Annotated in this window: 37 protein-coding genes and 3 pseudogenes (1 of these 40 cut by a window edge); 21 read left to right on the top strand and 19 right to left on the bottom strand. The window is 60.7% G+C overall.

The features are described from left to right. On the bottom strand, positions 1-624 hold the 5' portion of the coding sequence (locus BLT65_RS27995; protein WP_042311942.1) for a LysR family transcriptional regulator. It extends 300 nt beyond the left edge of the window; 624 of the gene's 924 nt are visible here — the first part of the coding sequence; it begins with the start codon at positions 622-624; its stop codon lies beyond the left edge, outside the window. A gap of 144 nt (positions 625-768) precedes the next feature. Between BLT65_RS27995 and BLT65_RS28000 the strand changes: the two genes are divergently transcribed. The 3 genes from BLT65_RS28000 (at position 769) to BLT65_RS28010 (ending at position 4,292) form a co-directional block, all read left to right on the top strand. Next, entirely contained in the window at positions 769-1,632 is an 864-nt protein-coding gene (locus BLT65_RS28000) for an amidohydrolase family protein (protein WP_091783555.1), read from the top strand. 150 nt (positions 1,633-1,782) lie between these two features. Continuing rightward, on the top strand, positions 1,783-3,084 hold the full coding sequence (locus BLT65_RS28005; RefSeq protein WP_091783557.1) for a dicarboxylate/amino acid:cation symporter: 1,302 nt from the start codon (positions 1,783-1,785) through the stop codon (positions 3,082-3,084). A 146-nt stretch (positions 3,085-3,230) separates the two neighbouring features. Beyond that, positions 3,231-4,292, top strand: coding sequence for a porin (locus tag BLT65_RS28010; protein ID WP_091783560.1), 1,062 nt, complete (start codon positions 3,231-3,233; stop codon positions 4,290-4,292). A gap of 83 nt (positions 4,293-4,375) precedes the next feature. Here BLT65_RS28010 and BLT65_RS28015 read toward each other — a convergent pair whose 3' ends face one another. Next, the gene (locus tag BLT65_RS28015) at positions 4,376-4,963 is read right to left on the bottom strand and encodes a hypothetical protein (RefSeq protein ID WP_091783563.1); all 588 of its coding nucleotides are present in this window, start codon (positions 4,961-4,963) and stop codon (positions 4,376-4,378) included. 452 nt (positions 4,964-5,415) lie between these two features. Next, on the bottom strand, positions 5,416-6,165 hold the full coding sequence (locus BLT65_RS28020; RefSeq protein WP_091783566.1) for a GntR family transcriptional regulator: 750 nt from the start codon (positions 6,163-6,165) through the stop codon (positions 5,416-5,418). A gap of 152 nt (positions 6,166-6,317) precedes the next feature. On the opposite strand from BLT65_RS28020, the gene BLT65_RS28025 reads away from it, so the two are divergent. Together BLT65_RS28025 and BLT65_RS28030 are read left to right on the top strand one after the other, a co-directional pair. Then, positions 6,318-7,688, top strand: coding sequence for a class-II fumarase/aspartase family protein (locus BLT65_RS28025; RefSeq protein ID WP_091783684.1), 1,371 nt, complete (start codon positions 6,318-6,320; stop codon positions 7,686-7,688). Between the two features lie 27 nt (positions 7,689-7,715). Next, positions 7,716-9,128: a cation:dicarboxylate symporter family transporter gene (locus BLT65_RS28030; protein WP_091783569.1), complete on the top strand. Its 1,413-nt coding sequence runs from the start codon at positions 7,716-7,718 to the stop codon at positions 9,126-9,128. A 63-nt stretch (positions 9,129-9,191) separates the two neighbouring features. Here the strand turns inward: BLT65_RS28030 and BLT65_RS28035 are convergent, their stop codons facing one another. Both BLT65_RS28035 and BLT65_RS28040 read right to left on the bottom strand, forming a co-directional pair. After that, complete coding sequence (locus BLT65_RS28035; RefSeq protein ID WP_091783572.1) at positions 9,192-10,589, bottom strand: mercuric reductase; 1,398 nt, start codon at positions 10,587-10,589, stop codon at positions 9,192-9,194. Between the two features lie 124 nt (positions 10,590-10,713). Beyond that, the gene (locus BLT65_RS28040) at positions 10,714-11,253 is read right to left on the bottom strand and encodes a carboxymuconolactone decarboxylase family protein (RefSeq protein WP_091783575.1); all 540 of its coding nucleotides are present in this window, start codon (positions 11,251-11,253) and stop codon (positions 10,714-10,716) included. A 111-nt stretch (positions 11,254-11,364) separates the two neighbouring features. On the opposite strand from BLT65_RS28040, the gene BLT65_RS28045 reads away from it, so the two are divergent. The 4 genes and pseudogenes from BLT65_RS28045 (at position 11,365) to BLT65_RS28065 (ending at position 16,538) form a co-directional block, all read left to right on the top strand. After that, positions 11,365-12,330: a cupin domain-containing protein gene (locus BLT65_RS28045; RefSeq protein ID WP_091783577.1), complete on the top strand. Its 966-nt coding sequence runs from the start codon at positions 11,365-11,367 to the stop codon at positions 12,328-12,330. 123 nt (positions 12,331-12,453) lie between these two features. Then, positions 12,454-13,512: a DMT family transporter gene (locus tag BLT65_RS28055; RefSeq protein WP_091783580.1), complete on the top strand. Its 1,059-nt coding sequence runs from the start codon at positions 12,454-12,456 to the stop codon at positions 13,510-13,512. A gap of 124 nt (positions 13,513-13,636) precedes the next feature. Further along, positions 13,637-15,214 carry an ATP-binding response regulator gene (locus BLT65_RS28060; protein WP_244186653.1) on the top strand — a complete coding sequence of 526 codons (1,578 nt, stop codon included), beginning with the start codon at positions 13,637-13,639 and terminating at the stop codon, positions 15,212-15,214. 176 nt (positions 15,215-15,390) lie between these two features. Next, a pseudogene (locus tag BLT65_RS28065) lies at positions 15,391-16,538 on the top strand (cytochrome d ubiquinol oxidase subunit II). 143 nt (positions 16,539-16,681) lie between these two features. On the opposite strand, the gene BLT65_RS28070 reads toward BLT65_RS28065, so the two are convergent. The 6 genes from BLT65_RS28070 to BLT65_RS28095 form a co-directional block, all read right to left on the bottom strand. Continuing rightward, entirely contained in the window at positions 16,682-17,128 is a 447-nt protein-coding gene (locus tag BLT65_RS28070) for a D-Ala-D-Ala carboxypeptidase family metallohydrolase (RefSeq protein ID WP_091783586.1), read from the bottom strand. A gap of 76 nt (positions 17,129-17,204) precedes the next feature. Beyond that, complete coding sequence (locus BLT65_RS28075) at positions 17,205-18,077, bottom strand: hypothetical protein (protein WP_091783687.1); 873 nt, start codon at positions 18,075-18,077, stop codon at positions 17,205-17,207. A 53-nt stretch (positions 18,078-18,130) separates the two neighbouring features. After that, positions 18,131-18,469: a hypothetical protein gene (locus BLT65_RS28080; RefSeq protein WP_091783589.1), complete on the bottom strand. Its 339-nt coding sequence runs from the start codon at positions 18,467-18,469 to the stop codon at positions 18,131-18,133. 211 nt (positions 18,470-18,680) lie between these two features. Continuing rightward, positions 18,681-20,720: a CHAT domain-containing protein gene (locus tag BLT65_RS28085; protein WP_091783592.1), complete on the bottom strand. Its 2,040-nt coding sequence runs from the start codon at positions 20,718-20,720 to the stop codon at positions 18,681-18,683. Next, complete coding sequence (locus BLT65_RS28090; RefSeq protein ID WP_091783595.1) at positions 20,717-22,225, bottom strand: metallophosphoesterase; 1,509 nt, start codon at positions 22,223-22,225, stop codon at positions 20,717-20,719. Before BLT65_RS28090 ends, BLT65_RS28085 begins: the two co-directional genes overlap by 4 nt. Before the next feature lie 673 nt (positions 22,226-22,898). Further along, positions 22,899-23,780, bottom strand: coding sequence for an aldo/keto reductase family oxidoreductase (locus tag BLT65_RS28095; RefSeq protein ID WP_091783598.1), 882 nt, complete (start codon positions 23,778-23,780; stop codon positions 22,899-22,901). Between the two features lie 105 nt (positions 23,781-23,885). Here BLT65_RS28095 and BLT65_RS28100 point away from each other — a divergent pair, with 105 nt between their 5' ends. Continuing rightward, a complete protein-coding gene (locus tag BLT65_RS28100; protein ID WP_091783601.1) occupies positions 23,886-24,803 on the top strand; it encodes a LysR family transcriptional regulator in 918 nt (305 codons plus the stop codon). A gap of 81 nt (positions 24,804-24,884) precedes the next feature. After that, entirely contained in the window at positions 24,885-26,585 is a 1,701-nt protein-coding gene (locus BLT65_RS28105) for a dihydroxyacetone kinase family protein (RefSeq protein WP_091783604.1), read from the top strand. A gap of 11 nt (positions 26,586-26,596) precedes the next feature. Here the strand turns inward: BLT65_RS28105 and BLT65_RS28110 are convergent, their stop codons facing one another. After that, positions 26,597-27,601, bottom strand: coding sequence for an aliphatic sulfonate ABC transporter substrate-binding protein (locus tag BLT65_RS28110; RefSeq protein WP_091783607.1), 1,005 nt, complete (start codon positions 27,599-27,601; stop codon positions 26,597-26,599). A 267-nt stretch (positions 27,602-27,868) separates the two neighbouring features. Here BLT65_RS28110 and BLT65_RS28115 point away from each other — a divergent pair, with 267 nt between their 5' ends. The 5 genes from BLT65_RS28115 (at position 27,869) to BLT65_RS28135 (ending at position 33,446) form a co-directional block, all read left to right on the top strand. Continuing rightward, on the top strand, positions 27,869-28,864 hold the full coding sequence (locus BLT65_RS28115; protein ID WP_091783610.1) for an ABC transporter substrate-binding protein: 996 nt from the start codon (positions 27,869-27,871) through the stop codon (positions 28,862-28,864). A 25-nt stretch (positions 28,865-28,889) separates the two neighbouring features. Then, the gene (locus BLT65_RS28120; RefSeq protein WP_091783613.1) at positions 28,890-29,936 is read left to right on the top strand and encodes an ABC transporter permease; all 1,047 of its coding nucleotides are present in this window, start codon (positions 28,890-28,892) and stop codon (positions 29,934-29,936) included. Beyond that, positions 29,930-30,742 (top strand): ABC transporter ATP-binding protein, encoded by an 813-nt coding sequence (locus BLT65_RS28125; protein WP_091783616.1) that lies wholly within the window; start codon positions 29,930-29,932, stop codon positions 30,740-30,742. Before BLT65_RS28120 ends, BLT65_RS28125 begins: the two co-directional genes overlap by 7 nt. Positions 30,743-30,782: 40 nt before the next feature. Continuing rightward, complete coding sequence (locus BLT65_RS28130; RefSeq protein ID WP_091783619.1) at positions 30,783-31,823, top strand: ABC transporter substrate-binding protein; 1,041 nt, start codon at positions 30,783-30,785, stop codon at positions 31,821-31,823. A 510-nt stretch (positions 31,824-32,333) separates the two neighbouring features. Continuing rightward, positions 32,334-33,446, top strand: a complete 1,113-nt coding sequence (locus tag BLT65_RS28135) for a sensor histidine kinase (RefSeq protein ID WP_229515920.1) — start codon at positions 32,334-32,336, stop codon at positions 33,444-33,446. A gap of 11 nt (positions 33,447-33,457) precedes the next feature. Here BLT65_RS28135 and BLT65_RS28140 read toward each other — a convergent pair whose 3' ends face one another. Further along, a complete protein-coding gene (locus BLT65_RS28140; protein ID WP_091783625.1) occupies positions 33,458-34,090 on the bottom strand; it encodes a DUF1003 domain-containing protein in 633 nt (210 codons plus the stop codon). Positions 34,091-34,398: 308 nt separating this feature from the next. On the opposite strand from BLT65_RS28140, the gene BLT65_RS28145 reads away from it, so the two are divergent. After that, positions 34,399-35,220 carry an alpha/beta fold hydrolase gene (locus tag BLT65_RS28145; RefSeq protein WP_091783628.1) on the top strand — a complete coding sequence of 274 codons (822 nt, stop codon included), beginning with the start codon at positions 34,399-34,401 and terminating at the stop codon, positions 35,218-35,220. Between the two features lie 732 nt (positions 35,221-35,952). Here BLT65_RS28145 and BLT65_RS28155 read toward each other — a convergent pair. The 5 genes from BLT65_RS28155 to BLT65_RS28180 form a co-directional block, all read right to left on the bottom strand. Then, entirely contained in the window at positions 35,953-36,579 is a 627-nt protein-coding gene (locus BLT65_RS28155; RefSeq protein WP_091783630.1) for a hypothetical protein, read from the bottom strand. Positions 36,580-38,215: 1,636 nt separating this feature from the next. Next, positions 38,216-39,646 (bottom strand): alpha/beta fold hydrolase, encoded by a 1,431-nt coding sequence (locus tag BLT65_RS28165; protein WP_091783633.1) that lies wholly within the window; start codon positions 39,644-39,646, stop codon positions 38,216-38,218. 207 nt (positions 39,647-39,853) lie between these two features. Beyond that, positions 39,854-40,393, bottom strand: a complete 540-nt coding sequence (locus tag BLT65_RS28170; protein ID WP_091783636.1) for a carboxymuconolactone decarboxylase family protein — start codon at positions 40,391-40,393, stop codon at positions 39,854-39,856. Positions 40,394-40,481: 88 nt separating this feature from the next. Further along, positions 40,482-40,988 carry a YkgB family protein gene (locus BLT65_RS28175; RefSeq protein ID WP_091783693.1) on the bottom strand — a complete coding sequence of 169 codons (507 nt, stop codon included), beginning with the start codon at positions 40,986-40,988 and terminating at the stop codon, positions 40,482-40,484. 88 nt (positions 40,989-41,076) lie between these two features. Next, on the bottom strand, positions 41,077-41,937 hold the full coding sequence (locus tag BLT65_RS28180; protein WP_091783639.1) for an alpha/beta fold hydrolase: 861 nt from the start codon (positions 41,935-41,937) through the stop codon (positions 41,077-41,079). Positions 41,938-42,066: 129 nt separating this feature from the next. Here BLT65_RS28180 and BLT65_RS28185 point away from each other — a divergent pair, with 129 nt between their 5' ends. The 4 genes and pseudogenes from BLT65_RS28185 to BLT65_RS28200 all read left to right on the top strand — a co-directional run. Then, entirely contained in the window at positions 42,067-42,972 is a 906-nt protein-coding gene (locus BLT65_RS28185) for a LysR family transcriptional regulator (RefSeq protein ID WP_091783642.1), read from the top strand. Between the two features lie 13 nt (positions 42,973-42,985). Then, positions 42,986-43,279, top strand: a complete 294-nt coding sequence (locus BLT65_RS28190; protein ID WP_091783645.1) for a fumarylacetoacetate hydrolase family protein — start codon at positions 42,986-42,988, stop codon at positions 43,277-43,279. Between the two features lie 157 nt (positions 43,280-43,436). After that, positions 43,437-43,997, top strand: a pseudogene (locus BLT65_RS28195) (tyrosine-type recombinase/integrase); the annotation flags it as partial. Next, positions 43,975-44,439, top strand: a pseudogene (locus tag BLT65_RS28200) (hypothetical protein); the annotation flags it as partial. The pseudogenes BLT65_RS28195 and BLT65_RS28200, both read left to right, overlap by 23 nt. Positions 44,440-44,678: 239 nt before the next feature. On the opposite strand, the gene BLT65_RS28205 reads toward BLT65_RS28200, so the two are convergent. After that, positions 44,679-45,122, bottom strand: coding sequence for an HU family DNA-binding protein (locus BLT65_RS28205; RefSeq protein WP_091783648.1), 444 nt, complete (start codon positions 45,120-45,122; stop codon positions 44,679-44,681). Positions 45,123-45,192: the final 70 nt, after the last annotated feature.

The raw sequence follows: 45,192 nt of genomic DNA on the forward strand, positions 1-45,192 counted from the left end.
CCGCCTGATCGCATGCATACGGCCAGGGATGACGAGCGGATAGCGCGCGATTTCCCGCAACGGAACGGCCGTCAATGGAGCAAGCGGCACATCGCCGCGCGCTTCGCCCGTATCAGGACCGATCAGGAACAACTCTTCGGTAAAGATGGTTCGCTTGTCGATCAACGGCGTATCGAACGTGTCGTACATGACGGCGACATCGATTCTGCCCATCATCAGCCATTCGATCAGATACGTGGATAAACCCTGCGCCACGGAAATGGTTGCGCCCGGGAACGTCGTCCGAAAGCTCTTGACGAGTTCGTGCGTCGCGACCTTCGCGAAGCTGGGCGTGATGCCGATGCCGAAATGGCCTCCGGGCGCGCCATGCAACCCGTCGAGGTCCTGCGACGCGCGCTGCACTTGCTGAAGGATGCCTTTCGCGTGCGCGAGCATCCGCTGGCCGGCGGGCGTCGGCGTCACGCCGCGTCCGTTGCGTTCGAGCAGCGTGTGGCGCAATTCCACCTCCAACTGCCGCACGAGCCGGCTCAGAGCGGGCTGGTTGGTGTCCAGCGTGATTGCGGCGCGCGTAAAGCTTCCAAGTTCAGCGACCTGAACGAATGCCTCGAGCTGCTTCAGTTCCATTGAAAGGTATGTGAATTTCACATATCAGCTAGTTGGGTATGGCAATTGTAGACAGAACCATGCGCCGTCACAATCCGCTCATCCAATCGCTCATTCAATCGAGTCCGCGCCGCACGCGGAACCTGCACAAAGAGACGACGTTCGATGAAATCCTGTTTGCCGCCCGATCCCCATCCCGTTCAACCGGCCCATGCGCTGCCCGCTGGCGCCTGCGACGCGCATTGCCACGTATTCGGCCCCGCCGACGTGTTTCCCTATGCGCCGGACCGTAGCTACACGCCTCCCGACGCGCCGTTCGAGCGTCTCGCCGCGCTGCATGATTTTCTTGGCGCGAGCCGCGGCGTGATCGTACAGGCCAGTTGCCATGGCACCGACAACACGGCGATGCTCGACGCGATTGCGCGCGGCAATGGGCGCTATCGCGGTGTCGCCATCGTCGACGGCAAGGTGACCGACGAACAGCTTGCTCACCTGGACGCACACGGCGTGCGCGGCGTGCGCTTCAACTTCGTCGCGCATCTGGGCGGCGCGCCGGATCTCGACGTATTCGACTCGGTGCTGGAACGTATCGAGCGGCTCGGTTGGCACGTGGTGCTGCATCTGGACGCACAGGACATCCTGCAATACGCGGAGCGGATTGCACGGATCAATGTGCCGTTCGTGATCGACCACATGGGGCGCGTGCGCGCCGAAGCCGGGCTGGATCAGCAGCCGTTCAGGCAACTGCTCGAGCTCCTGCGCAATCCGCTCGCCTGGGTTAAGGTCTGCGGCGCGGAACGCGTGTCCGCGGGACGGCGGCCTTTCGACGACGCGATTCCCTTTGCACGCACGCTGATCGAGGCCGCGCCCGACCGCGTGCTGTGGGGCACCGACTGGCCGCATCCGAATATCAGCAAGGACATGCCGAACGACGGCGAACTGGTCGATCTATTGTTCCGTTTCTGTCCAGACGCTGCGCTGCGCGAGAAGCTGCTGGTGACGAACCCTGCGCGCCTTTACGGGTTCTGAGAGTCCAATTTAAACACTACGCGTTGAACTGCCACGTCCGATGGCAGACAGACGGGGAAGCAGCATGCCCCGTCCTTTCGCTAACAATCCATGGTCAGGAGACACGATGATTCAGATGTTCCGGCAAGCCCTCCGTCGAGGAGCGACGTCATGAGTAACGGTGCAGTCATGACGTCGCGCACAACGGCGACGAAGAAACCTTTCTATCGCGCGCTGTATTTCCATGTGCTCGTCGCGATTCTGCTCGGCGTGCTGCTCGGCCATTTCATGCCGTCGCTGGCAGTGCAGATGAAGCCGCTCGGTGATGCGTTCATCAAGCTGATCAAGATGGTGATCGGCCCGATCATCTTTTGCACCGTCGTCACGGGCATCGCGGGCATGGGTGACATGAAGAAGGTCGGTCGCGTGGGCGGCAAGGCACTGCTGTATTTCGAAGTGGTGTCGACGTTGTCGCTGGTGGTCGGTCTCGTTGCCGGGCATCTGTTTCATCCTGGCAGCGGTTTCAACCTGGACCCGGCGAAGATCGATACGAAAGCACTGACGGGTTACACCACGGCCGCGCATCAGCAGAACACGGTCGAGTTTCTGATGCACATCATTCCCGATACGGTTTCGGGCGCGTTCACGTCCGGCAATGTGCTGCAAATCCTTCTGGTCTCAGTGCTGTTCGGCGCTGCGCTCGCGGCCGCAGGCGAGCGCGGACGACCACTCGTCACGATGATCGAAGGCTTCGCGCATACGTTCTTCGGCATCGTACACATCATCATGAAGGTCGCGGCAATTGGCGCGTTCGGCTCGATTGCCTTCACGATCGGGACGTACGGCATCGGTGCAGTGCTGCCGTTGCTGAAGCTGATCGGTGCGTTCTATCTGACGCTCTTCGTCTTCGTGCTGGTGGTGCTCGGCGCGATTTCGCGGCTGCTTGGTTTCAGCATCCTGCGTTTCATGGGCTATATCCGCGAAGAAATTCTGATTGTGCTTGGCACGAGTTCGTCCGAGGCCGCGTTGCCGCAGATGCTCGAAAAGCTCGAACGTCTCGGCTGTTCGAAGTCGGTGGTGGGTCTCGTGATTCCAGCGGGCTATTCATTCAACCTCGACGGCACAAATATCTACCTGACGATGGCGGTGCTCTTCATCGCGCAGGCATTCAACGTCGAACTCAGTCTGACCCAGCAACTGACGCTGGTTGGCGTGGCGATGCTGACGTCGAAAGGTGCTAGTGGTGTGGCGGGCGCGGCGTTCGTCATGCTGACGTCGACGTTGCTGGTGTTCCCGCTGATTCCTGTATCGGGAATGGTGCTGATTCTCGGCATTCACCGCTTCATGGGCACCGGGCTCGCGATCGTCAACACGATCGGCAACGGTGTCGCGACGCTGGTCGTGTCCGCATGGGAACACGAACTCGACCGTTCCAAACTGAACGCCGAAATGCTGCGCCGGCGCGCGGGATGACCGGCTAGCCAAACAACAAAACGCCTGAGTGTTTCGTGGTCTGCGTGTGCGTCGAGCACACGCAGCGGGACCACTCGCGCCTGAAAAATACAAACCGTCTGGAGACGCAGTTGAAGTTAACTAGAAAAAGCAATCAGCAAAACGCGTTGGGTTTCAATGTTCGTTGTATTCGTTGTGCCGCAGCAGCGTGGTTCGCGGCAACGGCGGGTGTCGCCCATGCCGACGCCTCGCAAGCCGCTGCGGGCGCGGCAACGATGACATCGCCGGGGGTTCAGATGTACGGCCTTATCGGGATGTATATCGACAGTTCGAAACTCAGCACGACTCGCGCGAGCACCGTTCAGATGGGCGGCGGCGGGATGACGACGTCGTTCTGGGGCATGCGCGGGCGCGAAGATATCGGCGGCGGCAATGCTGTTGTCTTTTCGCTCGAAGGCTTCTTTAGACCGAACACGGGACAAAATGGACGGAATGCGACGGACGGTCTGTTCTCGCGCAATGCCTATGTCGGCCTGACTGGCGCATTCGGCACGGTGAAGCTCGGCGAACAGACCAACCCGACCTATATCAACCAGCAGTTCGTCAATCCGTTTGGTTCGTCAGTGGTGTTTTCGCCGTTGATCGTACAGTCGTACACGGCGAGTTACAACAATACGCAAATCGGCGACACGGTCTGGCAGAACGCTGCCGAATATGTGTCGCCCAGTTTTGACGGCCTCACGGGCACCGTGATCTATGGCGTGAGCAGCACGACGGGGCATCAGGGACGGGACAATCTCGGCCTGCACCTGACCTACGTGAACGGACCGGTGACGGCCGTTTTCTCCGCACAACGGGTGCGTTCAGTTGCAGTTGCGCCGTCGACGGGACAGTACCTCTATCTGGTGGGCGCCGCCTACGACGCCCGCTTCGTCAAGGTCTACGGCGCCGCGCAGATGACCAGCAATAACGACGTGGAAACGGGCTCGCATACGTATGAGCTGGGCGTGTCGGTTCCGCTGTCGCCGTCGAACGTTATCCTCGCCGAGTGGGCTCGTACGAAACACAGCGCGCCACTCGATCGCAGCGATGTACGCAATACAGGCAGCCTCGCGTACGACTATATTCTTTCGAAGCGCACCTATGTGTATGCGGTCTACTCCTATGACAAGCTGACGGGCAATCCTTCCGGCAGTACTTATGGAGTCGGCATGCAGCACAGTTTCTAGGCTGCAGTTATTTCGCAGAAGGCGCAGGCTCTAAAGGCGGAAAGCCTGCGCCCATGACCAGGCATGAACCATCCGCGACTCGACTAGCGGAAGCCGTAGACCAGAATCTTTCTGCCCTCGAAGTACTCTTGTACACCTTGCTCGCAATCCGTTGGACACTTTACTTCGCCGTCTCCGCTCTTACCTGACACGGTGACCGCCCTGTAGACAACGGATTCGACGAGCGTCCCATCGGAAGCGACGACGATGTTCAGATCAGTCTCGACGCCGGCGGGCACGGCTCCGCCGGCGGTATAGACGATTTTCATGGTGCCGGTGCAATCGGGGTTCACCGTGTAAGTACCGTCCTGTTTTGGATTGAATGTCGTCTTTCCCCCCTTTGGCAATCCGCCGATCATGCCGAAGTCGGTGCGGTCAAATTTGCCCGTACCGTCAAACGTCACCAGGGCGACGTCATCGAGGATCGAAGGGGTGGCATACGGATGCAACGTACCATCGGCAGCTTTCAATCCAAGAATCACTCCGTGACCGATAAACTCAAACGCTCCCTTTAGCGTTGCGTTCGAGCAAAGGCCGCCATGGCCGTCGTGGTCGCCAGCCTGCGCGGCACCGCTGAGCAAGAGAAGCGCAACGGCCGCTGCCGATAAAATGCTTGCATGCTTGATCTTCATGGTCATCTCCTTGTCACCGAATCAGGCGCGTGAGATCACGGCGCGCAGTGGCCCATTGCCTGGTTGCAGTAGGCGCCCAATTCAAACAACTGAAATTAATAATGGCCGCAGTGATACCGCGCTGCCGCCATCTGCGGAGCAAGCTGTGAGAGAGAACGATGGGCCGTCAGTGCAGCCAGGTGTTCTGGAATGGGAAGCAGGAAAGACTTAAGCGTGGGCCAAAGTAATGAATGGCGAAACGCTTCACCAAGCGGTCATTTTTTCACTCGGTGTCGGCAGACACGTGCAGAAGGGATGCACAAAATTCCGCTCGATAATGACTTCGTGGGTCGGCTACGCCTTTAAGGTCGCATAGCTGAATTGAGTGTAATCCACGATATTCGCAGGTGCCAGATGGATTTGGCATAAGCGGCCAGAACCGTCGACGGCTCAATCGACAGGCATCGGACCCGTCAGATATTTTCCTTCGCCGAAACCGCTGACCGCTTCAATCGCATCGAAACGGAGAAGCGTTCGGCGGGATGCAAACTGACCGACACCTCGAACGCGACGCCCGACGAGTCCAGATAACGACGCACGATCTCCAGCGCCGCAGTGCCTGCATCGACCCGCAACAGCTCAGCCATTTCCGGCGAGACGTTTACGGCGTGAACGTCCTGCTGGATCTCCGTCACGCATCGGCCGTAGCGCGCTTCAATCAGCGCGCTGATCAGCGTATCTGGTTCCTCGCGAGCGGCCTCGGCGATGTCGGCATAACCGGGATCGATATACACATCCGTCCATCCGATCGGCGGCCGTCTGCCATCGCCGTCGACACGCAGACTCGATATGCGTAGCCAGCGATCGCCCTCATCGCATCGCAAGACCTTGGCCAACGGACCCGCCGCCGCGATCTCCGCCGTCGACTGCACGACGCGCTGGTGTTTCGAGCCGAACTGAACCAGATCCTCAACGGACGCCAGCGAAGGGCGGAAGTCGTTCTTCGGTTGTGTCGACTCGACGCGCGTGCCCGCGTTTTTCCGGCGCGACACGAAGCCGAGCTGCTGAAGCTCATGCAAGGCGGCGCGGATCGTGTGACGGCTCGTCTTGTACTGGTCGCGCAGTTCCAGCTCGGTCGGCAGATACGAGCCGACCGGGAAGCGGCCGCTGGCGATGCCCTGCGTCAGGTCGCGGGCGATGTCGGCGTAATGGGGTTTGTTCATATCGGGTGACGGGCAGCGCTGATCCAGGGGTAAATCATAACTTGAATCATATGTTCGAACATATTATCTTGAATATGTCCGGACATATTGAGGCGTCAGTCACTCTGTCCCGCAATTTCTTCAAACCCGTTTTGATCGAGGCCCCGCCCGCCATGAACAGCCGCTCCATCCCTTCTTCCAGCACCGTCTTCGATTCGATCCTGTTTCGCGACGCGTTCGGCACCGCCAAAATGCGCGCCGTGTTTGCGGATCACGCGCTCGTGCAGCGCTATATCGATGTCGAAGTCGCGCTCGCCAAAGCCGAGGCGCGCGTCGGCGTGATCCCCGCCGACGCGGCCGAAGTGATCGCACGCGAATCGCAGATCGAGCGCATCGACTTCGACCATATGCGCGAGGAAACGGACATCGTCGGCTATCCGATCCTGCCGCTCGTGCATCAGCTCGTCGGCATGTGCGGCGAGGCGGGGCATTACGTGCATTGGGGCGCGACGACGCAGGACATCATGGACACGGCCGTGTCGCTGCAGGTACGCGACGCGCTCGATTCGATCGATGGCGACATCCGCGAACTGCGCGGCATCCTCGCCGACCTTGCGAAGAAGCATCGCGACACGCCGATGGCGGGCCGTACGCACTTGCAACAGGCGCTGCCCGTCACGTTCGGCTACAAGGTCGCGATCTGGCTGGCGATGTTCGACCGGCACCAGCAACGCATCGCGGAGATGCGCAAGCGCGTCGCCGTCGTCGAATTCGCCGGCGCGGCGGGCACGCTCGCGTCGCTGGGCGACAAGGGTCTCGACGTGCAGAAGGCACTCGCGCAGGAATTGAAGCTCGGCGTGCCGGCCACGACATGGCACGTCGCGCGCGATGGTTTCGCGGAGGCTGTCAATCTGCTCGCGCTTGTCACGGGCTCGCTCGGCAAGATCGCCACCGACATCATGATCATGGCGTCGAACGAATTCGGCGAAGTGTATGAGCCGTTCGTGAAGGGACGCGGCGCGAGCAGCACGATGCCGCAAAAGCGCAATCCGATTTCAAGCGAACTAATGCTGGCTGCGGCGAAAGCAGTGCGGCAACAGGCGGGCTTGATGGTAGACGCGATGATCCAGGACTTCGAGCGCGCGACGGGCCCGTGGCACGCGGAGTGGATTGCGATTCCCGAGAGCTTCATTCTGACCTCGGGCGCGCTGCACCAGGCGAAGTTCGCGCTCGGCGGACTGATCGTCGATACCGAACGCATGAAGCACAACCTTGGCATCAGCAAGGGGCTGATCGTCGCCGAGGCGGTGATGATGCAGATGGCGCCGATCACGGGCCGCCAGCAGGCGCATGACATCGTCTACGACGCATGCCGCACGGTGAACGAGCAGGGCGGCACGCTGGCCGAGGCGCTGGCTGCGCTGCCTGAAGTGACACGCCATTTCGATCGTGACGCGATCGACCGCATGACGGACCCCGCGAACTATCTTGGTCTTGCACCGCAGATGGTCGACCGCGCACTCGCGTTGTCCAGCGAGATCTGACCAACGATCTGTGGAGGAGCACACACCATGACGAACGACAACGTATCGCGCGACGATTCAATTGCGCCGCCCGCCAGGCGGCCCTGGTATCGGAAACTGGGCATGCAGGTTCTGCTTTCGCTGGTGCTCGGCATTGCTGTCGGATTGATCTTTCCGAAGTTCGGCGCGCAGCTGAAGATTCTCGGCGACGTCTTTCTCGCGCTCATCAAGGCTGGCGTCGCGCCGCTCGTGTTCCTCACGATCGTGCATGGCATTGCATCGGCAGGCGATGTGAAAAGCGCAGGGCGGGTGGGCTGGCGCTCCATCGTGTACTTCGAAGTCGTGTCGACGATTGCGCTTGCCATTGGTTTGCTGGCGGGCAACTTGTTGCAGACGGGCAAGGGCATGACGGCCATCACGCCGGGCGCGATGCCTGTCATTGCCGCGAAGGCCGCGCCGCAAGGCTTCACGGAGTTTGTGATGCATCTCGTGCCGGACAACTTCATCGGCGCGTTTGCGAAGGGTGAACTGTTGCAGGTCGTCGTGTTGGCCGTGATGGTGGGCATCGGTATTCTCGCCATTCCCGAGAGCCGGCGCGTACGCATCAACGAAGGGCTCGACCTGATTTCGCAAGTGCTCTTCTCGTTCATCAATCTCGTGATGAAGCTCGCACCGCTGGGCACGTTCGGCGCGGTGGCGTTCGCGGTCGGCAGCAACGGCACGGCGGTGCTGGTCGCGCTCGCGCAACTCGTGCTGAGCTTCTATGCGGTGATCGCGTTGTTCATCGTCGTGGTGATGGGCCTCATTGCGAGGCTCGCGGGCTTCAGCATGTGGCGGTTCCTGCGCTACATCAAGGACGAGATATTGATCGTGCTCGGCACGGCGTCATCGGAAAGCGCATTGCCGCGGCTGCTGATCAAGCTCGAACGCCTTGGCTGCGCGAAGCAGACGGTCGGACTCGTTCTGCCGACAGGGTACGCGTTCAATCTGGATGGCACGTCGATCTTCATGTCGATGGGTGTGATGTTCATCGCGCATGCGTACAACGTGCCCATCACGTTCGAACATCAGGTCGGCATCCTGCTGCTGATGCTGCTGACGTCGAAAGGCGCGGCGACGGTGTCGGGCGGATCGTTCGTGGTGTTCGCGGCGACGGTGACATCGACGGGTATCTTGCCCGTCGAGGGACTTGCCGTGATCTTCGGCGTGTACCGTTTCATGTCGATGGCGATTGCCACCTGCAATACGATCGGCAACAGCCTTGCGACAGTGGTTGTTGCGCGGTGGTCCGGCACGTTCGACACCCAGCGCGCGCATCGTCATCTTTATCCCGAGCGTTACCCGGATACGGCACGCGAAGACGCAGGACTGGATGATGGCGATCTGCTTCCGGATGGTGCGGGCAACGGCGATCCGCGTCCTTCAGCCGTGTCGTTCAAGCGGGCTGGTGCTTCACACTAAACGGTGTCTTGAGAATGTGGCGCGCGCCGGCTCGCGCGCCACACCTGCGCCTCAGAAGATCTACTACGCTGCTCTTGCCGGCACGTTCGACAGAAGCGGCCCCAAACCTTCAGCGAACGTCAGATGCGAGATGACGGCGTCGCGGAGCTTCTGATACGGAAGCTCAGCCAGCATCGCTGTCTGCATCGATGCCATCACTTCTCCCGCTTCCGGGCCGATCATCGTGAATCCCAGGATGCGGTCATCGTTGGCGCCGACGAGAACCTTCATAAAGCCTTGTGTTTCATCGGTCGCTTCGGTTCGAAGTACATGGCTCATCGGCAGTGTTGCAACCCGAACCGCGACACCGTGACGGAGCGCATCGCTTTCATTCAGCCCCACGCGTGCAAGCGGGGGATCGGTGAACAGCGTGTACGGAACCAACCGGTCGCTTGTCTTGCGATCGCCGCCAGCCATGTTGTCGCGCACGATCCTGAAGTCGTCCACCGAAACGTGCGTGAACTGCGGGCTGCCCGCGACTTCGCCGATAGCCCACACGCCCGGCATCGAAGCCTGCAACCGCTCATTGACGCGAATGTATCCGCGATCGTCAAGCTCGATGCCTGCCTGCTCCAGACCGATGTCGGCCGTGTTCGGGACCCGTCCTGCCGCAATGAGAATGTCGCTGCCGTTAATCGCCTGTTCACCGGCAGCGGTGCGCAATACGACGCGAACATGCGTGCCAGAGCGGCCTTCCACACTCGTGGTTTCGGCATTCAGCACGACATCGATTCCTTCCGCACGCAGAATGCGAAGCATCTCTTCGCTGACGTCCACGTCTTCACGTGCCATCAACCGGGCGCCGCGCTCGACGATCGTCACGCGGCTACCGAAGCGGTGATAAGCCTGCGCCATCTCGATACCGATGTAACCGCCGCCGAGCACGATCAGATGCGCTGGCGCGTAGTCAAGGTCCAGCGCGCCAATATGAGTCAGCGGCTCGGCGGCTCGCAAGCCCGGCAGATTGGGAATGGCTGCGTGCGTGCCGACATTGACGACCACCTGCTCGCCGCTGAGCGTGCGCGTGCCGCCGTCGTTGAGTTGCACCTCGATCGTCTTCGGCCCGACGAACCGGCCAACACCCATGATGAGTTCCGCGCCGCTCGACGCATACGCCTGCACATGAAACGCTGCTTCGCGTTCGATCATGGCGCGCTTGCGTTCGCGCACCTTCGCCATGTCGACAATGACGGGGCCAGTCGTCGTGCCAAAGTCGGCGGCATGCCGCGCCAGGTGCGCAACGCGCGCGCTCCAGATTTCATTCTTGCTGGGCAGGCAAGCGACGGCGGGGCATGAACCGCCGACCCACTGCCGCTCAACCACGGCGACGCGTTGTCCCGCTCGTCCCAGATGCCACGCCAGGAGCTTGCCGCCCTGGCCGCTGCCGAGAATCAACGTATCGAAATGTTCAACTTGAGACATGACATCCTCCAATTCATTTGCGAGTTAATGTGGCCGATGTGGCAGTGATCCGGCTTTTTGCCGGACAGCAATGAAGAACAGAGCGTCACGTCTCGCGTGACGCATCCGCCCGGTTACGCACCTGTCACTTGACCGGCGGAAAATCGACGTCCGTGTCGTTGATGCGATTGAACGTATTGGTGAAAATGGTCATCGCGATTGCCAGCGATATCTCGGCTAGCTGCGTGTCGGTGTAACCGGCGGCGCGAATGGCTGCCAGTTCGCTTTCGCTGATCGTGCCACGCGTGGTCTGCAGGTTCAGCACGAAATGGATGAGCGCATCGCGCCTTGCATCGCCCGTCGCCTGGCCCGCGCGAATCTGACGAAGCGCTTCGGGCGAGAGGCCCGTCATCTTCCCCAACATCGCGTGCGCGGCCACACAGTAGTCACAACCTGTCTGCTCGCTGACAAGCAGCTTGATGGTTTCCAGGTCCTGCTTGCTGAGACTGCTGGATGCCAGCGCGTCTTTGGCGTCCAACGCGCCGTTCAATGTCGCGGGCGCGAGATGACCCAGCGCCGCGAACAGGTTCGGTACGCTGCCGCCAGCGATTTTCCGGACCCGTGCGTAGACTTCGGCGGTGGCGCCCGTGGCGTTCGTAACAGCGGGGATAGCGATGCGACTCATGATTGACCTCATTCAGTGGTGGTTAGGAGCCTCCACTTTATGGTCGCTGGATGATCTTGTTGAGCCTCTGAATTCGCAATATCATGCTCAAAAGTATCAACCGAGGTAGCTATGTCACCCCCACTTGATTGGCTCAGCCGTCTGCTCGGCATGATGACGGTGCGCGGCCAGCTTGAACTTCGATGCGCCTATGGCGCACCGTGGCAGGTCGTCTACGGCGATTCGGATGCGGGGGAAATGCCGTATCACATCGTGCTCGGCGGGACGGCCATCCTGGAGACGCCGGGCACGGGCAAGCCGCAGCATCTGAGTGCCGGCGACATCGTGATGTTGACGCACGGCTCCGCCCATATCCTTCACGATGGTGGGGGAGCGAAGCCGAAGCCTGCACGTGAACGCGAAGCGTTGAACCTGATCATCAGCGAAAACAAAGGCACGGGTGAGCGTCTGGATATGCTCTGCGGACGAATCGTGCTGGCGCCACCACATGACCGCTTTATTCGTGCGTACCTTCCGCCGCGACTCGTGATCCGGACATCGGCGGCGGAGGGTTCCTCGCACGGCGAGACGCTGACCCAACTGCAAGCGCTTATGGCGCTCATGCGAGCGGAATCGGGTGCGGACAACCTGGGCGGCTACGCGATGCTCAATGCGCTATCGACGGCGCTCTTCGCGCTGGCGCTACGTATGTCCAGCGAGTCTGACGAGGCGCCGACGGGGCTGCTGGCGCTCGCTGGGCATCCGCGTCTGGCGCCTGCGCTTGCGGTCATATTCAACGAACCCGCCTATCCGTGGACCCTGGCTGAGTTGTCCGGGCTCTGTAGCATGTCGCGCGCGACCTTGCTTCGTCACTTCCATGAGAAGGTGGGACGCTCGCCCAACGAGCTGTTAGCGGATGTCCGGATGGCGCTGGCCGCGAACGCGTTGAAAAAGCCAGGCGTTTCGACCGAAGTCGTCGCCGAGGGCGTCGGCTACCAATCCGTGGCTGCGTTCAGGCGTGCCTTCACGCAACACCTGGGCATGACGCCAGCCGAGTGGCGCCGTTCGGAGCTGGAGAAGCAACAGGGCGGCGTATGAGTCGAAGCAGGTTTGGGATGACCCCGCGTGACGGTGCAAATGGCATTGAGACGATTGCGCAACGGGTGGTACGCTACACTGGTTATTCAGGCGCTCGTCGCGCACTTGTACAGTTCCCATCCCATGAATTCCCGATCCAGCGCGATCTTCACCGCGCTTGCCGCCGCAGCGCTCTTTGGCGCCGCGACTCCGCTCGCCAAGGCCCTGCTCGGGTCAATGTCTCCCTTCCTGGTTGCAGGCCTGTTCTACCTCGGCAGCGGCATCGGGCTCGGTATCGGCATCATCGCCCGGCGACTGCGAACGTCGGCTAAGGAAAATAACAGTCACGGGATCAGCCGGGCCGAGCTGCCCTGGCTGCTCGGCGCCATTGCTGCTGGCGGCGTCGCTGGCCCCGCGCTGCTGATGCTCGGGCTGTCGAGCACACCGGCGGCTACCAGTTCGCTGCTGCTGAATCTCGAGGGCGTGCTGACGGCCGTGATCGCTTGGGTCGTGTTTCGCGAGAACGTCGACGTTCAGGTGTTCCTTGGCATGGTGGCTATCGTGGCCGGTGGCGTGATGCTGTCGTGGCAACCGGCCGAGGCAGGCATTCCCGGTGGCGCGCTGTTGATCGTCGCAGCGTGTCTGTGCTGGGCAATCGACAACAACCTCACGCGCAAGGTTTCGACTAACGATGCGATGGTGATCGCGTGTCTGAAGGGGCTGATTGCAGGGCCGGTGAATCTCGCGATTGCGTTCGCGACGGGCGCGTCGCTCCCCGCTGCTGGTATGGTCGGCGCCGCGATGACAACGGGACTTGCCGGCTATGGTGTAAGCCTCGTGCTGTTCGTGGTTGCGCTACGTCACCTTGGGACGGCACGCACTGGCGCATACTTTTCCGTCGCGCCACTTTTCGGTGTGGCGCTCTCGCTCCTCATATGGCCCGAACTGCCGCACCTGTCTTTCTGGATCGCCGCAGCCTTGATGGCGCTGGGTATCTGGCTGCACGTCCGCGAGCGGCACGAACATCAACACACGCACGAGTGGCTCGAGCATACGCATCGGCATCGTCATGATGAACATCACCAGCACGAACACGACTTCGTCTATGCCGGTGATGAGCCACACACGCATCCTCATGTGCATCTGCCCATTACCCATTCACACGCGCATTTCCCGGACGTTCACCATCGACATTCGCACTAGTGCGGAGAAGCTCGTGAAATGACGCTGCGCCCCGGTAATCAGCGCGGAAGCCCAGGATGCTGACGATAACGCACCGATGCAGCTCGCTGGCGTGCTACCCTTGACCGGAGCCTGACCGGTTCTCGTGACACTGGCCCGCCCCGGCAACGACTGGCAATGGTGCATGCACAATTTACCGGAAACAGACCCGCCGCTCGCCGGCTGGTCGGAACTGATCCTCAACGTCGACGACAATGACGCCGCGCGGCTTGCCAAAACGCGCGTGCTGCGTCGTGCGGGCTTCGACGTGCTCGAAGCGTCGACCGGTGAGCAGGCGCTGGCGTTGGTTACATCGCACAAACCTGCCGTCGTCCTGCTCGACGTGCGGTTGCCGGACAGCGATGGCGTCCACGTGTGCAAGCGAATCAAACAGAATCCCTCGACGCGGTCCGTACTGGTCCTTCAAACTTCCGCGGTCCTGTTGAGTGCCTCTGACCGGATTCGCGCCCTGGACAGCGGCGCCGACAGCTATCTGACAGAGCCCGTCGAAGCGCCTGAGCTTGTCGCCAATGTCCGTGCGCTACTACGCCTGTGGCGCGCCGAGCGCGCACTTCACGAGGCGGACCGTCGCAAGTCCCAGTTCCTCGCGACGCTCGCGCACGAATTGCGCAATCCGCTCGCCCCGATCCGCAACGCGCTGGAACTGATGGACCCGAGATTCCAGACGAGCCCTGCCGCAGCGCGCGCCGCATGGCAAACGGTCGGGCGACAGGTGGAACACCTGTCGCGCCTCGTCGACGACCTGCTCGATGTTTCGCGTCTCGCGCATGGAAGGCTCACACTCGATCGCACATCGGTCAATGTGGGTGTGGCCATCGCCACGGCAGTCGAGGCCAATCGGCCCGATATCGATGCGAGGCGGCAACAGGTTTCGATACATCTGGAGAATGAGGGATGCGCCGTTTTTGGCGATGACGCTCGGGTCGTTCAGATGCTCGACAACCTCGTGTCCAATGCGACGAAGTACGCGCCAGACGAAAGCGAGATTGAAATCGATGTCGGGCAGTCGCAAGGCATGGTGTCGATCAGGGTGCGTAATCAGGGCGTCGGCGTCCTGCCAGAAGAACAGGAAGCGATCTTCGAGCCATTCATCCAGTCGCAGCGAAGCGTTGCTGCGTCGCAGGGCGGGCTCGGGATAGGCCTGTCGCTGGTCCGTGCGCTTGCCGTGCTACATGACGGAACGGTGACGGTCCGGTCGAAGGGAGCGGGGACGGGGGCTGAGTTTGTGCTGCGTCTGCCCGAATACATAGGATCGACATCGCTCGCTTCGTCACAGGCAGAGGGCGCGTTGGTGAACGACAGCCGCTCCCGAAGCATCCTGATAGTGGACGACAAACTCGATGACGCCACGTCGCTTGCCGCGTTGCTCGAATCGCGCGGGCACCGGGTGCATATCGCGGGCTCTGGTAACGCCGCGCTGATCCTCAACGGGCAGGTTACGCTCGATGTCGCGATCATTGACGTCGGCATTCCGCCGCCAGATGGTTATCAGATTGCCCGGACTATCCGGGCACACCCCATCAGCGGAAGTGCCGTACTCATTGCCGTTTCAGAATCCGCGCAAACCCGCGACGGACGTGACTGGCGTGCGGCCGGCTTCGACCACCATCTCGTCAAACCGGTTGTGCTTTCCGACGTATTGCGGCTTGTCGATGGGGCTTGAGCGGGGCGAAGCGTCACCCGTGCCCATTCCGGGGGCGGCGCGGACTGATGTGCTTAGTCCAGAGATCATGCGCTGCTATTTCTAAACCGGACCAGTCAACTTGGTGGAAACCGGATCAATTCCCGGTCCGCACGGTCGCGACAATGGAGCTTCGGAAACCACAACCGGACTCCATGATGGATATCGCGACTTGCTGGGCAGCAATCATTGCCTTCGGCGTCGGAATGTATATCGTACTCGACGGATTTGATCTCGGCATCGGGATCCTTCTTCCGTTCTTTTCGTCCGAAAGCGAACGTGAGCGTCTATTCAGCAGTCGTTTTCCAGTGTGGCGCGGTAACGAGGCATGGATGGTGTTCGGCGGCGCGTCGCTTTACGCTGCGTTTCCAACGGTCTGTTTGGTTTTGCTTTCCGCGCTCTATTTGCCATTAGTCACGATGGCACTTTGCCTGATCTTCCGGGGCGTGGCCCTTCAGATCCGGGCAAAGGCCGGAAGGTCGCGTCAGTTGTGGAATGGGGTCTTCATTTTCGGATCGGCAGGCGCGACCTTTTTTCAGGGCGTCATGCTAGGCGAATGGCTATCGGGGATGCGTGTAGCAAACGGACATTTCGTCGGAAATGAATTCGATTGGCTCACACCTTTTTGCCTGTTCACGGGGCTTGCGCTTTTGATAACGTATGCGCTGCTTGGCTGCTGCTTGGCTGCTGCTGGCTGATTGCGAAGACCGAAGGAGAACTGCAGCGCAAGCTCTACAGAACCTTTTTGCCGTTGACGGCACTTCAGCTTCTTACGATGATCGGGCTGCTCACTGGTCTTGTGTCACTGGTGATGTATGGTCTTCTTGGTTGCTGCTGGTTGATCTCAAGGAGCAAAGGGGAGTTGCAGCGCAAGCTGTATCAAGTCGTTCTGCCGTTGGCTGCACTCCAACTACTTATGATCGTCGGCCTCGGTATGAAAACGGAGATGAACGCTCCGACGCTTGTGGCTCGATGGTTTGACTGGAACGTCCTGCGTTGGCTGCTTCCTGTACCGCTGCTGCTCGCGGCTGCCTCATGCGGTATGTACCGTGCTGTCGCAGCGCTTCGCGGTATCGCGCCTTTTGTCATCGCACTACCGTTTTTGTTACTCGGCTATATTGGCTTGCTGATCGACATATGGCCTTTCTCTATCTTCGCCGGAGCGAGTATCTGGCATGCAGCCGCTCCGCGATCGAATGAGGTTTTCAAGCTCGTCGGTGCCGCGATGATTATTCTGATCTTGCTGACCTACACTTTGCCTGGTTATCGGTTTCCTGGACGCGCGCGAGATCTTTGTGACCTTTGAAAGCGCGACGCCAATCCAGGCGCGCAGGGCTACGCGTATTCCGGCGATACGATATGCGAACGTCGAGCGCCCAGCCGGGCGCGTCACGCTCTTCGGATGTTCGCCGTGCAGCCGAAATTGAACTCCAGCCGCTGCCTGACGGGCTACGCGAACCCTACTGTATATGTCGTCGGACCGCCGCCGAAATGTGCCGTCAGCAATTGGCGGCGGTTGGGTGTACCGCTCTTCGGCAAACCGAGGTGAACCCAGGTGTGTTCGAAGATCAGTTGGTCGAACACGAGCGTGGACGTCTGCAACAGCCGGCAAATGTCGATCGGGGTGCCGTATTGCGGTGCGATGAAATCCACCGCGAGACCATAGATGTGCGCGCTGTCGACGGCGCCTTTGACGGCCTTGTTCAACTGTGGCGAACGATAGCCCGACGAAACGATGATCGGTTTTCCGATCAATGCACGCACCTTTTCCAGTACCTGTGCAGTGTTCTTAAGATTGACGATGATATCGGGACCGGGGACGTTTGAGATGTTTTCTCGCGACGCGGTCTGACTCGCCACGAACTCTTCCAATGTGAAATGTGGGCTTAGGTCCATGATGTCTGCCTCGATAACATCAGAAGTAAAAGCGTGCCTGACAGCAGGCTGAGAGTCGGTACACGCGTCGTCATCCTCACGCCAGGATATTCCTCGCGGCGACCTCCGCGCAAAAGCGCCCGGCAATCTGCCCATATCCCGAGGAGGTCGGGTGAATTTCGTTTAACCAGTCCGGACTGCTGATTCGCGGATCGGCGTCGGTCGGCGTCAGTATTCCGAGCGTTCGGATGATATGGAAATTCTGCAAGCCCAGTCCGCTCGCTAGATCAAATAGCCGGTCAATGAATTCCTTCGCCAGTGTTTTCCAGTCATCTGGCGGCACCTCGTACGCCAGCAACGCCGGATACAGCCACGGCCCGAAATGCAGGCCCGCACCCACATTGCGCGGCATCGGATAGTCGTAGGTGTGCGTGATGATGGGCATGTTGCGGTTTGTCTTGCTGGCGGCGCGCATGGCGTCCAGGGCCGCATACTGGGCACGAAGATGCTGGGCAAACAGTGCCCACCCGTCCTCGGAAACGTATGTTTTGCCTGGCTGCTCCCGCTCGGATTTCGTCAGCATGAGTCGGTCGCCGGGGCTGTGTGGCGTTCCGTGAGCATCCGTCGGGGGGACACCTAGCGCGTCGATCAGGTCATTGCCGCCAGCCGATAGCAGCATGGCGTCCCACGGACGCTCGCGTGGCCCACACAGATAGCTCGCGAACCACGGGTCCCGACGCCATTCGACCATGTGGGCAAGCGTATCGCCCGGGTCGGCGCAGTTCACGATGATCGCAGAGTGTCCGAAATCCAGATGTGGCAGCAACGATGACGTCCGAAACAGGTTCAAGCCATTGATCGAGAACCACGAGTCACCTTGCGCCAGCATCCGGTATCGGACTGACGAGAAGTCCGGCGCCATTTCGCTGTCAACCTGCGATGCAGGGACAATCTGCGGTCTGTTCGGCATGACGCCTCCAGCTGGGATCGTGTACTCTTGCACGGAAGACGGGATACGAACGCTCATCCGCCCGCGCCTGGTACGGGCATCTTCACGCCTGCTAGCGTCTCGATAGCGTCGTAGATCGATTTCACTACCGCGTTGTAGATCTTTTCGATTTCAACTTCGACGATCTGCACAAAAGTAGTCACGAAACGCCTTGCCATCTGATCGAGTCCATCCAGATAGAACATCTTCTCGGCGGCCGTGAAGGCATTGGCCTCGATCATGTCCGCAACCAGTGCGGACTGCTGCGTGAGGGCTTGCAACTGCGCTTTTGAAAACCCGGCGATCATCGTGACGTCATTACCCGTGACCGTTTTAACGGTCGGGGAAATGTTCTTCACGAACGCAATGGACAAGTCGCTGTAACCTTCGTTTCAGAAGCTCTCTTTCATTAAAGTAGGAAACTTCAGGTTAGGACGTATATCGGGTTTTTTCGAGTGACGGGTGACCGCCCACTGAGGAGTTATGTGCGGTAAAGAACATTTATCAAACGACTAACGATGTGTCAGAAGATCATCCCATTTCGGGGATGACCTGTTGAGCGACGTGTTGCCCCACTACGGGAAGTCAATAGTCCCAATCCGGTTCGTCACAGGCGGGCAGCACATTGAGTAATTGCTTCGCCAGCGCTTCTATGTTGTATGCACCTGGGACCATCGGCACGAACCAGTAGACATAGCGCTCAATCTGGCGCCTCGTCGAGAAGACTTCGAACGACGTCGAGCCGGCTAGCGAGACCAGTTTGCGCGCCGCTTCAAGCGCCTTGTTTGTGAGTGATTCTCCGCAATAAGCGGGTGGCAGGCCATCGATGTGTTCCGCGATCAGATACAGTTCCGTCAGAGTTCCATAAGCCCACACGCGATTGCTTCGCTCGCCATGATCCGCATCGTTGAGCGATTGCACGTGCGCGCTCAACCAGATCGATGTCATATCCTGCTCGGGCTGATCAAGTGGCCTTGGCAGGCGGTCAAGATATTGCAGAAGAAGCGTCAACGAAAGAAATTGAACCAGTTGCGACGGGCTTTTACGCTGCTTCAGGTAGCTTGACCAATAGTGGTTTCTCGACGTTTCGAGCTTGCTGATCAGTTGCATGCCCTCTTTCGAGCTGGGATCGAGTTTGCCTTGCTGCGTCGAGTGGTAGAGCATCTGCGCTTCGCGTTTTTCGGTGCTTGCCAGTAATTCGAGAATGCGTGCTTCCTGTTCGGGATGTTCGTCGATCGCCAGTTTCAGGCGGGCCTTTGCCTCGCTCACCTGCTGTTGTGCTCTGGCCAGTGTGTCGCGGCGCGCGTGGTTTTCGACGCTGGAGGCAACTGGCGGAAGTTGCGATTCCGAAGTCAGAAAAGCGCTCATCGCGCGGTCGGCCATTTTCAACGCAATCGAGATGCAGTCCATCGACTGCTGGATGCGTGCGTCGACCAGCTGTGTGTCGAAATTGGGCGGCAGGGATGCATACGTGACGATACTCGCCCAGTCGTGTTTGTCCTTGAAGTACGAATGCAGCCGTCTGCGCATGCCGACAACCAGCTTGCGCGGGTCTTCTCCCCACAGCAGGCCCTCGTACATGTCCTTCACGAACACCACCGAGCCGCCGAAAGACAGCGGATACTGACTCGCGATCACGAGCGGGACGCCGGCCTCGTGCAGCGCGTGGGCGATGCTTGCGCCAACGCCCGTCACCGAGCCGACGTTGCCGGCGTTGCAACTTGCGAGCGTCACGACGGCAGGGCGTGTGAACCGGCCCGGCTGGTTATGACGCGGTGTGCGCAAGATGGTCGCCAGACGGTCGCCGGAAATTGCTTCCACGCCGTCAGGATGTCGGTCGGAATGAAATGCGAGACCGAAGCGGCTGTCATAGGGCGTGTTCGTTTGAACGCCGTGCGCGAGAATGTGTACATGCGTATAGTCATTTTTCGCGCAGGCATCTTCGAGGCTCTCGGCAGATGCGTTCGGCAACACAGAAAGCCGGCCCCCGATGACTTTCAGGCGTTTTTCGTCGTCGTAGTCATCGGAGAGCGCGAGCCAAGGCGTCAGCGCCTCGCGCAACGCCAGCAGATGCGCTTCGGCAGGTACCGTTTCCATGTCGGATGGCGATGCGAAGGCGAACAGAATGCGTGGCTTGCGCGGCCAGCGAACGTATTCCTGAGCAACCCGCCGTGTCTCCCGCGTAATGCAGATGGGCTGCTGGGTCTGCAGCGAAAGCGCTTGCCCCTCGCCGGGGAAGCCATTGGGAGCGGTCGCCAGTTCGAAGGGAAGCAGGGCGAGCTCCGACGCGGAAATGATCAGTCGCAGGTGCGTGACCTGCTCGGCAGTGTCGCCGTCGCCTGTGCCCGTTCTTTGCCGGTTGAGATCGGCGGTCAGGCCGGGAATCTCTCCAAGCAGCTGGCCCAGCACACGTGCGGTATCCCCCATCTGGAATTCACGCGCTTCGGGCCCGAGCTGATAGCTCAACGCGCGCAGCCGATAGAGCATCTGGTTGTGTTCGAACGGGACGTGCAACGTAACGGCGCTATGGTTTTCGCACAGCGCGATGTATTCGGTAAGGGGCGACAGCAACTGATTATGAGGTGGCCCGTGACGCAGCAATTCGAGTGTTATTTTGCGCATCATCGAATCTCCATGCAGCTTGCCGGCAGGTCCACGTCGAGTTCTGTTTTGTCGTCGATGGTTTTTACGTGGCGAAGCTCCGCCTTGACACTGTCCGCTGCATCTCGCCATACGACCACGACCGTGCAGGACTTGATGACCAGATCCTGCGCTTTGTCGAGATCAGCCATGGTGCCGCGTTTGAGTGCCGCGAAGACTTGCGCGAATTGTTGTGGGTCGGCACGAACCTCGGCCTTGATGCGAATCAACCGCGCCCATGTGCCGCTGTTGAAATAGCAGCCGGGTCCATTTCTGCGGCGCATTGCGCGTTCCAGATGGGTGTGGCCGGCGATGACGACGTCGATGTCCGGAGACACTTGGGCATCGAGCTGCACGGCGGTGTCGTCGCGCTCGCCAATGTCGAAGCTGCGATCGCGGTCGAGGTTTTCGAGTGCCTCGCGCAAGACCTCGCTGGTCGATTCCTTTCTAGACCATTTGACCAGCGCGCCGAAGGCGTCGAGCTGGAGACCCTCTGCGCCGGCAACGAGGTCGGTGGCGGTGAAGCCGTGGCGCGCCCGGTCATCGGCCATCAGCAACAGCTCGCGTGCCTGGAGCGCGGCCTGCCGCGACCTCGAGGCCGCAGCGACGGGCGCGTGCGGGGCGTCGATCATGGATGGCGCCGCTCCGTCTTCCACCGGGTTCGCGCCCAGCATTCCGTCGGGTTTGCGCACGCCAGCCCATAAGCGTGTCAGTGCGACGGACGCCAGTTTCTTTGCCCGGTCAAGTTCGCCGACCAGTTGCGGCGCGCATGCCGCGAGCGTCGGCGCCACAGCTGCCTGTTCCGGTTTCAGCAGATCGACGAAGGGGTACTCGCGCTTCACCGGATTCATCACGTCGATCACCATCTTGCTGCCTGCATTCGGAATCCACGGCTCGACTGCCCGGCCGATCTGCACATCGCGTGCTATCTCGCGAATCCTTTCGAAGTTCGCCGGATTCCAGAGGTCGACCTCGTTGCCATGCAAACAGAGAACCGAGCGCCCACCGACGCTGCACAGCACACCGGCGCCGTCGAAAACCAGATACAGGCGCGAGTGCGCGCCTGGCGCCGCCGACTGTCCTCCCGTCAGAATCTGCACGAGGCGCTCGCGCACCCACGGCAACGCCAGTTCGAGATCGTGATTGCCGAGATTGACGATCAGCCGCCGCCGTTCCTTGCCGAGAAAATAAGGAAAGGCCTCGAAGACGGCACGAAAAGTGTCGTCCTTGGCGATACGTTCGAGCTTCTGGATGGCGCCGTGTGGGTCGAAATAAGTCGCGTCTTCTTCGGCGAGAAAGTCGACGAAATCTCCATTGATGACGAGCGCCACTTCATCGTCGGGATCCTGATCGGCAAGCAGCCGGATGAGTCCCGCCAGCTCATTGCTCGAGCCAAAAATCTGGAATCCTGGCGGCCCCCCAAGATGGATATCTGAAATGACGTAGAGCCTGTCGACGTGGTGGATCGGCTGCACGGCAGTCTTCTCCATGATCAGATGCCGGGTTGCGGGGGGCAAGCAGATTCAGCACGGCGCGGCCGGGGGGCACTTTCGGCATGCCAGATGTACCGTAGACGATCAGGAATGGTCGTATTCGAATGATCGTGCCGACATACCGCGCTCACGTGCTCTCATAACATAGTTGAGGCACGGTTCTTTTGCCGATCTTTCGCGCATGGGAACCAGGCATCGTGACTACGTTGGAAACTATTCACCGGCTTGATGTACTTATGGAATTTTTTAAATGAATGATTTCGTGTGACTGACGTTTGCCGCTTTTAGAAATGCATCAAGCGGCTCGTCTTGCCTGTAGACGGAACTGTGCGTTACCGCACATAACGAGGTAGGCTAGCTCACTGACGAACATCGACATAGGCATGTTCGCGTGCGCGGATTCACCGTGCGAAGCTGGTGAGTGGTCTGATAAAGAACTCCGCAATGAATGTGCGTATCTCAGGGTTCTTTGGCCGGCAAGTGTCGCCACGCTAAAGAAGACCCCTAAGAATAGTGTGGAGTCCAGGCTGAACTGGACGAGCCGACCCTTGAGGCGCTGAAGGCCGCCACGCCTTGATTCAGGTCGATAAAAGCTACTCGTAAAAAAGACAGAGTTGCGGGCCGCGCGCGAATCCACGAAACCCGCAATGCGTTCACAGTCCCGCTGAGCTTAGTGGCCGCCGCTAGCGCGTCCAATCGCATCGAGTTCGGCTAGCACGGCATCGCTGAGTCGCAGCTGCGCGGCCTGCATGTTTTCGCGCAGATGTGCGACCGATGAAGTACCGGGGATCAGCAGAATATTCGGCGACCGATGCAAGAGCCACGCGAGCGCGACCTGCATTGGTGTCGCGTTCAACGTATGCGCGAGGTCCGACAACGCTGACGATTGAATCGGCGTAAAGCCGCCGAGCGGAAAGAACGGCACATACGCGATGCCTTGCGCGGCCAGTTGATCGACGAGCGCATCGTCTTCGCGCTGCACGAGGTTGTAGTGATTCTGCACGCAGACGATCGGCACGATGCGCTGCGCTTCTGCAATCTGCGTGGCCGTCACGTTGCTCAGGCCGATGTGCTTCACGAGCCCTTCGCGCTGCAATTGCGCGAGTGCGACGACCTGCTCCTCGATCGATCCTTCCGCCGGGCTGTGGATGTTTCCCATCACGCGAATATTGACGATATCGAGCGCGTCGAGGCCGAGGTTGCGAAGATTGTCATGCACGCCGCGCCGCAGGTCCTCCGGCTCGCGCGCGGAAAGCCATGATCCGTCGTCGCCGCGAACGGCACCCAGTTTGGTGACGATGGTCAGGTCATCAGGATAAGGATGCAGCGCCTCGCGAATGATCTGGTTGGTGACGTGCGGGCCGTAGAAGTCGCTGGTGTCGATGTGATTGACGCCGGAAGCGACGGCCTCGCGCAACACAGCGAGGCACGCGCCGTGGTCTTTCGGCGGCCCGAATACGCCGGGCCCGGCCAGTTGCATCGCGCCGTAGCCCATGCGGCGAACCGGGCGGCCAGCCAGCGGGAAGGTGTCGGTGGAATGGAAGTTCGGCATTGCGCGCTCCTTGGTAGTCGATGAGCCACAGTGTGCTCGGATTGCGCTGTTGAATAAACCCAACTAAAGTGTACGGGCTGTTGAAATTATTGAACAATGGCCCCTATGGAACTGAACGACCTTGCCGCCTTCGTGTCGGTGGCGCGTGCGGGCGGCTTCCGCGACGCGGCGCGCATGAGTGGCGTCTCCGCATCGAGCCTGAGCATCGCCGTGCGCCGCCTCGAAACGAAGCTCGGCCTGCGGCTGCTCAACCGCACCACGCGCAGCGTCGCGCCCACGGAAGCGGGGCAGCGGCTGATCGAAAAGCTCACGCCGCTTTTCAGCGAAATGGAAGCGGCGCTCGACGTCCTCAACGTGTTCCGCGACAAGCCGAGCGGCACGCTCAAGCTCAACGTGCCGTCCAGCGCCGCGCGCATCGTGCTGCCTTCCGTCATCGCGCCGTTTCTGAAAACGTATCCCGACATTCGCGTCGAGGTCGTGGTCGAAGATGGCTTTGCCGATGTGCTGTCGATTGGTTGCGATGCGGGCATTCGCTACGAAGAGCGGCTCGAGCAGGACATGATCGCGATGCCCATCGGCCCGCGCGTGCAGCGTTTCGCGACGGCGGCGACGCCCGATTACCTCGATGCACATGGCAGGCCCGAGCATCCGCGCGACCTGCTCGATCATGCGTGCCTGCGCGGCCAGTTTGCCGGCGGCGCGATGCCGACGTGGGATTTCGAGCGCGACGGCGAAGTGGTGCGGCTCGATCCGTCGGGACCGCTCGTGGTCAGGCCGGGCGCGGCCATCGAGCTTGCCGTCAGCGCCGCGCTGGCGGGCGTCGGCGTGATTCACCTGTTCGAAGGGATGCTGCGGCAGCACCTGGACAGCGGCGCATTGGAGCCGATTCTCGAGCCGTGGTGGCAGCGGTTTTCCGGGCCGTTTCTCTACTATCCGGGGCGGCGTCATTTGCCTGCGCCTTTGCGCGCGTTCGTCGATTTCCTCAAGGAGCAGGGTTCGGCGGATGCGTCGACTGCGCGCTGAGGCTAAAGTGTCCCCTTCGGGCCGCTCCCGGCCCAACCGCTTATCCGTCATCCGAATTCGAATTCACCGAGGTTCACCGCCATGAAAAAGCTGCTGAACGATCCGTCGCGTGTCGTGCGCGAGATGCTCGAAGGTCTCGCGATGCTCGCGCCCGAGACCGCGTTGCTGCGCGACGCGAATGTCGTCGTGCGGCGCGATTTGCCTGAGGCGCATGCGCGGCGCGTCGCGATCATTTCGGGCGGCGGCAGCGGACATGAGCCGGCGCACGCGGGCTATGTCGGCGACGGCATGCTGGCAGCCGCCGTGTGCGGCGAGGTGTTCACGTCGCCGTCGACGGATGCCGTGCTCGCCGCGATCCGCGCGTCGGCGGGACCGAACGGAGCGTTGCTGGTCGTCAAGAACTACACGGGCGACCGCCTGAACTTCGGCCTTGCCGCCGAGTTGGCGCGCGCCGAAGGGATTCCCGTCGAGGTCGTCGTGGTGGCCGACGACGTGTCGCTGCGCAACACCGTCGAGCGCGGGCGGCGGCGCGGCATTGCGGGAACTGTGTTCGTACACAAGATCGCGGGCGCGGCGGCTGCGGCGGGGAAGACGCTCGCAGACGTGGCGGCGATGGCGCGCAGTGCGGCCGATGCGATCGGCACAATGGGCGTCGCGCTCGACGGCTGCACGCTGCCCGCGACGCAACAGTCGAGCTTCAGTCTCGCGGATGACGAGATCGAACTGGGCCTTGGCATCCACGGCGAGAAAGGCGTGCAACGCACGAAGCCGATGCCTGCCGATCAACTGACGGACACCTTGCTCACCGCGATCACCGACGATCTGCAACTGGCGAGCGGCGAGCGCGTCGCACTGCTCGTCAATGGTCTGGGCGCGACCACGCCGATGGAGCTGGCGGTCGTCGCGCGCGCGGCGATCAATGGACTCAAGCAGCGCGGGTTGCGTATCGAGCGCGCATGGTGCGGCACGCTGCTGTCCGCGCTGAACATGCCGGGCTGCTCGATCTCGGTGATGCGTGTGGACCACGAGCGCCTTGCGCTACTCGACGCGCCGACGAAGGTCGCGACATGGCCGGGCGCGGGACGCGTGAATGTCGATGGCGCGACGGGTATCGCGTTAGGCGCGGAGGAAGATGCTGTTGCATCGTCGGCTGAAGCTGCCGTCGAACGCACGCCGTTGCAGCTTGCGTTCGACGCCGCTGCGCGCGCCTTGATCGGTGAAGAAGCGCGCCTGACCGAACTGGATTCGAAAGCGGGCGACGGCGACCTCGGCTCCAGCATGAAGCGTGCGGGCGAAGCCGTGCTGGCGATTCCCGCCACCGCATGGCCATCGGCGGCCGATGCGCTCGCCGATCTCGCCGTCACGCTGCGTCGCGCGATTGCAGGCAGTTCGGGGCCGTTCTACGCGACGGCGTTGCTGCGAGCATCGCGCCGTCTCGGCGAGAGCGATGCACCTGCATTGTCCGATTGGGCGGCTGCGTTCGATCTGGCTGTAAAGGCGATCTCCGAGCTAGGCGGCGCGCAACCCGGCGAGCGCACGATGCTCGATGCGCTGCGGCCTGCTTCCGATGCGTTCACGGAAGTGATCGGTCGCGGCGAACCGCTTGCTACTGCGTGGACTGCAACCGTCGATGCAGCGGAGAAGGGTGCGGCATCGACGGCTTCGATGATGCCGCGCGTCGGACGCGCGAGCTATCTCGGCGAGCGTGCTGTGGGCGAACCCGACGGCGGCGCGGTGGCCGTGGTGTGCTGGCTGCGCGCGTTGACGCCGTTCGTGTACTAACAGTTCATGCGCTAGCTGCCGATAGCTTTCGCCCGTTTGGCAGCGAAGTCCCACAACTGCGCCTGATTCGTCTCGACACGCGCGGGCAACAGGCCGTTCTTGTAGAACGCATCGGCAATGATCTGCTGCTCGCTGTAATTCTGCACGGCAACGGCCCGCACCAGATAACTGCGCCGCGCGTTCGCGCGTTCGATCGTGGTTGCGTCGAGGCCCCATATCGGCGCGAGTGTTTTTGCGGCGTCATCGGGATGCGCGCGCAGCCATTCGCCCGCTTCCTTCAGTTGATCGAATACGACCTGAACCACTTCGGGATGCGCATCGGCGAACGTGCTCGACGCGAGGTAGTAGCGCTGATACGAAGCGAGCCCGTCGCCATTCGCAAGAACCCGCACGTCGGCGTTTTTGTCGACGGATGCGACATACGGGTCCCACGTAATCCATGCATCGACGCTGCCGCGCTCGAATGCCGCGCGACCATCGGCGGGCGTGAGATAGCTGATCTTGACATCGCTCGCTGTGATACCTGCCTTGCTCAATGCCGCCAGCAACAAATAGTGGCTGCCCGCCGCTTTCGTCACCGCGATACGCTTGCCCTTCAGGTCCGCGAGCGCGTGCAACGGGCTGTCCTTCTTGACGATGATCGCCTGCGCGCCGGGCGAAGGCGCTTCCTGCGCGACATACACGAAGCGCGCATGCGCGGCTTGCGCGAAGATCGGCACGGTGTCGGCGACATCGGCGCTGAAATCGACGGCATCGACATTGAGCGCCTCCGTCAACGGCAGGCCGCTCGTGAACTCGTTCCACGAGACGCGCACGTTGAGCGGCGCGAGTGCTTTCTCGAGCGAGCCGCGTGCCTTGAGCAGCGTAATGAGCGTCGACGATTTCTGATAACCGATGCGCAACGAAACAGGCGCGCCATTAGCGTTGGCCGCTTGCGCGAAGCTCTGCGCCGAGGTCAGCCCAAACAGGGAAACCAGTGCGATGCGGGTGAAGGCCCGCCGTGTCATAGACGCCATACGTGTATTCCGTTTTCTGTGTTGAATTGGGCGGAGCAATGGATCGATTCGCCATCGTAGCAACGGAACCGACGCTTCCTAAGCGAATGTTTCAGCTATTGATTGCACGGTTTTCGATAAGCGTAGGCGTGTAGTTCATCACACTCGACACGTCATTCAAAAGATGCAAAACATAAATATTGCTGTGAGATAAACATATATAAATAGAATAATTCTCACCGTGGTCCTTCGTCGCTACGCTTGCCTGCATATCGACTGTGAGGGCCTATGAGCGCTTCTGTTCCAACGTCTTTTTCTGTGCGGCGGCGCGTGCTTCGCGCACTCGCGGCGGCGCCTGCCGTCGCTGCGTTTTCCGCATCGGTCGCGCGTGACGCGCAAGCAGCCGACGCAGCGTCGACCACGATCGTGCTCGGCGATCAGGCCGGTGGCACGCGTGCGCTTGCCGAAGCCGCGAAAGTACTCGACGGCACGCCGTACGCGTTTCGCTGGGCCAACTTCCAGGGCGCAGCACCGCTATTCGAAGCGCAGCGCGCGGGCGCCGTCGATCTCGCGCCCGCCGGCGATCTGCCCGTGCTCGCCGCTGCCGTCGGCGATCCGACGTTGAAGATCGTCGCGACGCGTGTCGGCTCCGGGGCGCAACTCGGCATTCTCGTTGCGCAGGATTCGAAGATCCGCGCGGTCGCGGACCTGAAGGGACGCACGGTGTTTATCTCATCGGCGCGCGGCAGCATTTCGCAATTCCAACTGTACGGCGCGCTGGCTGAAGCGGGATTGTCGAAAGACGATGTGTCCGTGCGCTTCATTTTGCCCGTCGATGCCTTCGCGGCATTCGCGTCCGGTTCGATCGAAGTGTGGGCGACGTTCGATCCGTACTACGGCATCGCGGTGCAACGCGGTGCGCGCGTCTTGCGCGACGGTACAGGTATCAATAGCGGCCTTGGCTTCATCACGGCATCGGGCGCAGCGCTTGCCGACACGCGCAAGCGCGCGGCCATCGCGGATGTGTTGCTGCGTTATCAACGCGCAGGCGACTGGGCGGTCGCGAATGCCGACGCCTACGCGCAAATCTACGCAACGCTCACGCGCTCGCCGCTCGACGCCGCGAAGCAGATCACGAAGCGCGCGTCGCTCAAACAGCACTTCGTTTCCGACGCCGACATCGCGGCGCTGCAAAAGGTGGCCGACGCCGCGTATCGCGACGCGATCCTGCCGCGCCGCATCGACGTGCGCGCGATTTCGGATACGACCATCGGCAACGCGTAGCTGCATTTTCAAGGAGCGTATCGACATGTCTTCACACACTCAGGCAATCGATCTTGCGAGCCTGCAGGCCGACGATGCCGCTGCGCCGCGCGACGTCCGTGGGCAGATCGTCGCCGCGCTGGCAGCCCTCGCGTGGCTGGGCGGCGCGGCCGTGACGCAATGGTGGCCCGCGGCCGACGACTGGCCGTACACGCGCGAACTGCTGATTCTGAAGCTCGCGCTGGCGGCGTTGTCGGCGGTAGTCGGCGCGCGCGCGTGGTTGACCAATGGCGCCGTCAAGCCGCATGCGGACGCGAAGCGCGCACGCATCGACACATGGATCGCGGCGGGACCCTGGCTGCTCGCGCTCGCCATCGGCATTACCGCGTGGGAACTGGTCACGGCGCAGCTCGAATGGTTGCCGCGCCCGTTCTTCGCGCCGCCTCAGGCGTTGATCGCGGTGTATTTCGACGATTTGCCGAGGCTTGCGGCGAGCGTCGGGCATTCGTTCGTGTTGCTCGCTTATGGCTATGTGCTCGGCGCGTTGACGGGCTTCACGATAGGCGTGAGCATCGGCTGGTCGCGTGCCGTGGGTTACTGGCTGCACCCCGTGCTGCGTCTGATCGGCCCGTTGCCCGCGACCGCGTGGTTGCCCCTCGCATTCTTCTTCTTTCCATCGAGCTTCAGCGCAAGCGTCTTTCTGATCGCGCTGGCCACCGCGTTTCCCGTGGCGGTGCTCACGTGGTCCGGCGTCGCGGGCGTGAACTCCGCTTACTACGACGTCGCGCGCACGCTCGGCGCACGCGCTTCGTTCCTGATTCTGCGCGTGGCGATTCCCGCTGCGCTGCCGTCGGTGTTCGTCGGCTTGTTCATGGGGCTGGGCGCATCGTTTTCCGTGCTGATCGTCGCCGAGATGATGGGCGTGAAGGCGGGGCTTGGCTGGTATCTGCAATGGGCGCAAGGCTGGGCGGCGTACTCGAACATGTATGCCGCGCTGCTCGTGATGGCGCTGATGTGCTCCGGTCTCATCACACTGCTGTTCAAGGTGCGCGACCGTCTATTGGCCTGGCAAAAGGGATTGCTCAAATGGTAGCCGCTACTCAGGCGTCGCACGCGCACTCGGATGCGCGGCAGGGCGCGCGCATCGACGTGCGCAACGTCAGTCATCGCTTTGCATTGCGCGGCGAAGCGCTCGCCGTGCTCGACGACATCAGCCTCACCGTCGAGCCGGGCGAATTCGTCGCGTTGCTCGGGCCGAGCGGCTGCGGCAAGTCGACATTGCTGCGTCTCGTCGCGGGGCTCGATGCGCCCGCACACGGCGCGCTGCATGCGAACGGCGAGCCGATCATCGGGCCGGACCCATCGCGCGTCGTCGTGTTTCAGGACCCGACGCTGTTTCCGTGGCGCACGGTGCGCGACAACGTCGGTCTCGGTCCTGAAGCGCAGCGAACGGGGCGCGATCGCGTGTCGCGTGACAGTGCGGCGAAGCGCGTTGACGCCGCGCTCGAACTGGTCGGCCTGGAAAAATTCGCCGATGCGTTTCCGCATCAATTATCAGGCGGCATGGCGCAGCGCGCCGCGCTGGCGCGCGCGCTCGTCAACGATCCGCAACTGCTCGTGCTCGACGAACCGTTCGGCAAGCTCGATTCGCTGACGCGTATCCGCATGCAGGGCGAACTCGTGCGTCTATGGCAGGCCGCGCGCTTCTCGGTGCTGCTCGTCACGCACGACGTCGAAGAGGCCTTGTATGTGGCGAACCGCGTGATCGTGCTGAGCGAACGGCCGGCACGCATCGTCGCGGAAGTGCGCAATGACGCGCCGTATCCGCGTCATCGCGACGACCCGAAACTCGTCGCGCTGCGCCGCGAGGTATTGGCGCAACTCGGCCTCGTCGCATGACGCTGCACACAATCACATCACGCATTGGAAAAACAACGACATGAAAACCGACGACAAGATTGGCCATCCAACCCCCGCTAACGCATCACGCCGCGCATGGCTGCGCAAGACCGCGTGGACAGCGGGCGCTGCCGCGCTGGGCGGCGCATCGTTTCTGCCTGGCATGCGCGCCGTCGCCGACGAGAACCTCAAGCCGCTCAAGCTCTCGTGGAATGCAGGCGCGATCTGCACGGCGCCCGTGCCCGTCGCCGTCAAGCAGGGGTTCTTTCGCAAGCATGGCCTCGACGTCGAACTGATCAACTTCGCCGGTTCGACCGACCAGTTGCTCGAAGCGATCGCCACGGGCAAATCGGATGCGGGCGTGGGCATGGCGCTGCGCTGGATCAAGCCACTGGAGCAGGGCTTCGACGTGAAGCTGACGGCGGGCATCCACGGCGGCTGCATGCGGCTGCTCGCGACGAAAGCGTCGGGTATCGTCGATCTGCAAGGGCTGAAAGGGCGCACGGTCGGCGTGAGCGATATGGCGAGCCCCGCGAAGAACTTCTTTGCGATCACGCTCAAGAAGCTCGGCGTCGATCCCGACAATGACGTGCATTGGCGGCAATACCCGGCTCCGCTGCTCGGCGAGGCGCTGAAAAAAGGCGAAGTACATGCAATTGCCGATGGCGATCCGACCATCTGGACGCTGCGCGAGACCGATCATTTGCAGGAAGTGTCGAACAACCTGTGCGGCGAGTATGCGACCCGCGTGTGCTGCGTGCTGGGCGTGCGCGGCTCCCTGATCCGCAAGGACCGCGCGACCGCGCAGGCGTTGACGCAGGCGCTTCTTGAAGCGACCGAGTGGACGGCGAATCACCCCGCCGAGGCGGCGACGATTTTCTCGTCGAATGCGCCGGGCGCGGACGTCGCGCAATTGACGGCGATGCTGAAGAGTCACACGGACCATCATCACCCCATCGGCGACGCGTTCAAGAAAGAGATCGCGTTGTATGCCGACGATCTGAAGTCGGTCGGCGTGATCAATGCGGGAACGGACTCGAACCGTTTCGCGACACGCGTGTTCTCGGACGTACTCGCCTGAGCGATTGGGGCCTGGTTGGCGGCACGCAACGTGTCGCCTGTCTCAACGCTGCCTGCGCTTCGCGGCAGAGCCCGCGAAGCGCGACTACGTCTCTTATGACGGTGCAATGTCGAATTCGGTTCACTTCGACCTGCACGCCACCGTGCAAATCCGATAAAAATCTCCACTCGACGCAAGCTCGCGTTACGCGCGCGCGTCATATTGGCGGCCATCGACAGGCCTCAGCTTCAATTCCGCTTTCAGTGCCTGTCAAATCGCACATCTCACTGTCGGGACTGGAATAAATATCGACGAGACGTGTTAACGAGAGTTCGGGACGCATAACGCGAGAATCGCGCCCCGCCCGGACAGCCATGCTCGAAACGCCTGCAATGAGAGGCGGTTCGAAGCGCGGTCCGCTATTCGGGGTGAGCTGCGCTGCAAAGCTGGACGCCGTGGGCTTGTGCCGCGTTGCCGTCCTCGCGTAGAGCGCGATTTGACCAATCCGATTCTCCCGCTCTCGACATGAACATGGAACGCGTGTCTTTCCTCGGCAAACAGAATCCCACACTGACGCTGGCGCTCGCGGGCGGATTGGCGTTGATCGTGTTTCTGATCGATTCGTTCGGTCACTTTGCCACGGCGATCATGGTGTTGTACTCGATCGTCGTGATGCTGGTGGCCACCGTCCTGTCGCGCCGTGGCACGCTGCTGGTCGCGATTGCCTGCATCTGGGCGACGGTGATCGGTTTTCTGATTGGACACCTCAACGAGGAGTCATTCTCCGCACTCGCGCGCGCCACGGTGGCCTGTCTGTCGATCCTCGCGACGACGGCGCTGACGTTGCGCATCCAGGCCGATGCCGCGCGTCTCGCGGAGCAGGTGCGCGAGCTGAACCAGACGCACGACGCGCTGAACCGTTCGACAACCGAGCTTGCGCATGCCACGCGCGTCACGATGCTCGGAGAACTGGCGGCGTCGATCGCTCATGAAGTCACTCAGCCGCTCGCCGCGATCACGACGCACGGCGAAGCGGGCCTGCGCTGGCTGCGGCGCGAAACACCCAATCTCGATGAAGCGTGCCACGCGTTCGAAGCCATGGTGAGCAATGCGCGGCGTTCAAGCGAGATCATCCGCCGCATACGCGCGCTGGCCCGCAAAAGCGAACCGACGTTTGCGCCGCTTGGCATCAATAGTCTCGTCGTCGAAACGATCGACTTGCTGGACCGCGAGGTCAAGCGATACGGCGCTGTGGTGAAGATGGACCTGTCGCCGGGCGAGTTGACGGTACACGGCGACCGCGTGCAATTGCAGCAGGTGCTGATCAATCTGGCCGTCAACGGATTGCAGGCGATGTCGTCGATTCAGGATCGGTCGCGCGAACTCAGGTTGCAAACACGCATCGAGGAAGGGAAGCGCGTCTCTATTACGGTCGAAGACTCCGGCGTGGGCATTTCACCCGAGGTCGCAGCGAAACTCTTTAGCGCCTTCTTTACGACGAAAACAGAGGGGATGGGTTTGGGCTTGTCGATCTGCCGGTCGATTGTCGAAGGACATGGCGGCTCCATCTCGTGCGTGACACCATCGACGCGCGGCGCAAGCATGCAAATCGCGCTTCCTGTGCCTGTTCTTGCCGGGGTGTAAGCCGCGCAAGATTACGTTGCTTTCGCGTGCTTGTCGCGAGTGAGTTTCTCGTGAACGTCCTGCGTGAGTCGGGCGATCTGTTCGGTGAGATCGCGCGTCAACTCGGTTAGCTCGGTGTTCTGCCGCAGAAGCGCCTGCATTTGCCCGGCCTGATGCGCAAGCGCCTTGTCGCGCCGTTCCGCAGCAAGCGCCAATGCTTCGCGATGACGCGCGTCGGCGTCCGCATGCGCCTTGTCGCGATCGGCCTGACGCGTTTGAGCGAGCAGGATCAGCGGCGCTGCATAAGCCGATTGAAGACTGAACGCCAGATTCAACAGGACGAACGGATACACGTCGAAACGTGTCACGCCGCACACGTTCAATCCAATCCATATAGCGACGATCAAGGTTTGTGACAACAGAAACGTTGGCGTGCCGAAGAAGCGTGCGAACGATTCCGCCTTAAGCGCAAACCAGTCGTTGCCGAAGACGGTCGAAAGATGCGCATGAGGAAGCTGAAAACGCAGATGATCGCGTGGCTGGTCATCGTGCTCAATATGATCCGCTGACTTGTTGCCCTGCGACGCAAGACCCTTGATGTTGCTTTCCATGATGGTGGGAATAAATGCTGGAATTGAATAACCGATGCACAACGTTTCGCGCATCGAATGTATGCAGACTGTAGAGCTTCGGTGCCACGTCCGGTTATGCAAATGCACGCCGCGATTCACGTCCGCACGGACTGAGTGCAAGCCGCGCCCAAAAGCATCAAACGTGAATGGTCGTGCAGATACCAAAGTGTCGGGGCGATACACAACGCCCGTCTCGCGATAGCCTGGATACTGGATTGGTACGCGATGCACTGGCCGCGATAAAGATCGCGCAGCGCGAAGCGCGTATTTCGCCGTGTCACGTTCGTCGGATCGACGAAAAGAGCGACGGCTGAATTGGCATCAATCCAGGAGTTCAGGTAATGGCTACGTTTGTATTGAAAGATGGCACCCAGCTTTTCTATAAGGATTGGGGTTCGGGACAACCGGTCGTGTTCTCGCATGGCTGGCCGCTGAATGCCGACGCGTGGGACGCGCAGATGATGTATCTCGCGGAAAAGGGCTATCGCGTGATCGCCCATGACCGGCGCGGGCATGGCCGTTCGAGCCAGCCGTGGGACGGCAACGACATGAGCCGCTACGCGGACGATCTCGCGGAACTGATCGAACATCTCGACCTGAAAGATGCGGTGCTGGTCGGTCACTCGACGGGCGGCGGCGAAGTCGCGCGCTATATCGGCCGCCACGGCACGCAACGCGTGCGCAAGGCCGTGCTGATTTCCGCCGTGCCGCCGCTGATGCTGAAAACGCCTGCCAATCCTGGCGGCCTGCCGATCTCGGTGTTCGACGATATCCGCAAGGGTGTGATCGAAAATCGCTCGCAGTTCTTCAAGGACCTGGCTTTGCCGTTCTATGGCTTCGATCGCGAAGGCGCGAAGCCGTCGCAGGGCACGATCGACGCGTTCTGGTATGCCGGCATGCAATGCTCGATCAAGAGCGCGTACGACTGCATCAAGGCATTCTCGGAAACCGACTTCACGGAAGATCTGAAGAAGATCACCGTGCCAACGCTGGTGCTGCAAGGCGACGCGGATCAGATCGTGCCGCTCGACGATTCCGGCAAGCTTTCGTCGAAGCTCGTTCCGAATGGCAAGCTGAAGATCTACGAAGGCGCGCCGCATGGCATGTGTACGACGCATGCCCATCTCGTCAACGCCGATCTGCTGCAGTTCATTCAGGCCTAACAGCAGGCGCGTGCAAGTCCTGTCGGTTATCCGGGCACCGGCAGGATCTGGCCGTTGCCCGTGACGCAAACCATTGCGCCACGGGTAACGGCGTTATTGCTCCTGCTCTTCGCTGGTTGTATGCATCGGGCGATGATCGCTATACAAGCCGTACGCGCGAGCTTCGTCGATGTTGACGATACGCAATCCGTTCGAAGTGAACGGGCGTGCTTGCATGGCGTGTGTGCGCCGTCGCGTCAGCATCGCGGCGATGCCTGCGAACGCCGCGCCGACCATCCTGCCTGCGGCGCCGCAAATTGTCCGTGATCAATTAACCTGAAAAACCGATCGCTACTACGATTTGGCATATTTTACTAGGTGAAGGGTTGATCAATTTATAAAACGAGATCAAATGGTAAAGCCCTTAGTGAGGGTCGATTTGCCGGGCGTCCGAATTGCGTAACAGCGCTGCCCCAGCGGGCTCGTATCCTGGTCAGCGCGACTTTACCAGTCTGGCGAGGCTGCTTGGAAGGCAACAGTCGACGTATTTCGTGCTACGCAACGGCAGCTTTTGGCGCGTCCTCCCAACGGGTGAGAACGGCCATTAGGCGTCATTCGCCCGCAACGTCGCTTCGACGGTCAGACGCCCGGTTCCGACCAGCTAACGGCCATTCAACTGGCAACTGCGAACGCTTCTTCGCCTGCCATGCCCGTCGTTCGGACTAGCAGGAATCGGCCTTGCTCAGGTCGACCCTAGCGGGAGATGGTCACCGTCGTCTCGGATTCGTACACGATCCGCACGCGGCTGTGGCGCTTGAGCGACTGCATCACTGCGACAAGGTCAGGGCGGCTTACCCGAACCGAATGGGCGGTACCTGACTTGTCCTCGACGGTCAGGAGGTTGAGCTTCCGGTCGATGCCGGTGACTTCCGTCACGCCGCTGAAGACTCGGAGTCCGTGAAAGCGCGACTGATCGGCGCCTAGTGAATACTGGGTCACCTTTACCGTCCGGTTCAGGCGTGTGAGCGCTGCACCCTCGGCGGGCGTCAGTCCGGTGACGTGCGGCTCCAGATAGCTTGTCGTGAGCTTGTCGCCGACGTTGATTGAGTTGAGCACGTCGCGGTGATCTTTCGCATCGAAGCTCAGGTCTTCGTGGCCGGGCACGGTCACGACGATGAGTGCGTTCTTCTGGTCGATCAGGCTGATGGTGCCGCTTTCCGTGTCTATCGACCCGCCGCTTGGCACTGCTTGTGCGGGCGCCGAGGCCGTCGTGTCGTCCGCGCGGCACTCGGGCAACCAGCTTGCGGACAAGCTGATGAAGGCGGCCAAGAGTGCGCTGTGGCGCACGATGGAAATGCACGTATTCGCTCGGAAGAGCATGGGAGTCCCCTTGATGCGATCAGGTGCCACGCTTGCTGCGCCAGTCCGGAACCGATAGGTGTTTTTTCGGAGGCTAGCACCGCAGGAGGCGCACACCATCGGACCTTGGTCCTACACGGCCGCGATTTCCTGGCGGAGCCGACTACTTGTCCGCGCGTGGCCACACCGGGCGACCGTTTGCCAACCGATACCTGCCACGGCTAGTCAGCGATCGGCCAGGCCCGGTCATTCATCTCAACCCACTTGCGGATATTCTAGCGTAAGGTTTGCCGCTGAAAGCGGACCGTCGGCTGCTAATGACCAGCTTCGCTGATGAGTGAAGTCCATCGGGGCGTCACGCTAATCGTCGATCCGTCGGAGTTAAGGCACTCGCAGCTGGCCATCGAGGCGAGCGCAACAATGGGTGTTGAAGAGATGTCAGTTGCAACCGTGACTGTTCGCGGTCCGGTAACAGGTGGTTCCGCCGTGGCCGTGAACCACGCCTTTTCCATTCATCGTATTCGCCTCGCCACCCCGGTTGGTCTGGGTCGTCCGCACGCCATTCGGGTTCGTCTGGGACGTCCAGGCCGTACCCGTGTTCCGGTTAAAGCCGCCGGCCGTCTGTCCGTTGCCACAGACCGTCTCGCCACGGGCGTTCGTCGCACATTCTGCAAACGCGTTTACGGACAGCATTACGCATGCCAGTACTATCAGAGTCTTCATGATCGTCAATTGAATCTTGGCACAAGGTGCTGGCCAGTATCGCAAACTGGCTGCATTGGATATTAGTTTAGGTCTTTCTCGACCATTTTCCTCACCTCAAGGTAGCATTCAATCCGACCGATTCGGGCGAACGGCAGGCGATGCGTTCGAAGCCGCCACTGCGCAGGAGCTTTGCGGGTTCGTCTGCGGATTTGCATCGTTTAGTTTGATATCCGACGAACGGCCGTCATGCCCCTACAGGGCAGCCGACGTGACAGCACGAGTGACTGTTGCACCTTCGCAAGCGGCCTTCGAGCGATAGCAACTGCGTATGACCGGAGAGGGTCGGCTGCGGAAGTTCGGCTTTCACCATGGATCGCGGTGTTCGAGGCGACCTCGGATTCTCGGGTTCGCCCATCAAGGGACATTCGGCTAGCGCCGTCGAATGTCCGAACTGCGGGGCGCAGCCGACGCGAAACGTGAGTTGGGAACCCACCAGCGCATTTGAACTTCGCCTCCGAACGCGGCGTGTAGATTTCGGTTTCCCGCTTTCAGAAAGCGCAGCTTGGACGAAGTGAAGATGTTCAGCCATGCGATCGCACTTCATCTTTCACCCTTTGTTGCAACGGTTCGCCGCCATGTCGGGGCCGAATACCATTTGCGGCGGCGCGCCGTTCAGGACACTGCGCCTGCCGCTGAACGCGCAGTTCGACGCTCAGTCAGGTTTAAAGGATCAACTTATATTGCTGCTCGCGCGAATAGGTGGAAGCACTGCTCAAGCAGTGCCTGATCGTGATATTGTCGCCGCAAATCGAAAGAGTCGGATTCGGCCTATCGCGTATCACCATTGGTCGAATCGGGCAAACGCTGGTCAATGTCCCGTCCGTGCTGCTCGCGACGCGCGATCGCGAGACGACATTGGTGCTGCCGTCCCGTCGGGCTTTTTGTTATCCGATTAGTCGGCGCGGAAAGCAGCGTCGATTTCAGGTCGCGACAGATGAGCCACCGTGTTCACGAGTGTCTTTGCGGCGGCAGCCAATGCGATCGTCACCATCGCGCGGTGATCGAATCCCGCGGCTTTCAGGGCATTGACGTCGCTGTCCGATACCTGCGTCCGGTTCGTCGCGATTGCGGCAGCGAAGCGACGCACGGCTTCCAGCCTGGAGTCCGGAATTGTGCTTCCGTTTCTCAGTGCCTGGACGACGTCGGCCGATGCGCCCAGTTTCGCCGCGAGAGTGGCATGCACGGCAATGCCGTAATCCGCGGCGTTTGCGCGGCTTGCGGAGACCATTGCGACTTGCTGTGCGATCGGATCGAGCGAGCTTGCCCCAAGCGACTGGAGCATCGCGATATAGGCTCCAAGCACCGACGGTTCGGCCGCAATCGCGTAGCCCAGGTTAGGCACGAAGCCGAACACGCCATGCATGCCGTCGAGCAATGCTTTCGCCTCGGCAGGCGCCGATGCTTCTCCGAGCTCTCCGAACAGCGCGGCGCCTTGCGCCGAATCCACGGCCCGGGCCAGAAATGCCCGGATGATTGCCGCGACTTCGTCGAGATGCGTTTCTAGCGGGAAGTGTCCCGCGTCGACGAAGTGAACTTCAGCTTCCGGGAGATCGCGGCGGAAAGCTTCAGCGCCGGCCGGCAGAAAGAAAGGATCGTTTTCTCCCCAGACAGCCAGCGTCGGCGGACGATGCGTGCGGAAGTATTCATGGAAGCGGGGATACGCCGCTACGTTCGATTTGTAGTCGCCGAACAGATCGAGTTGAATGTCGGCGTTGCCCGGCCGATCGAGGAAATGCTGGTCAAGCGTGTACGACTCGGGGGCGATCAGCGAGGTATCCGACTCCCCGTGCATGTACTGAAACGACGTCGTCTCGGACTTCAGGAACGCGCGGAGGTTGCTGCGGTTCTCGTCCGTTGCCGCTTCCCAGTAGGCGCGAATCGGATTCCAGCCCTCACTGAGACCTTCCTCGTACGCATTGCCGTTCTGTGAAATCAGCGCGCTCACGCGCTCCGGCCGCGACGCAGCCAGTCGAAAGCCAACGGGGGCGCCGTAGTCAAACACATAAAGCGCGTAGCGATTCAGCCCGATCGTATCGGTGAAGCTTTCGACCACTTCGGCCAGATGGTCGAACGTGTAGGCAAAGGTGTTGGCTTCAGGTGCATCGGAGAAACCAAAGCCGGGCAGGTCGGGGGCCACCACACGATATTTGTCGGCGAGCCGGCTGATGAGCCCGCGATACTGGTGGCTGGAAGTCGGAAAACCATGCAGCAAAAGGACAACGGGAGCGTCCTTATGTCCGGCATCGCGATAGAACACATCGATGGTCGAACCCGTACGACTATCGGGAACAGAGACGGTTTGATACGTGGGCGTAGCAGACATGACAACCTCCAGTTTTGCGGGTAATCCGGGTAAGTGCGGGACAAGATTGCTTCGAGCATGACCCTGTTGCCGAAGCGCAGGGGCTTGATTAGTGCCCGGGATGGGGCCGTGGCCGGGTCCTGGCGACCAGTCAGGGAGAGCGGCCACCTGGGTTCCAGCACCGGTTAAGGGCGGGCCATCGGCAGCCCACCGTCACCGGCGCCTCAATCAAACCGGCAGCGCCGGTGCAGCCGGAAAATCCACCGGGACCCGCGTGGTTCCGTGCAGGTAGTTCGTGACGGTTTTGTCTCCGATGAGCACGACGACATCCACGAGGTTCGCCTTTCCCCAGCCTGCTGCGAAAAAGGCGTCCACCAGCGCGGGGTCGGCGTGGCCGCGGTTCAAGACGATGTTGCGCGTCAGCCGTGCCAAAGCATCCAGTTTTGCGTCGAAGCCTGCCGTCCCGGCGCGGACTTCGAGGATCTGCTCATCCGTCAGCCCGTTCATTTTGCCGATAACCGTGTGCGCCGCGAGGCAATACTCACACCCATTGGCCTGACTGACAACGAGGTTCACAACTTCGCGAGCCTTGCCGACGATCGAACTCTTTGCGTTCTGGAATGCCAGGTAGTTGGCGAGTGCATGTTCCGAATGGGCCAGCGTCGCATACAGGTTCGGCACCATGCCAAGACTACTTTTGAGCTTGTCGAATATCACTTGATTAGCGGGTGAAACATCTTCACGTGTGGGGACATTGATGGCCGTCATGGTCATACTCCTTTTGCTTCGGTTGAGAAAACTTAAAGTGCGTTACAAGAACCGCGCCACAAACGAGCCGCGCGGCATCAGGGATCGGTCAACGTGTCTTCGCAAACAGGCGCGGCAAGGACGTAACCAGAAGACTGAGTGAAGCCGCGAGAAGTACCAGATCCTTGAGCAGAAACTGACCTGGCAGCGCGGAAATGGCGGGGAAGCCACCGGCGGTTGCCTCAGCTACGCCCGGTGTCGTGACAAAAAAAGTCAGCGTGATCAGGTATGTCATTGCCGACATCGCTGCACCGAGGGCAGAGAGCACGGGAACGAATGCGCCGGCTGCAAGGGCGACTGCGGTGGAAAGCTCCAGCGTGCCGATCACATAACTTGCACCCTGGATGCCGAATACCACGTGCAGCCAGCTCATGATCGGGCTATTGGCGATGAACGGGGCAATACCGTGCGCCTCGTAGCTCGTAAACTTCATACCGCCAAACCACAGAAATACGATAACCAGAGACCATCGCAGGAGGGCCTGCGATGCGTAAGCCCCTGAGGCTCGTTCTGCGACTGCAAACTCCGATAACGTCGATTGATTGGTCGATGCCATGATGAAACTCCATATAAAGAAAACAATCGGGAAAATGGTCTCCCACTCGCGACACATCCGAGGCTGCAATGCGAGTCGAAGATTTGGGTTAAGCGCTAAAGAACGACTTGATTTCTGCTGCAACCTGACTTGAGTTTTCGTCGAGAACGAAATGTCCTGCATCGAGCCAGACGAGCTTCGCGTCTGGCAGATCGCCGAGATAAGCTCTCGCGCCGCGTGGAATGAAGAACGGGTCGTTCTTTCCCCACACGATCAACGTTTTCGGCTTGTGATCGCGGAATGCCTGCTGCCAGGTCGGGTAGAGCCCGATGTTCGATTTGTAGTCTTCGAGAAGATCGACCTGATAATCCTGTACGCCTGGACGGTCGAGCAGTGCCTGGTCCAATAGCCAGTTATCCGGATTGATGGCCTCAGGATCTTTCGCACCGACCAGCCAGTGATAGCGGGTTCCTTCGAGGCTGACGAACTCGCGTGCCAGCTTTTCGGTTTCGGCAGTTCGTTGTTCCCACAACGGCAGCAGAACCTTTTTTCGTGCGTCTCCCACGCCTTCCATGTATGCGTTGGCATTCTGGATGATGAAGCCCTTCACCCGCTCCGGGCGCTGCGTGAAGAGACGAAAGCCCACGGGACCGCCGTAGTCCTGCATGTAGAGAATGTACGAGTCGAGTCCGAGTGCATCGATCAATCCCGACACGGAGACGGCCAGATTGTCGAACGTGTAGGTGAACTCGCTGCGCAGCGGCGCGTCCGAATAACCGAAGCCGATATAGTCGGGAGCGATCAGATGAAACCGGTCTGCCAGTACTGACATCAGGCCACGGTACATCTGGCTACTGGTCGGCAGTCCGTGCAAAAGGAGAATCGTCGACCACTTCCGATCACCCGCCTCCCGATAGAAGACCTTTCGACCGTTCACTTCTACTGCGCGATGGTATGTGCGCGTGTTCATTATTGGCTCCGTGGAATGCATCGCTTTCGATTCGACCGCCTGTCGACGTCGTGAAAGCATTCTGTGCATTCCCGGAAAGCGGCGATAGACAGTAAAATGTGAAAGCGACCTCTCATTTTCTGGAAGGCCATGGATCAACTCGATGCGATGGCGGTGTTTCTCGCCGCAGTGGAGACGGGGAGTTTTTCGAAGGCGAGCCGGAAGCTTGGTGTTCCGCTCGCCACGGTCAGCCGCAAGATGGCCGATCTGGAGACGCACCTGAGAGCAACGCTATTGGTCCGCTCGACGAAAGGGCTCGAATTGACGGCCGCTGGACGGTCTTACGCAGTGTCGGCGAAAGCCATTCTGGAGCAGGTGGTCGAAGCGGAGCGGATCGCTGCGGGCGAATATGCAGAGCCGAAAGGCGACCTGGTTGTGACTGCGCCGATCATGTTCGGCAGGCTGCATGTGCTGCCCGTCGTAACGCGCTTTCTTGCTTCGTATCCGGAGGTCTCGGTGGGCCTGGTGCTGACTGATCGGGTCACCCATTTGCTTGACGATCAGGTCGACGTGGCGCTGCGGCTGGGTGACCTTCCCGACAGCAATCTGGTCGCGGTGGGATTGGGCTCGATCAGGCGCGTTGTCTGCGGCAGTCCGGACTATCTCGACACTCGGGGCGAGCCCACCAAACCGGAAGATCTGGCCCTTCACAGCGTGATCTCGTTCGAAAGCATTTCGGCGTCGGTGCAATGGAGCTTCTGGTCTGAAGGCGAGGAGATCAAAACTTCCATACTGCCGCGCTTGAGCGTCAACACCATCGATGCCGCAATCGACGCCGGACTGTCGGGCACCGGGCTGGTTCGGGCGATGTCCTACCAGGTGGTCGAGTATGTACGGCAGCAGCGGCTGCGTGTCGTCCTGCAGGAATTCGAGCCCGAGCCGCGCCCGCTTCATCTGGTCTATGACAGGCAACGCAGACTGCCGCTGAAACTGCGCACATTCGTCGACTTCGTGGTTCCGCTGTTGCGAGAACGGGTGAAGGAAGCAAAACTTTGAGAAGTCGACACCTGTGGGGCGAGCAACCACGAATTCTGGTGATACCGATGACATGCATTGGGCAATACGGTACGGCGTCGATGGTGAGAATCTTGGGTTGTGGACAAAGTTGAACGGCCAGTCCGAGCAGCAAGGCAACTCGAGCGACACGCTGTTCTCGATCGGCGAGACTCTCGCCTACTTCTCGACGCACATGACGCTGCTTCCTGGCGACATGCTCGCGACAGGAGCGCCGCCGGGAGTCGGGTTGTGCAAAATCCGTTCATGGCACCCGATGACGTGCTGGAATGCGACATCACGCATCTGATAGCTCTGTCATTAACGTGCCTACCCGGTTGCTGAGGTGAGCGACCGTTGCGTCCCGAAGGCTGTAATTGCGTGGCTAGGAATTCGAATGGCAGTTGAGGGTCGAAGATTGACCACTCCACCAAGCGCACAATCGATCTCCCTTCGTTGAAGAGGAGATTGTCACGGAAGCGCTTAATTCCTCGGATGCTCGTCGGGTGCCGTGGAACAAGGGGAGGCTGACCGGCCAGAAGCCGCCGTTGAAGCTCCGAGAAATTTGGGGGATTCGAACGAGGCCTCAGATGTCGTCGAACGCTCGCGAGTTGGCGATGTTCAACTTGGCGATCGACAGTAAGCTTCGTGCGTGCGATTTGACGCGCTTGCAGGTTCAAGACGTCTGCGTGGGAGGGCATGTAGTCTCGCGAGCGACGTTCATGCAGCAGAAGACACAACGACCGGTGCAGTTCGAAATCACGGAGCAAACCCGGCAGAGTGTTGCGACTTGGATTTCGGCGCGGGGTTTGAAGCCTGCCGACTATCTGTTTCCGAGCCGCTTGCACGCATCAGCGCATGTGTCGACGCGTCAGTATGCTCGCATCGTGCATCGCTGGGTCGCGTCAATCGGACTGGACGCCGCAGCGTACGGCACGCACACAATGCGCCGCACGAAGGCATCTTTGATCTATAGACGCACGGGGAACCTGCGCGCGGTTCAGTTACTTCTGGGCCATACGAAGCTTTGGCCTCTTCGCGCCGACAGCGTTCTTCGTCGAGCTTGTCCCGTACCTGCCCAGTTTCGGGGGGTATGTACGCGTGCTGGTGGGTATCGCGCTCGTGGTGTTCGCCGGGATCTACATGCTCCGTGCGTTCCAGAAGTATGTCGAGCGAAAGCGTGCCGATCTGGAGCAGAGTCGGACCGAACGCGCACGTGGCGTCGATAACGAAAAGGCGCTCAGTACGTTCCAGAAGAAGCTGTGCCCGTCGTGCGACAAGCCGTGGCATCTTGGCGGCGAGCAGGCCGCGTACTGCATCCACTGCGGGCTGAATCTTTTCAAAGTCTGCGCCTGCGGCGGCCGTAACTTCGCCTTTTTTCTTTTCTGCAACCAGTGCGGCGAGCCTGTTACCGAGATGGTGGAGCCCCGTTCTGCAGAACCCGGTGAGCGGCCGCCAGCAGGTAACTGACAGAACCAGTTTTTCTGGATGCGCTGCCAAACGGAAAGCGCCTTGCTCACACCAGCCGGTTAGAGGATGGTCAGTTGAGTCCGTACGGATAGACGAGATGCGTCGGGAGCCAGACGTAGCGAACGGGAAGGGCCGCCACCGTGCGTAGCGAGGGATACGAGGACTGAAATGAACACGGGCGCCGACATCGGCGCCCGAACAGGTTGCTGCCTGGAGGCAGCAGATCAAAGCGATTGCGTTTATGCAGCCGCGTCCTTGAGCTTCTTCAAAGCACGCGCCTTGATGCGAACCGTCGCCGGTTTCGCGTCGAACCAGCGTTCCTCGCCCGTGAACGGATCCTTGCCGAAGCGCTTCTTCTTCGCGGGCACTTGCTGAACCGTGATCTTCAGAAGACCCGACAGCGTGAATTCGCCGGCACCCTTCTTGTGAACCGAGCCGAGGATGGTGTCTTCCAGCGCGGCGAGAATCGCTTTCGCGGCTTTTGGTTCAACATTAGCCGCTTGTGCAACGTGATTGGCGAGCGAAGCCTTTGTGAATGTCTCTTTCACAGGTGCGCCGGCGACCAGCTTTTTCGCCGTCCCGTTTGCAGCCTTTGCCGGTGCAGCCTTGGTAGCCGGTTTGGCAGCTTTCGGAGCAGCCTTCGTTGCGGTCTTGGTTGCCGTCTTCGTTGCAGTCTTTGCCATAGTCGTGGATGACTCACTTTCGAATTAGGAGGTGCTCGCCACAGTTCATGCAGTAAGCACAGGCATTCTA

Source organism: Paraburkholderia steynii, from assembly GCF_900100565.1.
Classification (GTDB): domain Bacteria; phylum Pseudomonadota; class Gammaproteobacteria; order Burkholderiales; family Burkholderiaceae; genus Paraburkholderia; species Paraburkholderia terrae.

Excerpts from the sequence above, each read along its gene's own strand:
- BLT65_RS28000 (WP_091783555.1), top strand. The coding sequence starts at position 769 with ATGAAATCCTGTTTGCCGCCCGATCCCCATCCCGTTCAACCGGCCCAT.
- BLT65_RS28005 (WP_091783557.1), top strand. The coding sequence starts at position 1,783 with ATGAGTAACGGTGCAGTCATGACGTCGCGCACAACGGCGACGAAGAAA.
- BLT65_RS28015 (WP_091783563.1), bottom strand. The coding sequence starts at position 4,963 with ATGAAGATCAAGCATGCAAGCATTTTATCGGCAGCGGCCGTTGCGCTT.
- BLT65_RS28020 (WP_091783566.1), bottom strand. The coding sequence starts at position 6,165 with ATGAACAAACCCCATTACGCCGACATCGCCCGCGACCTGACGCAGGGC.
- BLT65_RS28025 (WP_091783684.1), top strand. The coding sequence starts at position 6,318 with ATGAACAGCCGCTCCATCCCTTCTTCCAGCACCGTCTTCGATTCGATC.
- BLT65_RS28030 (WP_091783569.1), top strand. The coding sequence starts at position 7,716 with ATGACGAACGACAACGTATCGCGCGACGATTCAATTGCGCCGCCCGCC.
- BLT65_RS28035 (WP_091783572.1), bottom strand. The coding sequence starts at position 10,589 with ATGTCTCAAGTTGAACATTTCGATACGTTGATTCTCGGCAGCGGCCAG.
- BLT65_RS28040 (WP_091783575.1), bottom strand. The coding sequence starts at position 11,253 with ATGAGTCGCATCGCTATCCCCGCTGTTACGAACGCCACGGGCGCCACC.
- BLT65_RS28045 (WP_091783577.1), top strand. The coding sequence starts at position 11,365 with ATGTCACCCCCACTTGATTGGCTCAGCCGTCTGCTCGGCATGATGACG.
- BLT65_RS28055 (WP_091783580.1), top strand. The coding sequence starts at position 12,454 with ATGAATTCCCGATCCAGCGCGATCTTCACCGCGCTTGCCGCCGCAGCG.
- BLT65_RS28070 (WP_091783586.1), bottom strand. The coding sequence starts at position 17,128 with ATGGACCTAAGCCCACATTTCACATTGGAAGAGTTCGTGGCGAGTCAG.
- BLT65_RS28075 (WP_091783687.1), bottom strand. The coding sequence starts at position 18,077 with ATGCCGAACAGACCGCAGATTGTCCCTGCATCGCAGGTTGACAGCGAA.
- BLT65_RS28085 (WP_091783592.1), bottom strand. The coding sequence starts at position 20,720 with ATGATGCGCAAAATAACACTCGAATTGCTGCGTCACGGGCCACCTCAT.
- BLT65_RS28090 (WP_091783595.1), bottom strand. The coding sequence starts at position 22,225 with ATGGAGAAGACTGCCGTGCAGCCGATCCACCACGTCGACAGGCTCTAC.
- BLT65_RS28095 (WP_091783598.1), bottom strand. The coding sequence starts at position 23,780 with ATGCCGAACTTCCATTCCACCGACACCTTCCCGCTGGCTGGCCGCCCG.
- BLT65_RS28100 (WP_091783601.1), top strand. The coding sequence starts at position 23,886 with ATGGAACTGAACGACCTTGCCGCCTTCGTGTCGGTGGCGCGTGCGGGC.
- BLT65_RS28105 (WP_091783604.1), top strand. The coding sequence starts at position 24,885 with ATGAAAAAGCTGCTGAACGATCCGTCGCGTGTCGTGCGCGAGATGCTC.
- BLT65_RS28110 (WP_091783607.1), bottom strand. The coding sequence starts at position 27,601 with ATGGCGTCTATGACACGGCGGGCCTTCACCCGCATCGCACTGGTTTCC.
- BLT65_RS28115 (WP_091783610.1), top strand. The coding sequence starts at position 27,869 with ATGAGCGCTTCTGTTCCAACGTCTTTTTCTGTGCGGCGGCGCGTGCTT.
- BLT65_RS28120 (WP_091783613.1), top strand. The coding sequence starts at position 28,890 with ATGTCTTCACACACTCAGGCAATCGATCTTGCGAGCCTGCAGGCCGAC.
- BLT65_RS28125 (WP_091783616.1), top strand. The coding sequence starts at position 29,930 with ATGGTAGCCGCTACTCAGGCGTCGCACGCGCACTCGGATGCGCGGCAG.
- BLT65_RS28130 (WP_091783619.1), top strand. The coding sequence starts at position 30,783 with ATGAAAACCGACGACAAGATTGGCCATCCAACCCCCGCTAACGCATCA.
- BLT65_RS28135 (WP_229515920.1), top strand. The coding sequence starts at position 32,334 with ATGGAACGCGTGTCTTTCCTCGGCAAACAGAATCCCACACTGACGCTG.
- BLT65_RS28140 (WP_091783625.1), bottom strand. The coding sequence starts at position 34,090 with ATGCGCGAAACGTTGTGCATCGGTTATTCAATTCCAGCATTTATTCCC.
- BLT65_RS28145 (WP_091783628.1), top strand. The coding sequence starts at position 34,399 with ATGGCTACGTTTGTATTGAAAGATGGCACCCAGCTTTTCTATAAGGAT.
- BLT65_RS28155 (WP_091783630.1), bottom strand. The coding sequence starts at position 36,579 with ATGCTCTTCCGAGCGAATACGTGCATTTCCATCGTGCGCCACAGCGCA.
- BLT65_RS28165 (WP_091783633.1), bottom strand. The coding sequence starts at position 39,646 with ATGTCTGCTACGCCCACGTATCAAACCGTCTCTGTTCCCGATAGTCGT.
- BLT65_RS28170 (WP_091783636.1), bottom strand. The coding sequence starts at position 40,393 with ATGACGGCCATCAATGTCCCCACACGTGAAGATGTTTCACCCGCTAAT.
- BLT65_RS28175 (WP_091783693.1), bottom strand. The coding sequence starts at position 40,988 with ATGGCATCGACCAATCAATCGACGTTATCGGAGTTTGCAGTCGCAGAA.
- BLT65_RS28180 (WP_091783639.1), bottom strand. The coding sequence starts at position 41,937 with ATGAACACGCGCACATACCATCGCGCAGTAGAAGTGAACGGTCGAAAG.
- BLT65_RS28185 (WP_091783642.1), top strand. The coding sequence starts at position 42,067 with ATGGATCAACTCGATGCGATGGCGGTGTTTCTCGCCGCAGTGGAGACG.
- BLT65_RS28205 (WP_091783648.1), bottom strand. The coding sequence starts at position 45,122 with ATGGCAAAGACTGCAACGAAGACGGCAACCAAGACCGCAACGAAGGCT.